Source organism: Paraburkholderia sp. JPY419 (assembly GCF_050435705.1).
Lineage (GTDB): Bacteria > Pseudomonadota > Gammaproteobacteria > Burkholderiales > Burkholderiaceae > Paraburkholderia > Paraburkholderia youngii.
In genome coordinates this window covers 57,672-115,342 of the sequence record NZ_JBNDKV010000003.1, presented here as the reverse complement: position 1 = coordinate 115,342, position 57,671 = coordinate 57,672, and the positions used below count along the sequence as shown (strand labels likewise).

General features: G+C 57.0%; 51 protein-coding genes and 3 pseudogenes (2 of these 54 cut by a window edge). 30 read left to right on the top strand and 24 right to left on the bottom strand.

The annotated features are described in order from the left end of the window. The 6 genes from cyoB to nifH form a co-directional block, all read right to left on the bottom strand. Positions 1-1,722, bottom strand: partial view of a cytochrome o ubiquinol oxidase subunit I gene (gene cyoB, locus QFZ91_RS24095; RefSeq protein ID WP_429568740.1) — the 5' portion only. It extends 288 nt beyond the left edge of the window; only the first 1,722 of its 2,010 coding nucleotides appear in the window; it begins with the start codon at positions 1,720-1,722; its stop codon lies off the left edge, out of view. Between the two features lie 6 nt (positions 1,723-1,728). Next, the gene (cyoA, locus tag QFZ91_RS24090; RefSeq protein ID WP_429523991.1) at positions 1,729-2,625 is read right to left on the bottom strand and encodes a ubiquinol oxidase subunit II; all 897 of its coding nucleotides are present in this window, start codon (positions 2,623-2,625) and stop codon (positions 1,729-1,731) included. Between the two features lie 83 nt (positions 2,626-2,708). Next, entirely contained in the window at positions 2,709-3,347 is a 639-nt protein-coding gene (locus tag QFZ91_RS24085; RefSeq protein ID WP_429523992.1) for an OmpW/AlkL family protein, read from the bottom strand. 482 nt (positions 3,348-3,829) lie between these two features. Beyond that, a complete protein-coding gene (gene nifK / locus QFZ91_RS24080) occupies positions 3,830-5,389 on the bottom strand; it encodes a nitrogenase molybdenum-iron protein subunit beta (RefSeq protein WP_429523993.1) in 1,560 nt (519 codons plus the stop codon). A 69-nt stretch (positions 5,390-5,458) separates the two neighbouring features. After that, positions 5,459-6,922: a nitrogenase molybdenum-iron protein alpha chain gene (gene nifD / locus QFZ91_RS24075; RefSeq protein ID WP_429568739.1), complete on the bottom strand. Its 1,464-nt coding sequence runs from the start codon at positions 6,920-6,922 to the stop codon at positions 5,459-5,461. A 78-nt stretch (positions 6,923-7,000) separates the two neighbouring features. Continuing rightward, positions 7,001-7,882 (bottom strand): nitrogenase iron protein, encoded by an 882-nt coding sequence (gene nifH / locus QFZ91_RS24070; RefSeq protein WP_429523995.1) that lies wholly within the window; start codon positions 7,880-7,882, stop codon positions 7,001-7,003. Between the two features lie 444 nt (positions 7,883-8,326). Between nifH and QFZ91_RS24065 the strand changes: the two genes are divergently transcribed. From QFZ91_RS24065 to QFZ91_RS24055, 3 genes are all read left to right on the top strand, one after another. Further along, positions 8,327-8,935, top strand: a complete 609-nt coding sequence (locus tag QFZ91_RS24065) for a hypothetical protein (protein WP_429568738.1) — start codon at positions 8,327-8,329, stop codon at positions 8,933-8,935. A 92-nt stretch (positions 8,936-9,027) separates the two neighbouring features. After that, positions 9,028-9,669 carry an ankyrin repeat domain-containing protein gene (locus QFZ91_RS24060; protein ID WP_429568737.1) on the top strand — a complete coding sequence of 214 codons (642 nt, stop codon included), beginning with the start codon at positions 9,028-9,030 and terminating at the stop codon, positions 9,667-9,669. Positions 9,670-9,682: 13 nt separating this feature from the next. Further along, positions 9,683-9,925 (top strand): FmdB family zinc ribbon protein, encoded by a 243-nt coding sequence (locus tag QFZ91_RS24055; RefSeq protein ID WP_176369876.1) that lies wholly within the window; start codon positions 9,683-9,685, stop codon positions 9,923-9,925. Between the two features lie 58 nt (positions 9,926-9,983). On the opposite strand, the gene QFZ91_RS24050 is transcribed toward QFZ91_RS24055, so the two are convergent. From QFZ91_RS24050 to nifB, 7 genes are all read right to left on the bottom strand, one after another. Beyond that, complete coding sequence (locus QFZ91_RS24050; RefSeq protein WP_429568736.1) at positions 9,984-11,147, bottom strand: DegT/DnrJ/EryC1/StrS family aminotransferase; 1,164 nt, start codon at positions 11,145-11,147, stop codon at positions 9,984-9,986. Beyond that, positions 11,137-11,415 (bottom strand): hypothetical protein, encoded by a 279-nt coding sequence (locus QFZ91_RS24045; protein ID WP_176369819.1) that lies wholly within the window; start codon positions 11,413-11,415, stop codon positions 11,137-11,139. Before QFZ91_RS24045 ends, QFZ91_RS24050 begins: the two co-directional genes overlap by 11 nt. A 1-nt stretch (position 11,416) precedes the next feature. Continuing rightward, complete coding sequence (gene nifT / locus QFZ91_RS24040; protein WP_429568735.1) at positions 11,417-11,635, bottom strand: putative nitrogen fixation protein NifT; 219 nt, start codon at positions 11,633-11,635, stop codon at positions 11,417-11,419. Between the two features lie 327 nt (positions 11,636-11,962). Then, the gene (locus QFZ91_RS24035) at positions 11,963-12,448 is read right to left on the bottom strand and encodes a nitrogen fixation protein NifZ (protein ID WP_176369818.1); all 486 of its coding nucleotides are present in this window, start codon (positions 12,446-12,448) and stop codon (positions 11,963-11,965) included. 60 nt (positions 12,449-12,508) lie between these two features. Next, positions 12,509-12,871 (bottom strand): HesB/IscA family protein, encoded by a 363-nt coding sequence (locus tag QFZ91_RS24030; RefSeq protein WP_176369817.1) that lies wholly within the window; start codon positions 12,869-12,871, stop codon positions 12,509-12,511. Positions 12,872-12,939: 68 nt separating this feature from the next. Beyond that, complete coding sequence (locus QFZ91_RS24025; protein ID WP_084598351.1) at positions 12,940-13,134, bottom strand: 4Fe-4S binding protein; 195 nt, start codon at positions 13,132-13,134, stop codon at positions 12,940-12,942. A 67-nt stretch (positions 13,135-13,201) separates the two neighbouring features. Then, the gene (gene nifB / locus QFZ91_RS24020; RefSeq protein ID WP_429569125.1) at positions 13,202-14,800 is read right to left on the bottom strand and encodes a nitrogenase cofactor biosynthesis protein NifB; all 1,599 of its coding nucleotides are present in this window, start codon (positions 14,798-14,800) and stop codon (positions 13,202-13,204) included. Positions 14,801-15,203: 403 nt separating this feature from the next. Between nifB and nifV the strand changes: the two genes are divergently transcribed. The 8 genes from nifV (at position 15,204) to QFZ91_RS23980 (ending at position 22,351) form a co-directional block, all read left to right on the top strand. After that, positions 15,204-16,340, top strand: coding sequence for a homocitrate synthase (gene nifV / locus QFZ91_RS24015; RefSeq protein WP_429524001.1), 1,137 nt, complete (start codon positions 15,204-15,206; stop codon positions 16,338-16,340). 41 nt (positions 16,341-16,381) lie between these two features. Then, a complete protein-coding gene (gene nifW / locus QFZ91_RS24010; protein WP_176369815.1) occupies positions 16,382-16,720 on the top strand; it encodes a nitrogenase stabilizing/protective protein NifW in 339 nt (112 codons plus the stop codon). 14 nt (positions 16,721-16,734) lie between these two features. Next, positions 16,735-17,583 (top strand): electron transfer flavoprotein subunit beta/FixA family protein, encoded by an 849-nt coding sequence (locus QFZ91_RS24005; RefSeq protein WP_429568734.1) that lies wholly within the window; start codon positions 16,735-16,737, stop codon positions 17,581-17,583. Continuing rightward, positions 17,580-18,698, top strand: coding sequence for an electron transfer flavoprotein subunit alpha/FixB family protein (locus QFZ91_RS24000; protein WP_176369813.1), 1,119 nt, complete (start codon positions 17,580-17,582; stop codon positions 18,696-18,698). Before QFZ91_RS24005 ends, QFZ91_RS24000 begins: the two co-directional genes overlap by 4 nt. Further along, entirely contained in the window at positions 18,695-20,008 is a 1,314-nt protein-coding gene (locus QFZ91_RS23995) for an FAD-dependent monooxygenase (RefSeq protein ID WP_176369812.1), read from the top strand. Before QFZ91_RS24000 ends, QFZ91_RS23995 begins: the two co-directional genes overlap by 4 nt. Beyond that, entirely contained in the window at positions 20,005-20,307 is a 303-nt protein-coding gene (locus QFZ91_RS23990; protein WP_176369811.1) for a ferredoxin family protein, read from the top strand. Before QFZ91_RS23995 ends, QFZ91_RS23990 begins: the two co-directional genes overlap by 4 nt. 60 nt (positions 20,308-20,367) lie before the next feature. Continuing rightward, positions 20,368-20,871 (top strand): hypothetical protein, encoded by a 504-nt coding sequence (locus QFZ91_RS23985; RefSeq protein WP_176369810.1) that lies wholly within the window; start codon positions 20,368-20,370, stop codon positions 20,869-20,871. Positions 20,872-21,901: 1,030 nt separating this feature from the next. Next, complete coding sequence (locus tag QFZ91_RS23980; protein WP_429568733.1) at positions 21,902-22,351, top strand: CocE/NonD family hydrolase; 450 nt, start codon at positions 21,902-21,904, stop codon at positions 22,349-22,351. A 610-nt stretch (positions 22,352-22,961) separates the two neighbouring features. Here the strand turns inward: QFZ91_RS23980 and QFZ91_RS23975 are convergent. Beyond that, on the bottom strand, positions 22,962-23,210 hold the full coding sequence (locus tag QFZ91_RS23975; RefSeq protein WP_429568732.1) for a hypothetical protein: 249 nt from the start codon (positions 23,208-23,210) through the stop codon (positions 22,962-22,964). 286 nt (positions 23,211-23,496) lie between these two features. Next, positions 23,497-23,925 (bottom strand): hypothetical protein, encoded by a 429-nt coding sequence (locus tag QFZ91_RS23970; RefSeq protein ID WP_309235197.1) that lies wholly within the window; start codon positions 23,923-23,925, stop codon positions 23,497-23,499. A gap of 1,495 nt (positions 23,926-25,420) precedes the next feature. Between QFZ91_RS23970 and QFZ91_RS23965 the strand changes: the two genes are divergently transcribed. After that, the gene (locus QFZ91_RS23965; protein ID WP_429524005.1) at positions 25,421-27,313 is read left to right on the top strand and encodes an SAM-dependent methyltransferase; all 1,893 of its coding nucleotides are present in this window, start codon (positions 25,421-25,423) and stop codon (positions 27,311-27,313) included. A gap of 426 nt (positions 27,314-27,739) precedes the next feature. Here the strand turns inward: QFZ91_RS23965 and QFZ91_RS23960 are convergent, their stop codons facing one another. From QFZ91_RS23960 to QFZ91_RS23925, 8 genes and pseudogenes are all read right to left on the bottom strand, one after another. Further along, positions 27,740-28,309: a nitrogen fixation protein NifQ gene (locus QFZ91_RS23960; RefSeq protein ID WP_429568731.1), complete on the bottom strand. Its 570-nt coding sequence runs from the start codon at positions 28,307-28,309 to the stop codon at positions 27,740-27,742. Between the two features lie 16 nt (positions 28,310-28,325). Next, positions 28,326-28,627, bottom strand: a pseudogene (fdxB, locus tag QFZ91_RS23955) (ferredoxin III, nif-specific). After that, positions 28,624-28,842, bottom strand: a complete 219-nt coding sequence (locus tag QFZ91_RS23950) for a CCE_0567 family metalloprotein (protein WP_429568730.1) — start codon at positions 28,840-28,842, stop codon at positions 28,624-28,626. The pseudogene fdxB and the gene QFZ91_RS23950 overlap by 4 nt, the downstream one beginning before the upstream one ends. 62 nt (positions 28,843-28,904) lie before the next feature. Beyond that, on the bottom strand, positions 28,905-29,333 hold the full coding sequence (gene nifX, locus QFZ91_RS23945; protein WP_176369851.1) for a nitrogen fixation protein NifX: 429 nt from the start codon (positions 29,331-29,333) through the stop codon (positions 28,905-28,907). A 51-nt stretch (positions 29,334-29,384) separates the two neighbouring features. Beyond that, positions 29,385-30,746: a nitrogenase iron-molybdenum cofactor biosynthesis protein NifN gene (nifN, locus tag QFZ91_RS23940; RefSeq protein WP_429568729.1), complete on the bottom strand. Its 1,362-nt coding sequence runs from the start codon at positions 30,744-30,746 to the stop codon at positions 29,385-29,387. A 21-nt stretch (positions 30,747-30,767) separates the two neighbouring features. After that, entirely contained in the window at positions 30,768-32,252 is a 1,485-nt protein-coding gene (nifE, locus tag QFZ91_RS23935) for a nitrogenase iron-molybdenum cofactor biosynthesis protein NifE (RefSeq protein ID WP_429568728.1), read from the bottom strand. Between the two features lie 270 nt (positions 32,253-32,522). Then, positions 32,523-34,169, bottom strand: a complete 1,647-nt coding sequence (gene nifA, locus QFZ91_RS23930; protein WP_429568727.1) for a nif-specific transcriptional activator NifA — start codon at positions 34,167-34,169, stop codon at positions 32,523-32,525. A gap of 729 nt (positions 34,170-34,898) precedes the next feature. Further along, positions 34,899-35,831, bottom strand: coding sequence for a LysR family transcriptional regulator (locus QFZ91_RS23925; protein ID WP_176369847.1), 933 nt, complete (start codon positions 35,829-35,831; stop codon positions 34,899-34,901). A 657-nt stretch (positions 35,832-36,488) separates the two neighbouring features. On the opposite strand from QFZ91_RS23925, the gene QFZ91_RS23920 reads away from it, so the two are divergent. The 3 genes from QFZ91_RS23920 to QFZ91_RS23910 all read left to right on the top strand — a co-directional run bounded on the left by QFZ91_RS23920 (position 36,489) and on the right by QFZ91_RS23910 (position 39,148). Then, on the top strand, positions 36,489-37,202 hold the full coding sequence (locus QFZ91_RS23920) for a hypothetical protein (RefSeq protein ID WP_429568726.1): 714 nt from the start codon (positions 36,489-36,491) through the stop codon (positions 37,200-37,202). Positions 37,203-37,499: 297 nt separating this feature from the next. Further along, the gene (locus QFZ91_RS23915; protein ID WP_429568725.1) at positions 37,500-37,832 is read left to right on the top strand and encodes a hypothetical protein; all 333 of its coding nucleotides are present in this window, start codon (positions 37,500-37,502) and stop codon (positions 37,830-37,832) included. Then, complete coding sequence (locus QFZ91_RS23910; protein ID WP_176369730.1) at positions 37,829-39,148, top strand: ATP-grasp domain-containing protein; 1,320 nt, start codon at positions 37,829-37,831, stop codon at positions 39,146-39,148. The genes QFZ91_RS23915 and QFZ91_RS23910 overlap by 4 nt, the downstream gene beginning before the upstream one ends. On the opposite strand, the gene QFZ91_RS23905 is transcribed toward QFZ91_RS23910, so the two are convergent. Further along, positions 39,145-40,053, bottom strand: a complete 909-nt coding sequence (locus tag QFZ91_RS23905; RefSeq protein WP_429568724.1) for a LysR family transcriptional regulator — start codon at positions 40,051-40,053, stop codon at positions 39,145-39,147. The two genes, QFZ91_RS23910 and QFZ91_RS23905, sit on opposite strands and share 4 nt — an antisense overlap. 229 nt (positions 40,054-40,282) lie before the next feature. Between QFZ91_RS23905 and nodB the strand changes: the two genes are divergently transcribed. The 15 genes and pseudogenes from nodB to QFZ91_RS23830 form a co-directional block, all read left to right on the top strand. Further along, positions 40,283-40,960: a chitooligosaccharide deacetylase NodB gene (gene nodB, locus QFZ91_RS23900; protein WP_429568723.1), complete on the top strand. Its 678-nt coding sequence runs from the start codon at positions 40,283-40,285 to the stop codon at positions 40,958-40,960. Between the two features lie 430 nt (positions 40,961-41,390). Continuing rightward, on the top strand, positions 41,391-42,734 hold the full coding sequence (nodC, locus tag QFZ91_RS23895; RefSeq protein ID WP_429568722.1) for a chitooligosaccharide synthase NodC: 1,344 nt from the start codon (positions 41,391-41,393) through the stop codon (positions 42,732-42,734). A gap of 55 nt (positions 42,735-42,789) precedes the next feature. Beyond that, positions 42,790-43,704, top strand: coding sequence for a nodulation factor ABC transporter ATP-binding protein NodI (nodI, locus tag QFZ91_RS23890; protein WP_373686921.1), 915 nt, complete (start codon positions 42,790-42,792; stop codon positions 43,702-43,704). Positions 43,705-43,706: 2 nt separating this feature from the next. Next, positions 43,707-44,495, top strand: coding sequence for an ABC transporter permease (locus QFZ91_RS23885; RefSeq protein WP_176369726.1), 789 nt, complete (start codon positions 43,707-43,709; stop codon positions 44,493-44,495). A gap of 102 nt (positions 44,496-44,597) precedes the next feature. Next, the gene (locus QFZ91_RS23880) at positions 44,598-45,338 is read left to right on the top strand and encodes a sulfotransferase (protein WP_429568721.1); all 741 of its coding nucleotides are present in this window, start codon (positions 44,598-44,600) and stop codon (positions 45,336-45,338) included. 222 nt (positions 45,339-45,560) lie between these two features. Continuing rightward, positions 45,561-46,151 (top strand): NodA family N-acyltransferase, encoded by a 591-nt coding sequence (locus QFZ91_RS23875; RefSeq protein ID WP_368718696.1) that lies wholly within the window; start codon positions 45,561-45,563, stop codon positions 46,149-46,151. A gap of 80 nt (positions 46,152-46,231) precedes the next feature. Then, positions 46,232-46,867, top strand: coding sequence for a nodulation methyltransferase NodS (gene nodS, locus QFZ91_RS23870; RefSeq protein ID WP_429537696.1), 636 nt, complete (start codon positions 46,232-46,234; stop codon positions 46,865-46,867). A gap of 13 nt (positions 46,868-46,880) precedes the next feature. After that, positions 46,881-48,626 (top strand): nodulation protein NodU, encoded by a 1,746-nt coding sequence (nodU, locus tag QFZ91_RS23865; RefSeq protein ID WP_429568720.1) that lies wholly within the window; start codon positions 46,881-46,883, stop codon positions 48,624-48,626. 181 nt (positions 48,627-48,807) lie between these two features. Then, positions 48,808-49,404 (top strand): adenylyl-sulfate kinase, encoded by a 597-nt coding sequence (cysC, locus tag QFZ91_RS23860; RefSeq protein ID WP_429537698.1) that lies wholly within the window; start codon positions 48,808-48,810, stop codon positions 49,402-49,404. A 217-nt stretch (positions 49,405-49,621) separates the two neighbouring features. Beyond that, positions 49,622-51,221, top strand: a pseudogene (locus QFZ91_RS23855) (efflux transporter outer membrane subunit). A gap of 93 nt (positions 51,222-51,314) precedes the next feature. After that, positions 51,315-52,466 (top strand): efflux RND transporter periplasmic adaptor subunit, encoded by a 1,152-nt coding sequence (locus tag QFZ91_RS23850; protein WP_429568719.1) that lies wholly within the window; start codon positions 51,315-51,317, stop codon positions 52,464-52,466. An 11-nt stretch (positions 52,467-52,477) separates the two neighbouring features. Beyond that, positions 52,478-55,525, top strand: a complete 3,048-nt coding sequence (locus tag QFZ91_RS23845) for an efflux RND transporter permease subunit (RefSeq protein WP_429524018.1) — start codon at positions 52,478-52,480, stop codon at positions 55,523-55,525. Positions 55,526-56,340: 815 nt separating this feature from the next. Further along, on the top strand, positions 56,341-56,799 hold the full coding sequence (tnpA, locus tag QFZ91_RS23840) for an IS66-like element accessory protein TnpA (protein WP_429568718.1): 459 nt from the start codon (positions 56,341-56,343) through the stop codon (positions 56,797-56,799). Next, a complete protein-coding gene (tnpB, locus tag QFZ91_RS23835; protein ID WP_429568717.1) occupies positions 56,796-57,140 on the top strand; it encodes an IS66 family insertion sequence element accessory protein TnpB in 345 nt (114 codons plus the stop codon). The genes tnpA and tnpB overlap by 4 nt, the downstream gene beginning before the upstream one ends. A 30-nt stretch (positions 57,141-57,170) precedes the next feature. Continuing rightward, positions 57,171-57,671 (top strand): annotated as a pseudogene (locus tag QFZ91_RS23830) (IS66 family transposase zinc-finger binding domain-containing protein) (its annotated part continues 162 nt past the right edge of the window); the annotation flags it as partial.

Below are 57,671 nucleotides of genomic sequence, written 5' to 3'. Positions count from 1 at the left end.
GCCGCGGCCCGTTTCTTTCATGTCCGCGAAGGCGTCAATGTCCTCCACTTGCGGAATGAGAGCGAAGTTGTAGACCGCCGGCGGTGAGGAAGTTGCCCATTCGAGCGTGCGCCCATCCCATGGATCGCCTGTCATATCCTTGCATTCGGTCTCGTTACGGTTCACGAATGCCATCACCCACAGCAGAACCTGTAACAGGATCCCCACCGCGATGATCGCTGCGCCGAGCGCCGCAACGATGAAGTATAGTTGCCATTCAGCCACATCATAGTGATTTGTGCGGCGCGTCGCGCCCATGAAGCCGAGCACATAAACAGGTACGAAGGCCACATAAAAGCCGACGAACCAGCACCAGAACGACGCCTTGCCGAGCTTGTCATCGGGCTTGACACCGAACACCTTCGGAAACCAGTACTGCAGGCCAGCTAAATAGCCAAACACCACACCGCCAATGATGGCGTTATGAAAATGAGCGACCAAGAAAAGCGAATTGTGCAGCACAAAGTCCGCGCCCGGGATCGCCATCATCACGCCGGTCATGCCACCGATAGAGAACGTCACCACGAAACCGATGGTCCAGAACACGGGCGCGGCGAATTGAACGCGCCCGCGATACATCGTGAATAGCCAATTGAAGATCTTGACGCCGGTTGGAATCGCGATAATCATTGTGGCGATGCCGAAGAATGCGTTGACGTCGGCGCCTGAGCCCATGGTAAAGAAGTGGTGCGCCCAAACAAGAAACGAAAGTAACATGATCGCACACGATGCGTAGACCATCGTCCTGTAACCGAATAGCGGCTTCTTGCAGAAGGTAGCCATCACTTCCGAATAGATGCCGAAAGCGGGCAGCACCAGAATATACACTTCGGGGTGGCCCCACGCCCAAATCAGGTTCAAGTACAGCATGGCGTTGCCACCAAGTTCGTTCGTGAAGAAGTGCGTGCCAATATAACGATCGAGGCCGAGCAGCGCTACCGCGACCGTGAGAATGGGAAACGTCGCCATGATGAGGACATTCGAGCAGAGCGCCGTCCATGTGAACACGGGCATCTTCATGAGCGACATCCCCGGCGCGCGCATCTTGATGATTGTGACAAAGAAGTTCACGCCCGACATCAAGGTGCCGACACCCGAGAGCTGGATCGCCCATATATAGTAGTCCACTCCAACGCCCGGACTAAATTTCAGCTCGGAAAGCGGCGGATACGCGAGCCAGCCGACCTTCGCGAATTCGCCAGCTACGAGGGACAGATTGATCAACACCGCGCTGACTGCGGTCAACCAGAAGGAAAGCGAGTTCAGAAACGGAAACGCCACATCGCGCGCGCCGATCTGCAATGGCACGACGAGATTGAAGAAGCCTACCATGAGCGTCATCGCCATGAAGAAGATCATGATGACGCCATGCGCCGTGAAGATCTGGTCGAAGTGATCCGGCGGCAGATAGCCTGGCGAATTGAACGCGACGGCCTGTTGAAGGCGCATCATTACGGCGTCGGCAAAGCCGCGCACCAACATGAGCACGGCCACGATCATGTACATGACGCCGATGCGCTTGTGGTCCACGCTCGTGAGCCACTCGACCCAGAGGTACTTCCACTTACCTTCTAAGGTGACCAGCCAGAACACGCCGAAGACAACAAGCGCCATGAACACCGACGCCCCCATGATGATGGGCTGATCGAGCGGCATCGCGTCTAATGTGAGTTTTCCGAACATGGCTGTTTACCCCTTGGTTACGCACGATGAGACAGTGAAATCCGCGACGTTGCCGTTGTTGTATTTGCCGACGATTTTGTCGAAAAGCCTCCGGTCGACCTTCGAGAAGTACTGCACGGGCGCGTTTGCCTGCGGCTGCGTGACCGTTGCGTACCGATCCATCGTAAGCTGGGTCGATGAAGCTTTTACCGTCTCCACCCACGCATCGAAGCCCTGCTGGCTCGTAGCCACCGTACGGAACTTCATGTCAGAGAAGCCTTTGCCGCTATAATTCGACGAGAAGCCCGTGAAGTCGCCCGCTTCGTCGGCGATCAGGTGTAACCGGGTTTGCATGCCGGCCATCGCGTAGACTTGAGTGCCAAGTTGCGGGATGAAGAATGAGTTCATCACCGAGTCCGACGTGATGCGAAAATTGACCGGCGTGCTCACAGGCACCGCCAATTCGTTCAGTGTAGCGATGCCGAGGTCAGGATAGATAAAGAGCCATCTCCAGTCGACCGCGACGACTTCGACGTTGATGGGCTTCACGTCTGATTCCAGTGGTTTATAAGGGTCGAGCTCATGCGTGGTACGCCACGTAAGGATGGCGAGGAACAGAATGATGGCAGCGGGTATGGTCCAGATCACCACTTCAATCGCCGTTGAGTGAACCCAGGTCGGGACGTAGCGTGCGCTGCGGTTCGACGCGCGGTAGCGCCACGCGAAGGCAAGCGTGAGGATAATAACGGGCACAACGATCAGCAGCATGGCCCATGTGGCCGAGGCGATGAGTGATCTCTCCGCCGTGCCTACGCTACCCTTGGGACTCAGCACGAGAAAGTTGGGTTTGCACCCAGCAAGAGAAACGAACAGCCAACCACCGATGGGGATTAACCGCTCTTTAAAAGCTTTCCTGTCTGTCATGCCCATCTTCTCCCAAGTTGCCACTGTACAAGGAGCGAAGCCAGCCGTTCACTGAATGGTCTGTCGCTTGAGATTCGCAACGTCTAGAACTTCACCCCGACGCCAATACCAATGACCAGCGGATCGACATGCAAGGTGCCAATTGACGAGCCGCTAAGCGATGCGTCAGTCTTCATCCATATCTTCTTGATGTCGGCGTTAACGAATAGACTCTTTGATGCCTGCACGTCAATCCCGACCTGCAGTGCAGGACCAACGCTGTGATTCTTTATAGCGACGGGTACACCTCCCGCGTGCAATCCGTTGTTATAGAAGAGCGTGTAGTTGAGTCCGGCACCAACGTACGGTCGAACGCGTCCCGCATGATTAAAATGATATTGCAATAACAATGTCGGTGGCAGCAAGTTAGCGCCACCAAGGTCGCCGAGATTCGACGTCAGGTGATGACGTGAGGTACCAAGAATCAACTCCACGCCGATGCTGTCCCGTACCATATAAGTGAAATCGACCTCTGGCACCAGCGCGTTGCTTACGCCGACATCGAGCACGGAAAGCGTGTCAGTCCTGCGAACTTGCGGCTCAATGCTTATCGCGCGGAGGCGTACCAACCAATCACCTGCGTAGTTTCCGACGACTGCACTGTCAGCGGCGTTAGCTGCGTGCGGTCCAAATGGTGACATAAGGAGTAGTGCAGCAGCCACATTGCGGAGTTGCTTTATCATTGTCATTACCTTTAGCCATTAACCTTCTGCACTGTGCACGAACTTGTGGCCGATAGCGTTGATCGCAATCAACTGATGTTTTGCGCAGTGCTTGTGTGCGTTCCCGCGTCGCAGACCATATAAATTCTTGCACTTCTCCGTCCGCGCTCCGAATTGCGCAATGCGTCCCGAAATGCTTTTCAGCCGATCGTGGGATGGCGATCTGCCGTGTAGCTCTCCGTGACACTAAGTAGCGTTATGAATGGCAAAATGCAGCGCGGAGAAGTCGATCTTCGTCTGCTGGTCGACTAACCGCCGACGCTTCGCGAAAGGTCCGGCGCAATCGTCCCGCCGCTCCTATTTGTCGATTTTTGCCTTCGCGCTTCGGTATTGCCAGCGATGTCGAGCAACTAGGGAGACCCAATATCCATGCTTTCCGGAGGGTTGAACTGCCCCCCCTTTGAGCACTCAACACTGAGCCCATCCCCGAACAGCTCCACCTCTCACCGGATGATGTCATAGCTGTAATCGGTCTTCGAGATGTCAATCGTGTTTGCATCGAGTGTCTCGAAGAATTCATCCAGCAGCGCTAACAGAACGCGTAATGCCCCCGCATACCCCCACGTCGGATAGCGATGGTAATGGTGACGGTCGAAAATCGGAAACACGAGTCGGACGAGCGGCGTACCAGTGTCGCGCTCCAAGTACTTTCCGTGTGTATTGCCGATCAGGAAATCCACTGGTTCCGTAAATAGCAGCGAGCGCAAGTGCCATAGATCGCGCTTTGGATAGACCTTGCATCCTTCACCGTATGGCGACGCGTCCAGCAATGCCCGAACCTTTTCCGCCCACCCGTCGTTACCGTTCGTCGAGAGCACGTGCACTGGCTCCGCACCCAACTCGAGCAGGAAGTTCGTGTAGCCGAGCATCTGATCTGGATCGCCGTAAAGCGCATAGCGCTTGCCGTGCAGACTCGCCTGACTGTCTGCCATCGCATCAACTAGTTGCCCACGCTCCTTTTCAAGTTCAGCCGGAATTGGTCTTCCCGTCACCCGCGAAATCTCCATGAGGAAATGATCTGTACCGGAAACGCCGACAGGCGCATTCAGTGACACGACTTCGTGACCATGATCCGCGAGGAACTTGCTGGTCTTCTCACAGCAATACTCCTGGAAGACGAACGTTGCTTTGGCGTTCAGCGCACGCTCGACTTCCTCTTTCGTAGTCCCGCCCTCGTACATCCGAAATTCGCCATCAGTTGGGGTGTTCCATGTTCCCGATGGATCGCAAATAATATTCACGCTTACGCCAAATAAATCGAAGATACGCCGAATCTCCTTCATGTTTCCGACCACGAAGCCGTCGAATCCTCCGATAAAGTTTACGCTCTCGTCCGGCACTCGCAAGAGTGGTGCTGTAGTGCCTGCCTTGCCGTCCCAAAAGTACTTGAGGATGCCCAAGAGCGCATTGTCGTAGCCGGTCACGTGGCTGCCGACAAAAGCGGGCGTATGTGCGAACGGCACGTCGTAATCTTGTGGCACGCTGCCCTTCTGCTTGCTATTCTTGATGAACGCGTCGAGATCGTCGCCAATCACCTCCGCCATGCAGGTCGTGGAGACGGCGATCATGTCGGGCTTGTAGAGATTGTACGCATTCGCAAGACCGTCGATCATGTTGTTCAGACCACCGAAAACGGCCGCGTCCTCCGTCATGGACGAACTGACGCATGACGTTGGCTCTTTGAAATGTCGCGAAAAATGCGAACGGTAATAGGCCACGCAGCCCTGCGAGCCATGCACGAAAGGCAATGTCTTATGGAATCCGTTCGCCACGAACACGGCACCAAGAGGTTGACACGCCTTGGCTGGATTTATGGTCAGTGACTCTCGGGCGAAGTTCTTCAGTTTATAATCTTCTGTCTTTGTCCATTCGGCGACCTGATTTATCGCCTCGTCGGAATGGTTGAACTCGAAGTTATCTTTCTTATTCCGAAGGAGCTCCTGATACTCCGGCTCGCGAAATAGCAGTTCGTGATCGAGAATTTTGTCGCTTGATTGGGGCATGATTCACTCCTGTATTGGTGTTCTATGCAACCGGCAGTCGGCACCCATGCCGCTACCAGCCCGCAGCGCTCACGCCGCCTTTTTCCACGGTGCCTTCGACAGGCTCCAGACTGGACTCGAGATCGCCATGTCCATGTCCCGCGCGAAGATTGCGAAGCCGTCGTAGCCATGATATGGGCCAGAATAATCCCAGCTGTGCATCTGGCGGAACGGGACGCCCATCTTCTGAAAGACGTATTTTTCCTTGATGCCGGAGCCGACGAGGTCTGGTCGCGTATGTTCGACGAACCTCTCGAATTCGTAGCCAGTCACGTCGTCGTAAATCAGAGTGCCGTCTTTTATGTGATGCGTTGTGCGCTGGTAGTCGTCGTTGTGAGCAAATTCGTAGCCGGTACCGACAACTTCCATCCCAAGATCCTCGTACGCGCCTATCACGTGGCGCGGGCGAAGGCCACCTACAAACAGCATCACTTTTTTCCCCTGAAGCCGCGGCTTATATTTGGCTATGACGGCGTCCATCAACGAACGGTATTTTTCGATCACCTTCTCGGCATTTGCCATAATGGTGTCATCGAATCGGCTCGCAATCTCGCGCAAGCTTTTTTCGATCATTGTCGGGCCGAAAAAATTGTATTCGACCCATGGAGTGCCATACTTCTCCTCCATGTGCCGGCTGATGTAGTTCATCGAACGGTAGCAGTGAAGTAGATTGAGCTTAGATCGCGGCGTATTCTCAAGTTCTGCGAGGGTGCCATCGCCTGACCACTGCGCGATGACCCGCAGGCCCATTTCCTCGAGCAAAATGCGGCTCGACCACGCATCACCGCCAATGTTGTAGTCGCCGATGATCGCGACATCGTACGGTGTGGACTCAAGCGCAGATCGCTGTCCCGAATCGGCGCGATCGAACACGCAGTCGCGAATCGCATCGTTTGCGAGGTGATGACCGAGTGACTGCGATACGCCTCGAAAGCCCTCACAGCGCACTGGTACGATCGTGTGCCCGCCGTACTGCGCGCTTTTCCTTTTAGATACTGCCTCAATATCGTCACCAATGAGGCCGATCGGGCATTCGGTTTGTACGGATATGCCCCTGTTCAGCGGAAACAACTCCTGAATCTCGTCAACGATCTTATCGAGTTTCTTGTCACCGCCGAACACAATGTCCTTCTCTTGGAAGTCGGACGTGAATTGCATTGTGACAAACGTATCGATTCCTGTCGTCCCGACGTAGTAGTTGCGGCGCGATCCCCACGAGTACTGCCCGCATCCGACAGGTCCGTGACTGATGTGAATCATGTCCTTGATCGGCCCCCAGACTACGCCCTTCGAGCCCGCGTATGCGCAGCCCCGAATTGTCATCACCCCCGGCAAAGACTTTATGTTTGACTTCACACCACAGTCAGGCTTGCCCTGTTCGAAGGAGCCCAAATGCTTAGCCCGCCGTTTAGCCATTTTTTCAGGGTAAGCTCGCAGCACTTCGTCGATCAAGGCCTTATTCGCAGCTTTGCGTTCTTCAACCGTCGCGATCATTGAATATCCTATAAGTGAAGACTGTCATCGCGGGAGACGGCAGCCGTGCGTCACACGGCAACCGTCGTCAAGCACTCGTCAGGCGGTGAGCTCGGTGGCGGTCTTGCCGACTTGGGACTCATCGACTTGCACCATAATTCCCTTTTCCATCAGTAGGTCTTCGAGCTCATCCATCGTGATCGGGGTCGGGATCACGCCATTGCCGCCGTTGTGGTGAACTTTCTCCGCAAGCGCGCGATATTGCCCAGCCTGCTCGCTGTCCGGCGCATACTCGATCACGGTCATCCGACGAAGTTCCGCGTGCTGAACAATGTTGTCGCGCGGAACGAAGTGAATCAATTTAGTGCCTAGCATCGCTGCGAGCGATTCGGCCAATTCGAGTTCCTTGTCGGTTTTACGCTCGTTGCAAATGAGTCCACCCAAACGTACACCCCCACTGTTCGCATATTTCAAAATTCCCTTCGAGATATTATTAGCGGCGTACATCGCCATCATTTCTCCCGACATCACGATGTAAATTTCCTGTGCCTTGTTCTCGCGAATAGGCATTGCGAAGCCGCCGCAAACGACGTCGCCGAGCACATCGTATGACACGTAATCGACTCCGTCGTAGGCGCCATTCTCCTCAAGGAAGTTGATCGATGTGATGACACCGCGACCCGCGCAGCCGACGCCCGGCTCAGGGCCGCCCGACTCCACACAGCGGATGTTCTTGTAGCCTATTTTCATCACGTCATCGAGTTCGAGGTCTTCGACCGAGCCGGCTTCGGCCGCGAGAGAGAGGATGGTGTCCTGAGCTTTCGCGTGCAAGATAAGACGTGTCGAGTCGGCCTTCGGATCGCACCCCACGATCAGAATCTTTTGCCCAAGGTCGCTAAGTGCCGCAAGCGTATTCTGCGACGTGGTCGACTTACCGATGCCGCCCTTTCCATAGAAGGCAATTTGTCGAAGTTGAGACATTGTTGTACTCCATTGAGATTAGAAGGTAAAACCATAGGTGCGAATCAGCACTTAATAGCCGCGACCAAGTCCTCAGCCTGCTGTGTCTGTATGGTCTTCTTCTAGAGTCACGCATCGGCCGGAGTGTGTCCGCGCCCTCCGTCCCTGCAACGTCCATGCCACAAGCCCCTGAATCGACCAAATGCTCGCTCAGCGAGGCCATCCGCAAACTCTCAAATTCCGGCCACCGACAATTTCGACGTCGTGTTCCTGACAAACCGCACGCCGCTTTGCCCCAAATGACATCCACATACAGAGTCGCTGCCCGCTTGATCCGGCTTACCGCAGTATTGGCCAGCATGCAGCATTGGTACGGATGTTGCGAGTTTCTGGCTGCCCGCTGAAAAGGCACGATCCAGCACCAGATTCACTATGCCAAGCTATTTCTCCAATTAGGATTACATAATGTCTGATACGCTAAGCTATCCTGCACTTAGTGGGACACCATTTGCCCGCCTCGATCGCGAGGGGCGCCTCCTCAACCCCGTCTTTAAGGGCCGCACGAATGAGGCTGACAGGATCGGCTTTCGCGGCGAGCTGGCGCTACGATTTGGGCCTCACCTCGCCGACGAGGCCCGTCCGCCCGAGCTCTCTTGCGAGCAGGTGATGGCTGTCGCGAATGCTGGCGACCCACACGTCCAATTCTTCGCAGGTTGGCTATTGAGTTTTGAACACTTGACTAACGTCGGAGAAGTACTCGGCGAGGCCCTGTCGAACCATGGCAAGTACTTCCTGTTCTGTGACAACATCGATCTGTCCAGTCGCTTTCAGGTGCCGTACAAAGAAGCGACGTTTTATGTCCTGCCGATACTCGAATCGACAGTCTACAACGAGATGCTCGAACTCCTTTACCTGGAGAAGGGCGAACTCAAGAGGAAAGACACTGCCGGGAAGCTCGACGCTATCGTCGATGCGGCGATGCAATTTAGCTTTTCCTTTGACACGATAAGTTACGCGGAAGGCCTCAAACGGATGGGACCGATTCGCGATCAAAATGAAAACAGGCCCGTCTGACGACCGCGTCACGGCAGGTCGCCCGCATGTAATTGCTGACTCGCGTTTCAGAATGTGACGGCGGTTCCAATCACCTCCACCGGAGTGAAAGCATGTCAATGCGCACCAAGACCGCATCACGTCAAACCGCGTCACTCGAGACACCCCTACTCGAAAACCCGAGCCACAGGCGTACGGATATCGTGAACGCCGACGCAGATCTTCATGCACCTCCGTGCGTGGCGGTTATGAAATGGCTCGATGCTCACGACTTTCCGGACACACAATCGCGCAGCATTGACGGCATTACGCCCTTAATGCTGGCGGCGCTGCACAGCGAAGACTACATTGTCGCTGCGCTACTCGAATCAGGCGCACGCATCAACGCCCTCGACGACGAAGGAAACCATGCGCTGTGGTATGCATGTTTGGGCGGCGCACCAGGACCGATCCTTCGGTTGGTCGGTGCAGGACTCGCTCTTGATCACTTAAACGCGGACGATATGACGTGTCTGATGCAGGCGGCCGCCACCGGTCGATTTGAAGTTATGTGGCTGTTGCTGTCACTCGGCGCGAATGACAGTCTCGTTGCGCCAGACGGCCGTGACGCGCTCGACATGGCTGCCGATTTGGGACTCCAGTTACTGCACGCGGTACACGAACGCAGGGGCCCCAAATTGGTCTCAGCCGGCGAATCGCCTTATTATGGCCCGGGGAGCGCGCGCGGCGTCTTCTCCGATAATGTTTCCCGCTGACCTGCCCCTCGTCATGCCGCTCTACGACTATGTATGTCGCAACTGCAGGTTGCGTTTCGAAACTCTCGTGCGCACGGACTCGCCCGTGGCCTGCCCCCGCTGTCAGAGCACCGAACTGGAGAAGCAGGTCAGTGCGCCGTCCGCCCCAGCGCGCAGCAGGGCAATCATCGCTGCGGCGCGCCGTCAAGCGGCGCATGAGGGACATTTCAGCAACTACTCGACGGCGGATCGCAGCAAACTGTTGCGTGAGAGTTAATAAAGGCGCAGCGACAACATGGCCGATGTTACCTTCTTCTCTCTTTCCGCTGTTCGACCTAGAGATAGATCGGGGCCCCCGCACCGACGTTGGTCGCCGTGTCCTTCAAAGTTTTGACGATGTACTTCACATCCTGAACAGTAAGCTGAGTGTGCAGCGGCAACGCGAGTGCTCGATCCCCAATCCGCTCGGTATCGGGCAGGCAGCCTCGTCGACCTCCAATAGCATCGGCGGCCTTCATGTAATGAAACTGCTCATGCAACGGATGGCTGTAGGCTGCCGTTTCTACCCCGCAAGCCAGCATGTCGTCAATCATTTGAGCACGCGCGCTGTGAGTAAACCGCTTGCCCAGATGCACAACGTAAAGCATCCAATTCACTTCGTCCACGTCCTCCGCCTGATACGGTGGTTTGATGCCTTCGAAGCTCTCCATCGCTTCATGATACCAGGCTTCGACCTGCTTCCGTTGGGCGAGCCTCTCCTCGAGCCCTGCCAGTTGTGCCAGGCCGAGCGCGGCGGTGATTTCGCTCATACCCGCCTGCAGCGGCACCTGGGCACCGAGGGAGACCGACTTTCGATCGGCGCTCAGACATCGCCTCAAGTAACGCAGTTCGTGCGCCAAGCTGTCGTCGTCAGTGACGAGCATTCCGCCCTCTCCCGCACACAACGCGGAGGGTGGCGAAAAGTCAAAAACCGTCACTTTACCGAACGACCCCACGCAGCGCCCACGGTAGCGTGATCCGAGCGCCTCAGTGCTATCCTCGATCAGGCTCAGACCATTCACATCGGCAAGCTCGAGCAACGATTGCCAGGCGGCAGGATGCCCGTTAGTATTTCCCGCAAGGATTGCACGCGTCCGATCTCCAATCTTCTCTTGTGCCTTCATCGCGTCGAGGCAGCCGCTCCAATAGTCGATATCGGCAAACACCGGTGTCGCCCCAGCGAGGGTGATCGCATGCGCGATCTGATGCCATGTATGCGATGCGCAGATGACTTCATGGCCTTGACCGATGCCGAGCGCACGCAGCGCAATCCAAGTGCCGAGCGTCCCGCTCGCCACTGCGACCGCGTGGATACGGCCGCTCCATCCTGCGAATGCAGTTTCAAAGGAATCGAGCATTGGTCCGTCGCTCCAGCACGACGACTGCAGGACCGCGTGAACCAGCTCGATCTCCCGCGGCCCGCACGCTGGCTCAGTAAGTGAAATTGCCTCAGTTTCCATCGCAGACTCCGTCTTCGGCAAGGATGAGCATATTGGCCTCACTTGCGTCTGTTGTCACGGAGACACAGACACCTGTCGACGTCGCGAGATAAACGCGGCGGCCCCGAAACTGGATGAGGGGTTTCTCATCGACAAGCTCGACGGCGCTAACCCGAATGACTCGCACATCGGGATACAACTTCCGCCAGGTTGCCGCAGCCTCCGGCAGCGTCGGTTCGCTCAGAATTAACTCGGCGATAGCACTGATCTGATCTGCTGTAAGTGCCATGTCAGTCGCGCTCACCCGCGACGCGACGCGCTTCTACGGTGACAGGAAGCGTTGTATCGGCCGGCATCTCCGGCAGCTGGAATCGCCAGCCGTTCGCAAGCGTTATCACTCCGCCCCACATCTTCTTGCCATCGATGCAGACGATCTGCTCCTCGAGATCCTTCTTTGGCACGTAGGCGCTGAGTATGCCTTTCCTGTCCATGCGGATCATTAGTTTCACGTTAAGACTTCCAAGGTCGGTTAAAAGATTCGCACTGCAACAAGTAAATCCAATAAATCTAACGATCGGTCGACAGGCACAGCGCTCGTCGTAGGTGGATCTTGTTCTGCGACGAGCACCTCCCAGCTCTGATAGGCCGATATCGTCCTTCCGCTCTTACGACGGTCCAGCCGGGTGCGATCTCGCCCTCAGTGCCGCGACCGCCTGGCCGTCAAAATTAACTGATGGACCGCATCGCCAGGCTCGCCAACACCACGTGTTCTGGCCATTTCGGCAAGCCGCCAAGCCTTAACCAGAAAGCGACTTTCGCACCGGCCTCAATAGACGTCACCGTTGCAAAGTTCCCGCAACTCCTTGACGCGGATTACCGACGACTAGACGGGCTCCGTCGACTTGCGAACCGTCCGGTGCGTCGTCACCATGCGCGTTACCCGAGCCGCGTCCGACGGTTCCATTGCGGTCAGTTCCCTCGGGGCTACGAAGACCTATCCAGCCGAGATTGGCCGCATGCTCGCCCAAACGGGCGAGCACGTCATGTGGAAGGTGGTCGAGCGTGCATAGCTCCTTGGCGCGCATGCCGACGCGATGGTCGATTTCGACGAAGTGAACTGCATAGATGTAGAACCGTTGCAGGAAGGTTTGGATTCCGATCACATACCCCACGTCGCCTTTGCTGACGAGCGATTCACCCATAGCCTTACCGGCGTAGGTGCCGTCGTTACGGATGGAGAAGCGCGAAATGACGCGCTCACCAATGCTGAAGCGAGGCGCAAATGTGACCTCAATGAGGTCATCGTCGTCAATTCCAGTCATGCTTTTCCTCCTTGTCATACCGAACTGCTAGTTCAAGACAACTGCTGTGGAGGAACGGGGTCACCCGCGTCCGATCGCACTCACATCAATCCGAACGACATCCGCACTGACCGCAACGGCAGACCGTTGGTCCTCCTTGATAAATGCGAAACCTGACCGATCTGGTGTTTCGATAAAGTCGATCTTCAGACCATCTAGCAAAACGCGGCTTTCTGCCGGCAAGAAAAGCCGCAGTCCATGGAGCTCGATGGTCTCGTCGCCGGTCCGAGCCTCTACTTCGGCACTGAATTCGGCGTCGTATCCAGAGCATCCGCCGGACCTGACAAGAAGACGAAAACCAGCACTCGATGGCAAGCCGGAAAAACGCACCACACGGCGCATAAACTTTTCCGCGGCAGCGGTAACAGAAAATTTGGTCAACATGATATTGGCATGGTACCAGTTAGCAATCCTTGGAACATTCCTCAATGTGCTGCCCGTGACTAGCGATGCTAGCTCACCACAATGCACCCGTCCACGGGACAAACGGCCAAGCACTGCGGAGTATCAAACTGTCCTTCGCATACGGTACATTTCTTCGGATCGATCGCGAAGACGCCACCTTTCTCGCTTATGGCGACATTCGGGCACTGCGGCTCGCAGGCCGAGCAGCCGGTACAGGTCGAGGCAATGATCTTCAGGGGCATAATGGCACTCCTTGTAATGATGGTTTGTATAGCGCGCGGGCAGCCGTTCCCTTTGTCCGTCTGCCGCTCAATCAGCAGCAGCCGTCGCAGTGATCGACGTCTTCTGCCGGATCCCAGGGGCGCCACGCTCCACGTGCACGGTCACGCCTTTCGTGATGCGGCTGCAATATTCGATGAACCATATCAGCGCGGCTTTCTCGATTGTTTCGTACGCGTACTGGTCCACCGGCTCAATGCCCGCCTGCGACAGTTCCTTGCGCGGACACAAACCGACCTTCGCAACCAGTACAGCGTGGCAATCGCTGATCGCGTGTATGAGCGGTTGCAGGCGATCTTCATCATCATGGCCGCCCCGACAATACGACTCCACGCGGCGGTGTCCCACAAAGATCGCTCCGCCAGCGCTGACCTCGAAAATCTGGAACTCGGAGACATGCCCGAAATGTGCGTTCACGCGGCCGTCTCCCTTCGTCGCGACAGCGATCAGCACCTTCAGGTCGGCCGGCACTTCGCTCGCCTTCACCAAAGCCATTGCAGTCTGTTTCGCGTCGCGCTGCACATTGCGTTGCACTTCCACTCGGCGCTGATGTTCCCGACGGTAATTCGCGTCGGACCTAGTTTCCAAGTCGTTGATCCCGTCCAGCTTGAACTCTTCGCGACGGTCCTCACTCAGTAGACCTACTGCGTCCGCACGGCACTGACGGCAATGGCGCATTAACGTAGCGCCTCCCTTGCAACGGTCCTGCACGGCCATTAACTCGCTAGCAGTAGGGCCACGCTGTCCGTGCAGTCCGAAATACGTGCCATGCTCAGCGTCCGAGATGAGTGGCATGATGTTGTGCAGGAAAGCACCGCGCCTCTTCACTTCGCTGTTCACCTCGATCAGGTGTTCGTCATTTATGCCTGGAATCAACACCGAGTTGATCTTCGTCAACACGCCGCGCGCCGTGAGCATTTCGAGCCCTCGCATTTGCCGCTCGTGAAGGATCTGCGAGGCCTCCTTGCCCCTGACGCGCCGGTGGTCCCAAAAAATCCACGGGTAGATCAATTCACCGACGTTGGGGTCCACCATATTGATGGTGATCGTCACATGCTCAACAGCGTTGCTGCAAATCTCATCGACAAAGTCCGGCAACGCTAGTCCGTTCGTGGACAGACATAGCTTGATGTCCGGAGCGCGCTCGCGGAGCATACGGAAAGTGTCAAAAGTCCTCTTCGGATTGGCGAGCGAGTCACCGGGACCCGCGACGCCCAACACCGTCAACTGCGGAATCTTGGCCGCGACGGCCATAACCTTATTCACGGCCTGCTCCGGCGTCAGCTTCTCCGACACGACGCCGGGTCGCGACTCATTGGAACAGTCATATTTACGATTGCAGTAGTTGCATTGGATGTTGCAGGCGGGCGCCACCGCCACGTGCATTCGCGCGTAATGGCGATGCGCTTCTTCCGAAAAACAAGGATGCTTGTTTATCCTTTCCCATACTTCTGCCGGCTCGCGCTCAGGCACGTCCGATGAACCGCAGCCCGACTTGTCTGCGCGGCCGTGGGTGTCGCAGCCGTCGATCTGAACAAGCGCATGTCCGGTCACCCTCAGGGTTAGTGTCTTTTGGATGCCGACAGGCGCAGTCGAGGACTGCGTGCTGGCATTCGCGCAATCTTGCATGGATGTTCTCTCCAAAGCCTTCCGTGGTTCGCCGGCTTTATTAGCGAAATCCATGCCACTCACTCGAACTCCATTGGTATCGGTACGTGAGTTTGTCAACCAACTCAGTGTTCTTGTTACGCGTCTTGACCAAAACCCGACAACCAGGCCGTATTCTGTCGCTGTCACGACAAAAATAACGCACTGATCGTGAGCACAAGTTGCTTTTGGTAGGCCACTATCCGCTCTCAATCACCGGCACTGCCGCATTGCGCGTGCGGGGCATCCGCGATCTTCCGCGTGAAGGGCAAGCTTCGGCCGTTCGTGTGGCGCCGACAGGGTACAGCAAAGCGTTGTTTTGACCTGTAGACCTGCACCTGGCACAACGCTTGCGATCGATGGCCGACAACTGAAGAGATCCGACATGAGCAACCCAATCATCAATGACACGACACTTCGCGACGGCGAGCAAACCGCTGGCGTCGCATTTCGCACGGAGGAAAAGTGCGCGATTGCCGCCGCACTGTCGCAAGCGGGCGTCGCCGAACTCGAAATCGGCATTCCAGCCATGGGCGAAGACGAAATGGCGTGCATTGATGCGATTGTCGACATGAACCTCGACGCTCGTCTGATGGTTTGGGGGCGACTCACCGACGAGGACCTCAGCGCGGCGTTACGCTGCGATGCCGACATGATTCATCTTTCGGTCCCGGTATCGGATATTCACTTGCAACACAAGCTACGGCAGCCGCGTAGTTGGGTGTTAGCGCGCATCGCACGCGTCATTGGTAAGGCTGCGAAAAGCCACCCCAAGATCTCCCTCGGTATGGAAGACGCCTCGCGTGCGGACCCTTCGTTCATCTTAGAAGTTGTGCGATGCGCAGAGCAGCATGGGGCCCAGCGCGTACGATTTGCGGACACCGTAGGCATATTGGACCCTTTCAAGACATTCCACGCTATCGCAGCAATTCGCGCCGCCGTGGACCTGGAGATCGAAATCCATTCGCACGACGACCTCGGACTCGCCACCGCCAACACGCTAGCGGCCCTCTCGGCAGGGGCGACCCACGCCAGCACTACCGTCAACGGCCTAGGTGAGCGGGCCGGCAATGCAGCGCTTGAGGAAGTCGTCATGGGCACGCGACATCTGCTCCGACGAGACACCGGCATTGACGCAACTGCGTTACCCGACATCTCATCGCTGGTCGAACGGGCGTCTGGCCGCGCTATTTCCTCCAACAAGAGCATTGTTGGTAGGGACGTCTTTACGCACGAGTCAGGCATTCATACCGACGGCCTTTCGAAGCACCCCACGACCTACGAGGGATTCGATCCCGCAGAACTAGGCCGGCAACGGTCGACGATACTCGGCAAACATTCTGGATCCCAAAGTGTGCGTGACGCCTACGACGCTCTTGGCGTCACAGTGTCCGAGCGGCTTGTGCCCCAGTTGCTTGCACGTATCCGGTCATTTGCCACACAGTACAAACAGGCGCCGGGGACAGCCGATCTGCATCGCTTCCTGACGCAAGCACGTGGCACCCGAGTTAAGGTGTCTTGAGGCCGTCATCGGGTGCGCATTGGTCCAATAGGAGAAACGACGTGCAAGAGGTTATCGAACAACTGCATCGCCTGTCGTCCGCGGAAGACTTCCTGCGATTCTTTGACATTTCATTCGACGAGAAGGTAGTGAACGTCAGCCGCCTGCACATTCTCAAGCGTTTTTTTCAGTACATCGAGCAACAGAAGGCACTACCGCGTAATAACACGGCGGCTGTGTTCTCTATCTATCGATGTTTACTCAATAAGGCCTACAACGACTTCGTCTTGTCCACGCCCGCAGAGCAAAAGGTTTTCAGAGTCTTTCAGGAAGCGGACGGACGGCGGGTCGTCTCAATTGACCAGCTGCGCGCGTCGCTGCCAGCACGCCACGACGCCTGACCCCGGAGTACCCAATGCATATTGTCGTTTGCATCAAGCAGGTACCGGACTCGGCACAGATCCGCGTTCACCCTGTCACCAACACCATCATGCGTCAAGGCGTCCCCGCCATCGTAAACCCGTACGATCTGTTCTCGCTGGAGGAAGCATTGAGGCTAAAGGACCGCTTTGGCGGTACTGTAACCACACTCTGCATGGGGCCGCCGCAGGCTGAAGACGCACTTCGCAAATGCGTCAGCTATGGGGCCGACGACGCTGTACTCGTCACCGATCGCGCTTTCGCTGGCGCCGACACGCTGGCAACGTCATATGCGCTGGCTGCCGCGATCCGACAAATCGCCAAGGAACAGCCGGTCGATATGATCTTTACTGGCAAGCAGACTATCGACGGCGACACTGCTCAGGTCGGCCCCGGCATCGCTACACGCATGGGCTTCCAGTTGCTCACTTACGTGTCCAGGATCGTGAAAATTGACCTCACCGCACGCTCGATCGTCGTCGAGCGTCGCGCAGAAGGCGGCGTACACGTACTCAAAACTCGATTGCCATGCTTGGTGACGATGCTTGAGAACACCAACGAACTTCGCTTCGCGACCCTGCCCAGAATGATCCAAGCGGCAGCTTTTCCGGTACGGAAATGGAATCGCGAGCAGGCCGGCATCGAGGACGTTAGCAAAATTGGGCTGAAAGGCTCACATACCGTAGTGAGCAAAGTGTTCGGCCCAACACCGCGCGAGCAAAAAGCCGAGATGCTCACACTGGATATGGCGAGCCTGCGCGGCGTCTCGTTGGATCTGGTGCATAGGATGTTCGCTCGCCATCCGACTTTGGAGGCAGACGTGCTAATGAAGAGGACCTTATGAACTCGACCGTTGCCGCGAAAAAGCAGCCGGCCTTGAACGCCAGAGGCCGCAACCTAGAGCTACCCGAACATCTGAAAAACTACACCGGTGTCTGGGTCTTCCTTGAGCACGACCGCGGCCACGTGCATAACGTGTCGTGGGAGCTGCTCGGCGAGGCGCGCAAGCTTGCAGACAAACTTGGCAGCAACGTCTGCGTGGTGGTGCTCGGCGGCACGGATGAGCCCCTCGAAAAGTTTTCAACTGAGGCGTTCAGCCTTGGAGCAGACAAAGCCTATGTCATTCACGACCCAGTGTTGCGTGGCTATCGCAATGAGCCATTCACGAAGGGGCTGACCGATCTGGTCAACAAATACCGCCCTGAAATTCTACTGCTCGGCGCGACCTCGATGGGCCGGGATCTCGCCGGCTCCGTTGCGACAACCCTGCTCACCGGGCTCACCGCCGACTGCACCGAACTGAACATCGATCCGACCTCCCGGGCACTGGCGGCCACCCGTCCGACGTTTGGCGGCTCGTTGCTCTGCACGATCATGACGCTTGCATATCGCCCGCAGATGGCGACGGTACGCCCACGCGTCATGGCGATGCCCTCAGCGCAAGAAGGCCGCGTCGGCGAGATCGTGCAGGAAACACTGGGGCTCGTCGAAGCCGACATTGCCACCAAATTGCTCGACTTTGTCGCCGATGCGACGACTTCTCAGATCAACCTTCCGTATGCGGATGTGATCGTCAGCGGCGGCAAGGGTCTCAAAACTCCGGAGAATTTTCAACTGGCGTTTGATCTGGCGCGCGTACTCCGTGGTGAAGTCGGCGCTACGCGCCCCTGCGTGCAGGCAGGTTGGGTCGAGGCGGATCGACAGGTCGGGCAAACTGGCAAAACCGTGCGGCCAAAACTTTATATCGCAGCCGGCATCTCGGGGGCAATCCAGCATCGCGTCGGCATGGAAAGCTCGGACGTGATTGTCGCAATCAACACCGATCCCAACGCACCTATTTTCGATTACGCGCATTACGGCATCGTCGGGGACGCACTTCAGTTGCTGCCCGCGCTAACGCACGCCTGCAAGGAACACTTGGCATTTCGGCAAATGCGAGACACCAGGAGAGTTAGATGAGAGAATCGTCGCAATTCGACGCGATCGTCGTGGGTGCCGGACCGTCGGGCAACGCTGCGGCCTATGTTATGGCTAAAGGTGGACTGAAAGTACTTCAAATCGAACGCGGCGAATATCCCGGTAGCAAGAACGTTCAAGGTGCGATTCTATACGCCAATGCACTTCAAGAAATCATCCCAGACTTCCGTGACGACGCGCCACTTGAGCGCCACATCATTGAACAGCGCATGTGGATGCTCGACGATACTTCGTTTGTAGGCACACACGCGCGTAGCGACGACTATAACAAGCCACCGTATAACCGCTACACGATCATACGGGCGCAATTCGACAAGTGGTTTTCGTCGAAGGTCCGTGAGGCCGGTGCCTTACTGATCTGCGAGACTACGGTGAATGACCTGATTCTGGACGGAGACCAAGTTGTCGGCGTCCAGTGCGACCGCGAACACGGCGAAGTTTATGCGGATGTCGTGATTCTCGCGGACGGCGTCAACTCAACTTTGGCCCGCAAAGCGGGCTTTCATGGTGAGATCGAAGCGCGCAACGTCGCACTAGCTGTGAAAGAGATCCTCTTCATGCCCGAGGAAACAATTCGCGAGAGGTTTAACGTTGCCGATCAAGAAGGCGTTGTAATAGAGATGGTTGGACGAATCACAGATGGCATGGCAGGGACTGGGTTTCTTTACACGAACAAGGAGTCGCTGACGATCGGCGTCGGCTGTATGCTGAGCGACTTCAAGAAGAACTCTAATCGCACAACCCCGTATCTGCTTCTCGAGAAAATGAAGCGTCACCCGTCCATCGCTCCTCTTATCGCGGGCGGCGAGATGAAGGAGTACTGCGCGCACCTCATTCCCGAAGGAGGGTTTAATGCGATCCCGCAAGTATACGGTAACGGCTGGATGATCGTCGGTGACTCGGGCGGCTTCGTCAATGCCGCGCACCGAGAAGGCTCCAATCTCGCGATGACGACGGGGCGCCTCGCCGCCGAGACAGCAATAGCCGCCAAAGCGGCCGGCCGCCACGGCTACCGTGCCAGCACGCTGTCAGCGTATAAGGACGCGCTAGACAAGAGTTTCGTGATGAAGGACTTGCACAAGTACCGCGATATGCCGAAGGTCTTACACCATAATCCCCAGTTCTTTACCACATACCCTGATCTCGTCGCGAAAGCGGCCCGCACGATGATGACGGTCGATGGCATCGACAAGAAGACCAAGAAACGCGAGGTCATAACCAGCTTCCGTAAAAGTCGCTCGGTGACAGGGCTGATCGGCGACGCATACAAATTCTGGAGGGTTTTCCGATGAATAATACGATCACTGCCAACATCGACGAAAAGCTGTTTCAAAATCGCTACCGAGTGGACGTCGGGCGGCCGCACGTCCGCATAAAAGACGTGGACATTTGCACCAACGATTGCACAGAAAAGAGCTGTACATTCGTGTGTCCCGCCTCCTGTTATAGGAACGAGAACGACGGCTCAATCACGTTGGTCACCGACGGCTGCCTCGAATGCGGTAGTTGCCGCATTTTGTGCACCGAACACCATAATGTTGAATGGGCCTATCCGCGCGGGGGATATGGCATACAGTTCAAGTTCGGTTAAACGAACAAGCTCAGTATCGCTCCCGCGGCTGAGCGCCTTATCACATCCGGAGAAACTTTGATGAATCTCATTACTGGTATCGAGTCGACGGATCTGTTCGGCGGTGAAGTTCCGGCCGGCGTACTACAGCTGCTCGAGAGAACCCGCCGCGGCAGCGATGACGATGTGGCCGCCGCGTTGTGGACCGCCATCCTGTCCTATCCGCGCTGCCTGCCACCCTACTATCTGCTATATAAGTTCCATGCAAACCGGGGAGAACTTGGCGAGGCGCATAGAGTCGCAACGAGGGCTTTGGCGGTAGCTGCCTGGGAAGCGTCGATCAGCAGTGATTGGTGCGCAGTGCAGCCGGACGACGCGGACTTCTCCATTCCCGGGCCGGCGCGCTTTTGGCTCTTTACGCTGAAGGCGCTTGCGTTCATCAGCGTACGGCGTGGCGAACGGGCCCTTGCACTGAAGCTGATTGCCAAACTACGCTGGCTGGACCCGATTGATTGCATCGGTTTCGAGGTCGTCGAAGCCTTACTCGCGCAGTCAGAACACGGCAATCGCAAACTGACGAATTGACAGACAGCAATTCGTCACTAGAAGGGGAACTCCCACGATTCATTGGAGCTTTTCCGCTGCCCAATCGAAATGCGCGGTCAGCTTTGTGATGCTCAATCCTTCCGGCATGTTGCATACCACCTCCTCAACAACATGCAGATCATGGCTTCGTGCGTGTTCGGTGCGGAAGGCAATCCCGGTATCGTCAATGTCGCGTCTACCTTCATGCAGGGGTGCGCATCAATCTGGCCGAAGGTTGCGAGCGAATTCCGGACCTCGCCGCTGACGGCGTCGCAATCCCCGAACAGCTAATGCAATTCTAGTTCGAAAAGCATGAGAACAACGGGCCGCCAGCGGAATTGAGCATCCTTTCGTGCGATGTGGGGGCGGCTGTTCTGCTCGTATCAGTAGCAATCCAGTTGGCCGGATGCAATTGAGACGATGCGGCAACCATTCGCATCCGGCCAGTCGACACCGCCCGGTACCGTTACTCCATCGACCGCACCATCGCGGCCACCCCCGACGCCGACGACCGAAGTGGGCGCAAAGTAGACGCGCTCGGGTGGCCACGCGTGGGTAGTGCGAACCGGTCACCCGACAGCTACAGATCAGCCGTCGTTGACGCTCGGGCCGTCATGCCCCGGATAAAGCGATGCGCGCGCCATTGAAGCAAAGCCTGATGCAGACGCTTGGACACCGATCAGGACGGCAAGACCGACTCAATGCCTGCGCGTCGTGCAACCTGCCGAAGTGGCGGAGGGACTCAGGACGCCGACAGTCGTGCGGGCGTCGATTTATTACGCAGATCCGCCCCCTTTACTATCTTCCCGCCTCAATAATTGAGGCTTTGGCCAGCCAGACCCGGCATGATTCTCGCCCCCAAGTCGCAGTCATGATCCGGGCGGTGTTGTCACCGGGCCTGGTGGGTGGCTGGTGATCCGCTAATAGGAGCTCGGCTGGGATATTCCAAGGCCGTCCGTAACGAGTGTTTTGCAGGTTGAGCGGTTTGGCCTGCAACAACGGTGACAAGTCTCGGCATCCACGCGCTTGATTGCGGCGCTTGCCCTGCTGGACCTTACGAGCCAGTCGGACTGGTTGCTGCTCTGTCATGGATCGTGCCGAACACGAGGCAACCGTGAGCGTCACGCGATGGCTAACTAGCGATCCCGTCGCGCGTGGTTTCGATAAATTGCGCAAACCGGTCGCGGCGACCAAGCCAACCGGGCATCTCGCCCTAGAGGGCATCTCGTACAATGGCACCTTGCCGACGATGATCGCGGCGACCGACGTGCCGAACCTTGACGCGATCGTGCCGGTACAGGGTATGAGCAACGGCTACGACCATTTCCTTACAGCGGCGTCGATGCGGATATTGATCCGGTTGGGTCCGTACATGGACCAGCAAGAGGCGGCCGCCCGCACGCCGATCTGCGAACTGACGCGATTCAAGGCGGTGGCTGACTCTGATGACGTCACTTACACCTACAACGACTTCTGGTAGGCGCGCAATGGTTGTCGCTCGTCGACTAGATCGAAGCGGCCAAGCTAATCACGCAGGCTGGTTAGGGCTACACCGGATGCCGCAGGCGTGAACGATGAGACAATCGCCACATTCGGACAGAACCTGCCGGGCAATCGGTACAAGCTGATACGCTTCACACCGTGCTCTTCGCAATGCGGTTTTTGTTAAGGCCGTGTCACTTATCCCTAGCTGGCAGGTTGACGACCATCGTCAACCGGATAACGCCCCGTTCGCGCCGGCCTCATCGCAAGGGCTTCCACACCACTACGGACGGCTCCCCCTCGTTGCGGCATCGGAGTTTTTCGTCATGGTGTTTGTCCCTTGTTTTTTCCGGCCATCAGGTCCGTAAGTCGGACCGGTTCGCAACTAACGATAACCCTTACTTGAACAGCAGCGCTTCGATATCACACAGACTGAGCCGAAACCTGAAGCATAGGACATCGCGCAACTGATGACCGCCGCTGGGAAGCGATGACCGTGGGTCACGGCGATCTCGCATCCTAAGCACGCGATCGTACTCGGTCAATTCAGCAATGTCACAACGCCTCTCTGAGTGCTCAGAGCCCAACTGATAGATTAGGCTCCATTCTCATTCTCCTTCGCGAATACGGGTGGATACTTCTGCGATTGTCATTTCACCAATATGACGCGAAAGCGAATGAAAGAACATTTCATCAAAGAGCTCTTCCGATTCTCTGAAAGCTCTTGCTGGATTCTCCTCAACGAAAGAGTAGGCTTCTTCGTGAGCAAGGTCGAGAAGTTTATGAATCTGTCTTTTATGCATCGTGAACAGCGTATCAACTAAAAATAAAGGCGCACACTGATTAAATGGCTGCACTTCTTCGTTCTAGTACGTCCGAGCATTACCACCAGCCGCTTCGCTGGTAGTTTGAGCGCCCCGTTTCTTCGGTACGTATATGAGCAATTTCTGTATGGTTTGCAACGCAATTCACCGCCGAAGCGACGCAGCAGCGTGGCCTCGCGATTCAGCGTCAAGCCCTATTGGCGCATGCGCGACCTTGAAAAGGTTGCAGAACGGGCAAGCGTGTCTAACCGGCTCGCGCTGCGCGACAGGCACATGCTCGGGGTCAAGTCCACTTGTTCTCTTGTCCCGATTTGCGAATCTACTCCGTACCGGCACTACAGCAGTAGGCGAGGAGGAATACATGGTTTCCGGTGTCGGTCCTGACGATTGAGCGGATATCCGCGTTGAGCTTCGCCATTGCCGCAGACACGTAGTCGGGGGCCGGCAGCTTGTCGGTATTGAAGTCGTGGACAACCACGGCAACGGCGTTGTTGTCCTTCGTCATTGGATGAGCGAGAACTCGATCTTCTTCCGCGAACCTCTGCTCCCGCGTCGCTACTGCACCAACCCGTCCGCTGCAGTATCCGTGAGTACCTGACATCACATGAATCGTATTACCATCACCGCTCAGCCCCGCAGCGATCGTGTTGAGAGCGGCCGCGACGTCGTCCACGCCACACAGATCATGGAATCCCCAAATTTGCACGGCATCGGGAGTACTGCTGGTAATGTTTACAAGTGTTGCCACGATGTTCTCCAAGGTTTCGAAAAGGACCCATTTGATGATCAACCAACAATGACGACTAAAGTGAGATGTCACTGCTCCGCCATTCCGCGCACAGCGACTACGCACGAGCCGCGAAAGTAAGAGGCCAGTTCAAGAAGCTTGCTCTGCGTGACTTAACGTTTTCCAATCGTCAAAAGAGTAACCGAATTCATAGTGCTTCATGAATGCCGGCGGGACGCTTGAAGCGGAGGACGACGGGCGACGGCACCCCAAAAACGAGTTCGCCCCCACCGCAATCTTTAGAAGTTAGGCCGACGATACATATAGTCCCGCGCCCGGACCGAGGGCCATTCTCCAAAAGTTTGTCAAACGCGAAGTCACCTTGACGAGCATGTGCCTCATATCAACGAGTTTTGCTGCTTTGGCCGTTTCGCACCTGTGCCGTTGATCAGTACAGCAACAATCATGCTCGTCACCGGTTAAAAGTAACGCCCACTGGCCCTCCGTCAAACGTTGCGCAGCAGTAAATCCCGGAAGGATTTTGCGAGACTGACAGGCCGCCGCGTACTCAGCAGGCGACCAGCGGCGCTTTCCGGCTAGCACTGCGGCCAGCCCCATCCACACACGACCCTCTTGATTTTAGGCATGGACTCCTTATCGGTAGCAGATGGCCATCGAACCCGCGGTTCATAGCACTGCTGCCACGATAACGAAACTAACGTCATGGGTGCCGCCCCCACCTCAACGCTGAACGCGCTCGAACTCTGTCACATTTTAGCTAGAGTTCCGGAGGTTACAGACTCTAGAACAAATTGGCATTCAAAATTTCTTATACCGCTAGCCGCAAATTCTTATCGACCGCTTTCGACGAGACATATCCTTCGCGTGCGAGCCGGTATCGAAGTCCGATACTGATGGGGCCACGCAAACCGTGCCAGAGCAGCACATTCCTGTGGCGATTCGTTGGGACAACGGCTGACAATCGTCCCACCGCGCATGCCCGATGACATAGCGAGACGGATGAGACGCTTGTGCGCCGTGAGCGTACCACTGACGAGCTATGGAGGCCTGGATTGCAGCAAAGCCGCCCGGGTGGAATAGCCCGGCTCAGATCCAATCTATGACGGCGAGGCCGGGTTGCAGTTGCGCAAAGAATCGGAACAGCGACTACCAAAAAGTAGCTAAATTTTGGCGACCACGCGGACCACCACTTGATTGTTCCATTTACGCGGCGCGCAAACCAGCCAAAGATTTCTATCGCAGCCAAAGTGATTCAGAATTCAATCGGGGCTGCGTTGCATCGTCCTTCCAGACATCACAACATCGCGGCGCTTGGCGTTTCCTTGATAGCACGGGCAAGCTATTGACAATGCTTTCAAGATCAGGCTAGATGCCGATCGGCGTGACACCTGATATTCATCTAGCTTGAAAATGCGGCGCAGCGCCGGCGCATCAATTCACCTTGCACCTAACGCTACGTCAGGCTTTAGCGTTGATGTACGCAACCGGAGACGCAATGCAGTTAAAGATCGGTGAACTGGCAAAAAGAGCGGGGCTGAGCGTTCGTGCTTTACATCACTACGACGCGATCGGCTTGCTGTCTCCGTCGCAACGCACTGATGGGGGAGCACGCCTGTACAGGCGTGGCGACCTGATCCGGCTGCATCGTATCGAGGCACTGAAACGGTTCGGTTATTCGCTTCCCGATATCAAAGCCAGCCTTGACGACCAACCGGCCAGTGCCCCGATAAATATTCTTCATCGCCAGATCGCCGAACTGGACGCGCAGGCTTCGCGGGCGCAGCGGCTCAGTCGCCACCTGCGACGCCTCGCCAAGATGCTGGCCGCCGGCAGCGAAACGCTCGCAATTGATTGGCTTAACACCTTGGAGTTGATGAGTATGTATCAAAAGCACCTGAACGAAAACGAACTCGACACGCTGTTTGCAACGGGCCCGGACGCGATTGCGCCGATGGATCCAATATGGGACGAGCTCGTCGTTGAGGTTCATAGCGCCATGCGGGAAGGGCTGTCTAGTGAAAGCAGTGTTGCCCAAGAGTTGGCTTGGCGCTGGGTTCGGCTCATGACCCGCACGACGAACAACGACCCGGCGCTCGCTTACAAGTTGATGAAGATTCAGACCGCGGAGCCACGCGCACAGCAGATTGTCGGCATTACGGCGGAGATGCTGGTTTGGATAGACGAATCGTTTGCTCACGCGCGCTGCACACTTCTCGCCAAACACTTGAACCCGGCGCAGATGGAAGAAGTTCGGCGCCGCCAGCTTAACGAAAAGAACAGGCGCGAATGGCCAACGTTGGCGCTTGAGTTGCGGGCACACATGCAGGCCGGCGTCGAGGCCGACGCTGCGCCGGTACAGGCTCTCGTCGAGCGCTGGCAACAGCTTTTCCGTGAAAGCTTCTGTGGCGATGACGTGGTCTTGGAAGTGCATGTTCGAGACGCCTTGAACCAAGAGCCGGACCTGCAACTTGGGGTGGGGCTCGACGAGGCATTGTTGGCCTATCTGCATAAGGCACACATCGTTGGGCACGATCTGACGCCAATCGACGCCGGGCCGAAGCCTAGCGCCCTGATCGTGGCTAGACAACGGGCGGCGCACCAACTACTGGATCGCCCGCTGGTGCTTGATGATCCGCTCGCATTGGCCGTGCTAGGCAAAGCCGAGGCACAGGACCTACGCAATGGCCTCGATCGGTTCCGCCACCCGATGTCGATGTGTAGGCGCAGCGCGCTGGTCGTACGCAGTAGGCTAGCTGACGACATTTGGACCGAGGCCGCCGAGCGGGGCGTGCGACAATACGTCGTGCTCGGGGCAGGACTCGACACCACCGCCTACCGGCAGCACGACACGCCCGGGAGCATCTTCGAGGTTGACTTGCCGGCCACGCAGGAATGGAAACGAGCGCACCTAAATGAGGCGGACATCCGCTTGCCGCAATCGTTGCGGTTCGTACCGGTCGACTTCGAGCGCATCAGCCTTGCCGAGGGCTTGACGCGTGCCGGATTCGATCCACTCGAACCGGCCTTTTTCAGCTGGCTCGGGGTAACCATGTACCTCGACGAGGCTGCGGTCGTTGATACTTTGCGGTTCATCGCGCGCTGCGCCAGGGGCAGCGCCGTGCTGCTGGAATACGCATTGCCAGTGTCCAGCTTGCCGCCGATGATGCGTGTCTTCGTCGAACAGTTGATGGCGCAATTCGCCGAGGGCGGCGAGCCGTGGAAAAGCGCGTTCGATCCGGCTGAGTTGGCTCAAATGCTGGTTACACTGGGCTTCAGCAGTTCCCACACTTGGACTATAGACCAGTTGAATCAAAGGTACTTTGCGAACCGCTCAGACGGACTGCAAATCGGAACAACACCGTCACGTCTAACTCTAGCCACGGTCTAATCGTCAGACTATGCCTCGCAATTACTTGTTTATCCGCCCCAGTCCGCGCAATGGTCAGCGCTACAAACGGCAAGGGCATCCCACAATCGCAAGCATATACGAAGTACGAATGCGCCAGCGCAGCGATGCGACCGAGCTAAGTCCGGGTCACAGCGTGCGCCGGGGAGCCGAGCAGGAAATCCTCGGGTGCGAGATGCACCGAGGATTTTGGGTTGTTTGCAGCCTCGGTACAGTCGTGTGCGACGAGACACCCGGAGGCGATGACGCATAGGAAGACATGATGATGACATCCACGCTTAACACCTTGATCCACGCTCAACGCAGTCAGCTGGCAATCGTTAAAGTATCTCCAGAGCATTTGTAGCGCACCGTCACGGCGAATATGCCAAGGCCCCGCATGGCCACGAATCGTCGGTAGCCAGACCATCAATCTGGTCCGAAGCAATCCGCGAAATCGCCACACTCCGCGCAGTTTGAAGACTTGCAGACAATCAACGCCTCACGCTCGCACAGTTGCTTGTAGAGGAATTTCTTCCACTTCATACCGTGAACGTTTTTTTGCGCCAGCCGCGGAAACCAATAGCCCAACAGCACCGGCAATTCGCTACGCGAGCGAAGGCGCAACTCCTGCCACAGGTGTTTTTCCCCCGTACAGGCGCAGGCGAGCGCATGCGAAACACAATGGATTTCAATCGTTGTGCCTGCGAGCGGATCAGCATGTGCCTTCAACAGGTTTGCGAGGTCTCCGACCTCATCGTCGCACGATCGCTGGCGCCACGCCTCAGGCGAGGCGCCCGGTTGCAAGAAAAGGGCGCGGTCGACGCCGGGAAACCAATGCACGAGCAGCCAGTGGGTTTCATCCAGATTCAACCCGCGGATGGGCAGTGTGTGCACGCCGGCTTGGCCGAACGCCGTCGAGAGTACCCCAGCGAGGGCAAGAACCGTGGAATCGTTGGTGTCCACAGCGTGACGCATCAACGTCGCGTGGAAGTCCATCACCGTCCTTTGTGGCTCAGACCATGGCCACCGCGTGCGTATAGCACTTTTTTGGGCATATCCTCGCGCATGCCGTGCAACCGATACACAACTCCCGGCGCGCAATAGTCATAACCTTCTTTTCGTACTCGTCGTCGTCGTCCTCGCCTACCGGAGTAAGCCCCCCCCCTCGTCTACCCCGACGAGCTGCAGGACCCCGCGAGAACACGCCCGGAAGCATCGTCCGCAGCCGATACACTTCTCATCATCAAGGGCGGAGACAAAGGTAGGCGTCCACATCTCCCCGCTAGGTAGCTTTACGCAAAAAATCTCGCTCATCTCCGGCTCCTAGGCGCTTCGTCGAGAGCCGCTGCCGCGGCCTTGCGCGCGTCCATCAGCGCGGCGTGAGCTTCGTGACAGAGCTGCGCAACCGTCAATATCTCTTCCCACCTAGTAGGAAGATCCTCCGAAAGGTCGTGCAGATCCATCTTGGCCTGAATGGCCCGTGTATTGAGTGTCTTCAAGCGCACCTTCAGTTCATTCGGGTCACTCATGATCCCCTCCCGTGGCAAAAGGACGCACCTCAGTTGTCGCTGTCCGCAAAGTGGCGATCTTGTCAACAGTGGCTTTCGCCATGAGATACCTCGTCATTCTCTGCAAAATCGAATGAGCAGCGCACATTTCTGGTTAGCGCCTTGCGCAACCACGGCGGTGGCGTACCTTTCAGGACATCCCTAAGCTTGATAAGGATGTCCTGAATTGGCTCCGGCTGTGGTACCTTGACTGGATGCACCTTCAGCGCTACGACGCGCGCCGCTCCTGAACCACCGATTGCGGCAACGTACAGGATCGCGCAACCGCGGATCGCTTCCAGCTTCGGTGCAAGCTTATCTTCGTCGCCGTCCTCCTCTAACTTGCCGCCAAAATCGAAGGCTTCCACGAACGCGTAGCCCTCCGCCGTCACATCGAAGATAACAATGCTTTTCGCCCAGCCAAAGTGCGCGTCGACATGCAGTTTGTCCTGCGTGGCAAATGCGATTTTCATGCAATGGTTCCCTCATGATTTGATTGCAATGGGCGCGACGACCGGAATTCCTTACTCCGCGTTAGCGACTGGCGCAGCGAGGTCGAGCGACGACTGCGGCAGAGCCCAGTCGGCCGGGCGGTGGTGCGTAACCCGATCGATTAATAGATTCGCGACTTCGAAGACGAAGTTCATCGTTCCGCGATAGCCGACCTGGCATCGATGGGCATTGCCGACCCGGTCGAATACGGGAAAGCCTGTGCGCAACAGAGGCTTGCCGAGACGCGCGGCCATCTGCCGGCCGTGCGAATGCGTAATAAGCAGGTCGCAATCCCCCGCGCCTCGTTCCATGTCCTCAAGGTCACCGAGCACGACCTCGCTCGTCGGCAATAGCGCATGCGACGCCGATGTAGTCGTGCTGACGCAGACTGGCAACTCGGCGCCGATTTCGTGCAACAGCGAACCGATTGCAAGCAGCAAATCCGGTTCTGCGCCCAAGGCCACCTTGATGCCACCTATGTAAAAATGGCTGTCGAGCATTGCATCCAGCAGTTGGCTGCGCTGCCTCCGGTATTTGATCGGGACCTCCCGGTCTGACAATCGCGCGAGGCGATGCAAGAGCCGGTCGTTCGGTTCGAGCCCTGTGAGCCGCTCAAAAATTTCGAACGGGATGCCTGCAATAGTCTCCAGTGCCTGCGCACCGTCGCGCGTTTGCTCGCCCACGCCGATGGTGAATGTCGACGCACCTGCGGCGCGTATCTGGTCGAGAGAAGTTCCGCCCAGCGTGGTCCCGCGCCAGTCGGGAGCAATGTGGCCATCGAGCGAACCGGAGACGTCTGGCAATATGATCGGAACTAACCGGAATGCCTCAATGATCTCTCGCAACTCGTCGATATCGCTGGGTGACAGATGACTGCCGGGCAGCACGTTGACCTGTCGCTGCACGGTTGGCAGCGGCTTGACAAGCGCCTTCACAAATGCAACGATGGCGCGCCTGTAGCCGTCCTCGAATGCGCCAACGTAGTCTGGCGTCGATACGTACACGAGTTCGGTATTGCTCAACTCTGGCTTACGTTTGCGCACCATCGCGAGATGACCGGCGACATCTTCCCCGTTGGCCTCAGTCAGCCCTGTCGAGCAAAGCACGATGATTTTCGGCGCCGCGCGCTTGCAGATGTTCAGTAGCGCCGTTTCGACGTTTTCAAATCCGCCCAGAATGGTAGTGACCTCATTCATTGCAGTGGTCTGCAACGGGATGGCCTCCTTGAAATGGCGCGCCAACAGGACGAGGCCGAACGACGTGCAGCCCTGCGAACCGTGCATCACCGGCATGCACGCATCGAGTCCCAAGGCGGCATAACTCGCGCCAAGCGGCTGGCTCATTTTTAGCGGGTTGACCGTACAGGCTTTCCCTAGTTCGACGACTTTTGCCATTGTGTCTGCACTCCGCTATGCTCAGGCCAGCGACGCTGGGTCGAAGGCCCTTCGGGCGCTTGCACGCGGCGACTGTTCTGTCATGCGCTCTGTGAACTCCATTCGCTCGCCACAGAGCCCTTCGCCTTTGTCGTCCCACGGAGCTGGAATGCGCACCTGCTGCCAGACCGGGTTGCTGATTGCGCGGTCAATCTCGTGCACCAGCTCGACGATTCCCTCATACCCGGCATATGGATGATGGCGTTCCTGATTGACATCAAGCCAAGGCACCCGCGCCTTTAGCGCGACAAACTGCGAGCGCCCGCCGGACAGCATGATGTCGGCCTGCGACTCGCGGAGCGTGCCGTACATTTCGCTTGCCGTCATATTGTCGACTATGCGCGCGTCATCGCCCATGATCTCCTTGATCCTTTCCTTGTCTTTCTCGGTGCTTTTCTTCACACTGGTGCCAACGATCTCGAGCCCCACCTCTTGCAACGCCGCAACAAGCGACCAAGATTTCACACCGCCTGTAATCAGCAGCACGCGCTTTCCATCGAGGCGCGCCCGGTATGGCGCAATGCGCGCCCACGCGCGCTCCTCTTCTGCTTCAATCAAGCGATCGGCGCGTTTGATCAGATCGTCGGGCGCACCCCTTTGCACCAGCAGCTTGGCGACTTGGCGCAACGCATCGCTCACATCGCCGATTCCGTAGAAAGAGCCCTCGAAATAGGGAATGTCGTATCGACGCTGCATCTTTGTTGCAATGTTAATCATCGACTTTGAGCACACCACCATATTTACCTTCGCGCGGTGAGCGCTCGCGATGTCACTGTAGCGAGCATCACCAGAGATGCAAGCCAAGATACGGATACCCAGCGCGTCGAAGAGCGGCTTCGTCTGCCACAACTCCCCCGAGAGGTTGTATTCGCCGATGATATTGATGTCGAACGGCGTTGTGTGAGCGGGCTCACGCGAGCCGATTACATGATCGAAAATCGCCTCCCCACCGAGTTTATTGCCGAAGTTTTTCGACCCGGCGAAACCGGGCGCGTTGACCGGTATCACAGGTTTGCCGAATTTCTTTGACGCTTGCTTACACACTGCCTCTATGTTGTCACCGATCAGCGCGGTGACGCACGTCTGATAGACAAACACGGCAGAGGGATCATATTTTTGGATAATCTCGCGAATACTTCTGAACAGCCGTCTCTCGCCGCCATAGATTACATCGATCTCACTTAGATCAGTCGTGAACGCGGTCCGATAGAGCATCGACCCGGAGGATGCCGCAGGACGGTTATCCCACGAGTTGCCCTCGCACGCAATCGGCCCGTGCACAAGGTGCGCTACGTCAACCACGGGCTGAAGTGCAATCCGAGCTCCATCGAATGCACAACCGCCAGCAGTCGCTCCTGGCGGAAGTTGCTTGGCGCAGCCTTGCCTGCGCTCCGTCTCACTTTTCGCCCTATTCTTCGCGCAACCGGGTTCGTCGAAAATGTCTGCAGTCCTAGCCTTGAACCACATTGGAGAATCCTGACAATATGAGGTCCACAACTAATTGCAAGTTCCATACCACCGCTCGAACCCGCAGGCATCCGCAGTGTGGGTATCGGGCACTGTAGTAACAGCGTCAACTAACCAGTGCTTTGTCGGAGTTGAACGGATTGCGACACAACATACTTATCGACCTTCTTTCAGACCATGCGCGTGCGGTGTTCCACGCGCGCTTCGCTTTGCATACCGAGCAGACGAAATATCGGAGCCGTACAGGGCGTGACCTCAAGCTTCGCTTTCCTAGAAGCGGCGTAGTTTGATTCCGTGCTTGCGCAGTGCATAGCCGATCTGCCGCGCCGTAATGCCGAGCAGGCGTGCCGCCTTTGCCTGCACCCAACCGCAGCGCTCCATGGCCCAGAGCAGCCGCTCACGCTCGTCCTCAGGGATGTGCTCACCAGAGTGCATGCCGAGACCGCCGGCATCGCGCTCCGGGGCGCCGAATTTCGCGGGAACGTTCAGCGCGTTGCTGACTGTAACGTCCGACGAGCGTGCCGGACGTACTGCGTCTTCTCGCTCCATATGATGCAACACCTTCGTGAGGCACCGGTCGATCTCGCAGAGAAACGAAGAACGACCAATCGTGTCATGATGCGCCATTGTCGCAGTCCGCTCAATGCAGTTTTCGAGTTCGCGCACGTTTCCGGGCCAGTAACAACTCGACAGCACGCGCAACGCTTCCTCGTTGAAATGCAGAGCGCGACCGTTCTCACGATTAAAGCGGCTAAGGAAGTATTGCGCCATCTCGGGGATGTCTTCCCGGCGCTCGCGCAGCGGCGGCAACACGATGCTCACCACGTTGATGCGGTAGTAAAGATCCGCTCGGAATTCGCCCTCTCTCACCATTTGTTCCAGATTGCGATTAGTTGCAACGATGAGCCGCACGTCAACTCTCACGGGCGTTGTCCCCCCTACCCGCTCGAACTCCCGCTCCTGCAGAACGCGCAGGAGTTTCGCTTGGAACGACGGCGATATATCACCTATCTCGTCGAGGAAAAGTGTTCCGCCGTGCGCCAATTCGAAGCGCCCCTTTCGCTGAGTTTGCGCGCCCGTGAACGCCCCCTTCTCGTGGCCAAACAGCTCGCTTTCCAGCAGTGTTTCCGTGAGCGCCGCACAGTTCACCGAGACGAATGGCTGGTCCTTGCGCGGGGACAAACGATAGATTGCACGCGCGATCAACTCCTTGCCGGTGCCGCTCTCGCCGCGCAAGAGCACCGTCGTTCTCGCAGGTGCGACCTGATGGACCTGCGTGAATACGTGCTGCATCGACGCAGATCGGCCGATTGCCCAATCGACTTGATATATAGGAGGGGCCGCGTTCCGTCGGCGACTAATCTCCTCCTGCACGCTTTTTCGGTTCGGATTCGCCTCACGGTCAAGCAGAAGTGCCCTGCCCATTGGCGAAGCAACAACTTCCAAAAGTTGGAGATCGTCTACGAAAACACGCTTCCCGTCCGGATTCTCACAAAGTGCTACGAGCACCCCGAGCGGCCGTCCTTCGTGCCGGATCGGTGTCCCAAGTAGAGCGACACGCTCGGCATTGGAAACACGAACAGCCCCCGTGCGGTCGTCGAACATTGGGTCACCATCGAACTCAGACACAACCACGGCGGACTCGCTTTCCTGTATCCGCCCTACGATCCCTTCACCGGAGGGAAAACGCATACCTTCTCGCCAGCCGTCTGACAGTCCCGTGCTACACAGGCCGCCAAGCTTTCCATCCGGCTGCTCGACGGCGATGAACGCGGACCGCCAGCCTCTCGCACGCGACAGAAACCACAGCGACCTCTTCAACGCGTGCTCCGCATTTCGGGATGAGGCCAGCGTTTTTAGCACTTCTGTCACTACATCGAAATCGGGAGGGCTCTCGTTGATAAGAGAATGCGACATAGATCGGGCTCCAGCGACAACTCGCCAACGCAGTGAGGAGACGGCTCGGCACAACGGCAGAGCCATAGTCGCGTTGGTGGCAGCCGAATTCGGGATGCCGCTGTGCTCAGGCATCGCCAAACTCGACAAAAATGACAAAATCGCAGCAATGGCGTCGGGAAGCTGCAAACAGAGGCAACGAGGCCCCTCCGTTCGCGCCTAGCATACTAACCAAAAAAAACGTAGGTTTCACGACAAATTCGGGTCAACGGCAACCCGCACAGTCAGTCGAGGTTCCTAGTCTCGGTCGAACGCTGCCAGCGTTGAAGGAAGGCAGAAGCGGTTTCGTTATATGAAATTCAAATCGTAAGTGCCGTAGGCCCTCAAATGGCAGCTCAGGTTGCATTGCACCACACAGACGCAACTCCGCGCGAGTCCTTCCAAAATGCTATGAGTGCTGTTCAGCAGCTTGCTCGAGTGCATCCGCCCAATTGTTCGTCGTTTCTTTTTTAGCGTGCGATCCAATGCAACGTTACGCGCCTGCAACCGGTCGACACCTATGTCATTCCGCATCGAGGCCCGATGTTTCTCGTTGACATAAGTCAAACGTCACTCAGTGGGCTCCTGAATTCCCAAAGCAACGCTGCCTGCCCGCGTCAGCGTCGGGGCTGTTCATCGAAAATACCCGGCAGCAACCGTTTTGACGCGCCGAAATATCATCTCTTCGACGCGACCACGGCGCGACGTCACCTAAACCTGACCACGCGTTGGCATCGCCGGCTGCTCTACCTTGAATATTCCGTGCTCTGCCGAGTTCAGCTGCAGCGAGCGAAAGAGAAACCGTTGAAGTGCGGTAGCTGCGGATGTTCGGTCGTTCCAGTTCTCTTGAGTGAACAGACCGAATTCCGCCACTGGCGGCATCGGCAACCCGACAGCTTGCGGATCGATCGCGTGCATGGTATCGCGGCGCACGTGCCAGTCGAGCAGCACTGCAATACCGAGTCCTGCCTCAACGGCCGACTGCACCGCCGACAGGCTTGTGCTCGTACACGCAACACGCCACGCGATGCCGGCGTCGAGTAACGTCGCGAAAAAAATCTCCTGCCACCGGCATGCGCCGCCGAATGCAACAATCGGAAGCGGGCCCTCGCCAAGGTCCGTGTTCCGGGTACGTGCGACTGCCCAGCGAAGCGGATGCCGCCATGTAACTATCGGCTCCGAGTGAATCAGCGCAGGGTCGCCGATCGCGAAATCTAGTGTGTTGCTTGCGAGCCGCTGCGATAACGCCGGGCTCGCATCGACAACAATCTCCAGCGCTACGTCCGGGTAGAGAGCAGAGAACTGCCGCAACGCATGGCGAAGGTGGCTCATTGCGATGTCTTCCGGAATGCCGACCCTCACCGTGCCAGAAACGTCGCCCTCAGTCAGGGCGGAGCGAGCCGCGAGGCCAATGTCGAGGAGCTTGTGCGCATATGGCAGTAGCACGTTGCCCGCGGTGGTCGGCTTTACGCCGCGCGGTGAACGTTCGAGCAAGCGTTGGCCAACCTCATCTTCGAGCCGCCGAAGGGCCATGCTGACAGCAGCCTGTGTCCGATGGAGAGCCATCGCAGCATTGCTCACGCTGCCGGCTTCTACAACCGTCACGAACGTACGCAGCAGAGTGCTGTCGAGATCGCGAATCATCAATTTCCCTCATGCAGACATAAAGATTATCAGCTTATACCACGCATACCCCTGCGGTTAATATCCTACCGTCACGAGTCAGGGAACATGGATGCGAAAAAAGTTGCACGAGAAACACGCCGAAGACGCCCTGCAGGGAATACCCGAGTCGCTGGCGCACCCGGCCCTTCGAGCTTCGCCGTGTACCTGATCGAACAGCCGCCACCGAACTGGCCAATGCTCCTTCCAGTGAAGGTGCAATACTGCAGAAAAGCACAGCTTGACGTTGTGGCCTCCAGTCATCTCGTGCCCACGTCATGGCGCTCCTCGATGAGGAGTTCTAGGCACGCCGGGCCATCTGAGCCCGGATACGTCCACTTAACTGCAATTAGCAAACAATAGGTTGAAGCATTGCGTTCAGCAGGTTGCACGAACCCTCTCTCGCTATGCTAGCCGAAAAAAATGCCCAAGAATGGTTGACAGTGCTGCCCTCTCATCGCACGACGACCGCAGTCGCGGTTCGAGTCTAGAAGCTCGCGGGACTCCCGCGAGCCTGATGTACGCATCGAAGTTTCCCGCAGGAACGCGTCAAGGTGCCCCGGCTGATCTCCTCGACGCGTTTATAGCAGCCCGGTTCGCTCGTTTCTTTGCGTTTTTCAATTTCCAACCGGAGGTCACATGAGTACAGCCAACGATCGCATATATTTTGAGCAAGTCGCTCAACAAGCTGTGGAACAGATGTTCGCAACTTCGCCCGAAACCGCAGCGTTCCACCGTGGCGATTGGATCGACAGTGAGTACTATCGCCGCCACCTCGTAGAAACCGTATTGCGAATCCGACTCAATAACGAGGTCGACGCGTTCGCACTCTACAAAATCGGCTGCAAGGACAATACGCTCGCACAGATCCTCGCGCAATACTTGGCAGAAGGATACCGGCATGAGGGGAAATTCCTCCACGACCTTAAGAAATTCGGTGTATCTGCCAATGACGTCGACCGGATTGCCCCCCTCCACAGCACCGACAAACTGATCGGCTACCTCTATCTGAGCATTGGTCGCAACGGTCCGCTGCCGACGATGGTCTGGAACTGGCTGCTCGAATGGTATACCAATCGCTACAGCAAGAGCATTACAGAAGCCGCCGCGCGGGCGTTCGGCCACGATCACGTTAAAGGTTCGCTCGACCACATTCAGTACGCAGAATCGCACAAGCACTATGACATCATCTGGATTGCCCTTCAGCGGGCAATAGGCGGCTGGGGCAGCATTGAGAGCGCGGAAATGTATCTCCGCAACTTCGTCGGCCTGATCCACGAATATTTCGATGAGTTGCGTGTGGCGACCGTGCCCCGAACGGAAAGCTTAACGTCGCGGGAAGCAGCCACATGACCGCCGTCATCTTGGTTGCGCCAGCGTCATCCGGTACGGCAGTTGTCGCCGCCACAGCTCGTCAAGGTATCGTCGCCCTTGCATTTTCGCGTGCCGCGCCCCTTCGACTGCGAGCGTCTGTTGCGCCCTTCGCGGTGGTGGGCGCTGCGCTCGGCGTCTTCCCATGCACACACGAGTCACCGTGGACAGTTCAGCGCTCGCGGAGATTGCCGGGCAGCAGCGTAATGGGCACAAGTAACCACTGGTTAAACTGAACAAGTCGATCTTGTTGTCGAAACTGATGATACGCAGCCATATTTGCAATCCAAACTTACGCAGCTCCGGCAATGCGAACGTGGCGATGCGACGTGCCTGACCATCGTACGGTTCGTCAAATCCATATCAGCGGACTTCGCCGGCAGCGCCGAAGTGGCGAGTGTGCGCTACAATCCGCTCTCAAAGGAGACGAAGCTCCCACGCCCACCCGCCCTCCACTATCGCGAGACTGACTGTTCTCTTAAACCCCTACCAGACATGTCCGGTTCACCGCCGCAGATCGCCCCGACGCCGGGCCCGGACATCGCCAAAACGCTCTGTGCGCTCAAATTTGATCAAGCCGAAAAAATATCTGAACAAGTTGCTTCCACATGAAAGCCAATCCTCCTGCTAAGGGTAACCGCATAGTCGTGCTTAACCGGTGGTCCGACGGCTTCGCTGCCTATCAGCGCTACATTGATCATGCGGCGAACAAGATCGCATACGTCTGCACGCCCAACAGTGTCGCCGCGCTTGACACCTCTCGCGTTGCACACGTCGAACAGCTATCTGACATCCTCGATGAAGAAGCGCTTCATGCGGCCGTGCGCGCATGTAGTTCAGCGCTCGGCGGCATCGACAGGCTAGTCGCCTTATCCGAATTCGACCTTATAGCGGCCGCGCGACTGCGCAACTCGTTCAATATCCCCGGCGACCTTCCCGAGACAGTCGTGCGCTTTCGAAATAAGGCCGTTACGAAGAATACTATCGCCGCAGCTGGCCTGCGTGTACCGCGGTTTGCAGCCCTGGAAGATCTGGCCGTTGCCAAGGCGGCGACTACCACCGTAATGCGTTTTCCGATAATCGTGAAACCGCGATCAGGTACGGCGAACATAGGGTCACGGCGCATCGAGACCCGTCCTGAGTTCGATGCACTGTGGCCAACACTACCGCTTGCCGAGTACGATTGCGAGGAGTACATCGACGGTCCGGTTTATCACGTTGACGGCTTCCTTCTGAATGGCACATTGGTTATCGCGCGCGCGTCTCGCTATATCAACACTTATGTCCAGTTCGCTCAAGGTAAACCACTCGGCTCGGTGATGCTCGACCCTGGTCCTCTAAATGAGGCGCTGACCGCATTCTCAGGAAAATGTCTGCGCGCCCTGGATTTCAGAAATGGGCCATTCCATCTTGAGATAATCAGGGGCTGCGATGGATTGTATTTCCTCGAGGTTGGCGCCCGCGTCGGTGAAGGAGAAATCCCATTCCTCTTTCACGATCTGTACGGCGTTGACCTGTTCGCCCTCTGGGCCGCGCAGCAGTCAGGTGACAAGGCGCGGTTAGCCACTCAGCTGCAAGCAGCGCTAGACGCGTCGGCATCGTCCGCCCGCGGTGGATTCCTCATGTTGCCGGAACCAGTGGGCAAAGTATTCGTCGATGCAAAATTGCTACGAGAGATCCCCGCGCTTTACGAGGCGGTTTTCCCCAAGCCACATCATTTCTTCGACGGCACCGGCGGCTATGCCACCCTCCTCGCGCGCTTCCGCTACCGCGCTGCATCGGAGCACGAAATCGCCACAGGAATTCACACGACATTAGACAATTTCCAATACACGCTCGCCGAGATTGCCGCGCGCCCCTTCACTGCAGAGCCAGCGGCTCCAATGGTTCATGCCGGAAGGCATTCCCCGCCGCTTCTGCCTTGCTAGACGTAGTTTCGCGCCTCCTCCAGCAGGAGCTCCCGCATCCAGATACTCGCAGGATCACCGTTATGCAGGGAAGGCCATTGGATCGCTTCAGTGAAGCAGGAAAGTGGCAACGGGACGTCGACGATCCGCAGCGGGGTGACTTCCGCGAAATACTTTGCCAACCTCAGAGGAATCGTAGCGATACGGTTAGTATGAAGCAGGACTCGCGGGATCAAGTCGAAGGTAGGCACGATAACCTCTTCGCGCCTCTTGAGACCGAGATCGAGTAAGAAGAACTCCTCGATCGAGGGTCTCCGTGCACGCCCAAACCTCACTGTTACGTGTCCCATCGACATGTACTTCTCGAGCGCCAGCCGGCGGGACAACTGTTTGTTCGTCGGACAGCCCACACACACGAGCTTCTCCTCAAAAAGCGGTGCTTTAGGATGAGCATCAGCCAACAACAGCTCCGGCAAGATCAAAAAATCGGCGACCCCACGCCGAAGCAGCTCACCCGGCTCGTCATCAGGGAAAAGCAATTCGAAACCAACCGAAGGAGCCTCGCGCGCTACACGCTTAATGACATTCTGGAAATAGACCAGCGTCATAAAGTCGGACAGGCACACCCTGAAGCGGCGATTCGACTTGTCCGGTCGAAACACGTCCCGCGAAATGATCGAAAGCTGGATGTGCGATAAGGCTTCCCGAACAGGTCCAGCGAGCTCCGTCGCTCGCGCAGTGGGGACGAACTCACGACCTCTCATTACAAACAGGTCGTCGCCGAAATAATCGCGTAGTCGAGCGACGGCGGCGCTCATGGCAGGCTGGCTCAGATTGACGCTCTGCGCCGCAGCCGTCAAGTTGCGCTGCGTCATCAGCGCATCCAGCGCGACGAGAAGATTCAGATCAAGCCCTTTGAATCGCATGTTCCGGTATCCGCCTTATGGATGAGACATATCGAAACAATCGATTGTACAAATTATTTGCGATAACGCAAAGTTGCGACAATTCAAATTGAATAGGGAACGTCGAAGCCCGTCTGTCGTAGTACTGATTGATCATCCGCAAAATCCCGCATAGTGATCGACAGTTGGTGATCGAACCTATCGGCAGATCGAACGATACAGGGCATGCGTCGGACGCGATAGAAAGGCTATGAACCACCCAGACTATTTGACAGAAGTGCGCAGCAACAGTGATTGTGCCGATCTTCGTCCTAAGGTTTACCTTACATTTGATGACGGACCTCATCCAGTATGGACGCCGAAAATACTTGACATATTGGCATATGAGCAAGCGGCGGCAACTTTCTGTGTCATTGGCGCGTACGCAGCGGAGTATCCAGAACTGATCAAACGGATCGCGGCAGAAGGTCATGAACTCGCTAACCACACCATGACACATCCAGACCTTTCGAAATGTGAGCCGGACCTAGTTCGCCGTGAAATATGGGAGGCGGATGCGCTTATCAAGGAGACGTGTCCTGCGGCGAAAGTGACGTATATCCGCGCGCCATACGGAATCTGGACGAAAGACGCAATCGGGGAAACGGGGAAGGCTGGACTGATCGCGCTTCACTGGTCAGTAGACCCGCGGGATTGGTCTCAACCGGGTGTCAATGCGATTGTTGATGCCGTGATGGCATCAGTCCGGCCAGGCTCGATTGTGCTGTTGCATGATGGAAGCCCCCCCGGAGAGTCGAACTCCGATGTTCACACGACATCCCGCAGACAGACGGCCGAGGCTCTCTCACGTCTAATTCCTGCATTGAAGGCGCGCAGGTTCGTGATTAGCCGACTTCCTGATCGTCGACCCCAAACACTGGCCGAATGAGCGCACATCTGTAACCACTAGCCTGCTTGGACAATTGGCTAGCCACTCATTGCAAACGGTTCCCTATAGTCACATCGAGAGATCGTGCACGATTCTGGCGGACAATCAAATGAAGATGTCAGGAAAAACTGACCCGTGAAAAAGGATCCACTGATATAACTTTCCGTGTCCGCCGATGGAGGTGTTGTTGCCTACCTCGATACCATGGAACACATTGAAGGAGGTTATTAGTCGGTCGAAAGCGACAGATTGATACGATTGCATCAACAAGGCGGTACACGACAGCACGCAGTCAACTCTTCCTGTCTACGGTATCGCAGTTTCACGCAGGGTCTGTCGTCGACGTGATCGCGCCAAGCAGGCTATTGACGGATCCTAGCAGGCCTGTAATCAGATCATTTTTTGACACCCACTTAGCAAACTGACCTCGATGAACATCCCTGCCGCAATCAATACGACCTCCGTTTTATTGTACGCACTTCTTTCGGCCGTTTATAAAACAGCGCAGGTTCTACATACCCTACCGGCTCCAGCTAAGCATAGCAATCAATCTGCCACGAATTTTCTTCCCGACGTCGACGTCATCGTTCCGTGCTTCAACGAAAACCCCGATACGCTGCGCGCGTGTCTCGCCTCCATCGCAACGCAGGAATACTCAGGGGCTTTAAAAATCCACGTAGTCGATGACGGATCCGCCAACCGCGATGCGCTGGGACCCGTGTATCGCGACTACGAGCACGATCCGAGATTCAATTTTGTTCTTCTTCCCAAAAACGTGGGAAAACGCAAGGCGCAGATCGCCGCAATACGGGCTTCATCCGCAGAACTCATACTCAACGTCGATTCTGACACGACCTTGGCGCCGGACGTTATGAGCCAACTCATACTGACAATGAGCGATGCAGAGGTCGGCGCCGCCATGGGTCAATTGACCGCCAGCAATCGCAGCGATACGTGGTTGACCCGTCTGATTGATATGGAATACTGGCTCGCGTGTAACGAGGAGCGCGCAGCTCAGGCCCGGTTCGGCGCCGTGATGTGCTGCTGCGGGCCGTGCGCGATATATCGCCGCTCCGCGCTTCTCTTGCTGCTTGACCAGTACGAGACACAGATGTTCCGGGGAAAGCGAAGCGATTTCGGGGAAGATCGTCATCTAACAATTCTCATGCTGGCCGCGGGCTACCGAACAGAGTACGTTCCAAATGCGATCGCTTCGACCGTGGTTCCAGACAGACTGGGGCCGTATCTTCGCCAACAATTGCGCTGGGCGCGAAGCACGTATCGCGACACGCTGTTGGCGCTACGCCTTTTGCCCCGCCTAGATCGGTATCTTACGCTGGACGTCATTGCGCAGAATGCAGGCTCCCTATTGCTCGCGATCGCAATGCTCTCCGGCTTTTTACAGATCGCATTGACAGAGACGGCCCCATGGAAGGCGTGCTTCGTGATTGCGTCAATGAGCGTGCTCCGCTGCTCCGTGGCAGCTGTGCGCTCTCGTGAGCTTCGATTTCTTGGGTTTTCCGCGCACACGCTGGTCAACCTACTGTTCCTACTACCTGTTAAGGCGTACGCCTTGTGTACACTCAGCAACAGCAACTGGCTGTCCCGCGGCGTGGCCGCCGGCGGTTGTAGCGCACACGTCGACCCGCCGGGGCACGACACTGAAACGGACACCACTATATCCACAAATGGCGCGGCTCAGCGTGACAAGCACCGTCGACACTGGGATGAGCAGGCATTAACGGAATCTGATGACGTTTTCCGAAACAAATGATCGTGTCCGTCACGAGATCTTCCTGAAGAGAACAACGATTTGGATTTCCATGTCAATGCCAACTGCAGCAATCACGTTTACAGGTGTCAACAAGTCCTACGGCGGGAAACTCGCTGTCAATGGACTGTCGTTCCACGTAGAGCCGGGCGAGTGTTTCGGCCTTTTGGGGCCCAACGGCGCAGGCAAGAGCACGACCGCGCGGATGGTCCTCGGGATGGCGCTACCTGACGCGGGTACGATCACAGTCCTCGGAGAGCCAGTGCCCGGACGCGCGCGACGGGCACGTGCACGAATTGGCGTCGTTCCACAATTCGATAATCTTGAACCCGGGTTCACAGTGCGCGAGAACCTAGAGATATTCGGGACCTACTTTGGCATGAGCGCAGGTGAGATTTCGGTTGTGATTCCCTCTTTGCTCGAATTCGCGCGTCTCGAAAGCAAGGCTGATGCGCGCGTTATCGAATTATCAGGAGGCATGAAACGGCGTCTGACGCTCGCTCGCGCGCTCATCAACGACCCCCAACTACTTGTAATGGACGAGCCCGCGACGGGCCTTGATCCGCATGCGCGCCACCTCATCTGGGAACGCCTGCGCTTGCTGCTCGCGCGCGGCAAAACAATTCTTCTCACCACTCATTTCATGGAAGAAGCGGAGCGACTGTGCAACCGTCTCTGTGTGATTGACGAAGGGCGCAGCATTGCCGAAGGTACTCCTAATGCGCTGATCGAAGAGCAGATTGGGAGCCAAGTGATTGAGATATATGGCGGCAATTCACATGAACTGCGCCCGTTACTCGAGCCCTACACACAGCGAACCGAAGTGAGCGGCGAAGCATTGTTTTGCTACGCCGCTGATCCTGAGCAGGTGCGTTTGCAGTTGCGGGCGCATGCGGGTCTGCGTATTCTCCAACGCCCCGCCAACCTGGAAGACGTGTTTTTGCGGTTGACCGGCCGCGAAATGAAGGATTAGTGATGCGTGATGTATTCATGTTAACTCTGCCCGGCAACGCGCTGAACTGGCACACGGTATGGCACCGCAACTACCTTGCATGGAGGAAATCTGCGCTTGTTTCGCTCCTCGGGAACCTTGCGGATCCAATGATGTACCTGTTTGGTCTTGGCTTAGGTGTGGGAATAATGATAGGCCGTGTCGACGGCACGTCATACATCGCGTTCTTGGCCGCTGGAATGGTTGCGACGAGCGCAATGACTTCTGCCACCTTTGAGACGATTTATGCGGCTTTCTCGCGAATGCATACTCAGCGCATGTGGGAAGCGGTGTTATGCACTCAACTCACGATTGGCGACGTCGTTCTAGGTGAACTTTCATGGGCGGCCACAAAAGCCCTTCTTGCCGGCGCTGCGGTGATGGTGGTTGCTGCGGTCCTAGGCTATGCGGCGCTGTCGAGTATCATCTATGTCATGCCCGTCGTCGTTCTCACTGGACTCGCCTTCGCGAGTCTGGCTATGGTGCTCGTCGCCATCGCGCCCAGTTACGACTATTTTATTTTTTACCAAACCCTTGTTCTGACGCCCATGTTGTTCCTGAGCGGCGTCGTCTTCCCGGTGGGTCATCTCCCCGGTGCTTTTCGGCAAATTGCGAGATTCCTTCCGCTGACACATTCCGTTGAGTTGATCCGCCCAGCGATGCTGGCACGGCCTGTCGCTAGTATCAGCCTTCATGTGGCTGCGCTTTGCGTCTACGCAGTATTGCCGTTCTTTATATCGGCGGTTCTACTTCGCCGCCGCCTAATGTCGTGACGATTTTGGCAATCAATCCGAGCCCACGAGCTTCGCAACGGACTATCTGCGCACCGCTCATACCCTCTTTCAACCCGTTAGATGAACGCCATGACATACCCCATGCAGACAACTGAGCCATTTGTGATCGTGGGGATGCCGAGGACCGGCACTCACTACTTGGAAGAATTGCTGAATGCGCATCCGAACGTGTCAAGCAATGGTGAGTTGCTCAATCCGTATGACCCGATGTGGCCCGATCGCGCCCGGCTTTTGCGTAGCGATCGCGAACTGCTCGAGCTAGCCTATCTGCACCATCCGACCATGACCGGGAATCCGCATTTGACACACGTCGGTTGCAAGATCAACCAGCCTCAGTTTAACGAACGTCCCGGGTTTTTCGAGACGCTGGCCTCGTGGCCACGTTTGAAGGTACTGCTCGTGATTCGACGAAACACGTTGGAATCGTTTCGTTCTTTGGTGCAAGCAAGACAAAGCGGTCAGTGGCTAAAATACGGTCCGGACAACGACGACTCACGTCCGCCTCCGCAAGTCATATTGAAAATCGAAGACTGTGAGGCTTACTTTAAAGCCGCGGACGATTTCCACCACTTAATTCTGAACTCGTTTTCACCGTCGAGCGTGCTCACTATCGACTATGAAACTCTTCGGGACGATCCGGCCCCAACCCTGAAGGCGGTCTCGGCATTTCTCGGCATCTCGAATCACCCTTGCTCTGACAACACATCTCTTAGACGTCAGGAAGTTCGATCGCTGCAGCAGACGGTACTTAACTTCGAAGAGTTGAGGTGTCACTTCGAGGGCGGTCGATACGATAGATTTTTCGAAGCTCAAGGGGGCTGATTGGCCCGCCAAACATCAAGATTGCCCCGATAGCTCTCAATTGTCTAGCTTTTGAAGAGTATTGGCTTTATCGACTCGCAAACTCGGGTTTCGTGGTCCGCAGCCTAGCTAAACTAATTCTTGCGTGCCGAGCAGCAGATGAACTCCGATGTGCATGGCCCACTGTTCCGGTTCAGTGTTCAGCGAGTGGCGTATGAACGTATTGTTATAAGGTGACTTCAAATGGCCTCAACTGTGCAATGGAGACTCTGTTGGGAAAATGAGCTAGGGCTCTCGGACCACATAGAATTGTCCGAGTTCTTTCGGGCAACGTATGGCCCAACTGGATCTTTTAACGCAAAACCTTTCGAGGGCAGCCGGAGTTGGGCTGGTGCGCGGCCCGAACTCCGTGCGATTGCCTACGATTCGCAAGGGGTGGCGGCTCACATGGGCTCGCTGCGCCGGTTCATCAAGGTTGGCACGGTCGATGTTCTGGTAGCCGAGCTGGGACTTTACGGAGTTCGTCCGGATCTCGAAGGACTCGGCATCAGCCATTCGATCCGCGCGATGTATCCGGCACTGCAGGGCCTTCGGGTCCCATTCGCATTCGGCACGGTGCGCCATGAGTTGAAGAACCATATCGCGAGGTTGTGTCGGCATGGATTGGGAACGGTCGTCTCGGGCGTGCGGGTGCGGTCAACTCTGGCCGACGTTCGTCTAGATTTGCCCCCGACACGCACTGAAGACGTCCTTGCGGTAGTCATGCCGATTGGTAGCTCGATGAGCCAGTGGCCTGAGGGGAGTGCAATCGAGCGCAATGGTCCGGAGCTCTGAAGGCTGGCGCTTCACCACAGAAGGCGGTGGAGCCGACGCCCCCATGCAATTGTCCTTATAGTAAACGGCTATCGAGGTATGTGAACTTGACACATGTAGCGAATTTCGACTTGCTGCTTCGGGAATTGAACTCCAACGATCCGTGGCGGCTGGACAGTAACCCGTTCGAATTCGAGCGCCACAGGCAAATGCTTCGATTGTCACTTGCCGAGGGCATCGTCACAAATGCACTCGAAGTCGGATGTGCGGGCGGGGCGTTCACGGAAAAGCTGGCGCCTCACTGTCGAAGGCTCACCGTCATCGATGTAGTTCCAGAGGCGATCGCGCGAACACGCGCACGGCTAATGGAACCGGCCAATATTACTTGGATCGTATCAGACATCCAGCGCTTTTCGGCTCCGGAAAAGTTCGATCTGATCGTTGTCGCGGAGGTTCTTTATTACCTCGGAAGCATCGCTGAGGTACGGGCCACTGTGCAGAGCTTGGCGCGCATGCTTGTGCCCAACGGGCAGTTGGTATTCGGATCGGCTGTTGACGCCAATTGCCAGCGTTGGGGGCACATCGCCGGGGCGGAAACGGTGCTCGAAATGCTACGGGAAGAGTTGACCGAAGTCGAGCGCGTGCAGTGCATCGGGCGGTCGTCCAATGAGGATTGCATGCTCGCGCGCTTCCGGAGCCCGAAGGATTTTCCAAATCAACCGAATTGCCTCCGTTAGAGCGGGAGATACTATGCGCATCTGCGGCATCAAACTGACACACGATGGAGCCATCGCTGTTGTGGAGGATGGAAAGCTCCTTTTTTGCATCGAACAGGAGAAGCGGGACAATAACCCGCGATATCAGGAAATCGGGAATCTCGACGTAGTTGAAACAGTGCTGAGCGAACACGGGCTGAGTGTCGACGACATCGATCAGTTTGTAATTGATGGCTGGGACGGCGAGATAGAGTCAGAATTTCGCACTCTCAGCGGCCTTACGCCTGTGATCTTGAAAGGCGCTTCCTATATCGAACGGGCTGACGATCTCCTCCATCCGCTCGAACGCACCGGCCTGTTAATCGGCGATCAATCGTATTCGTATCAGAGCTACCCTCATGTTTCGGGCCATGTCGCGTCCGCGTACTGCACCAGTCCGTTCGCGATAAGCGGGGAGCCTGCATACTGCCTAGTCTGGGATGGCGGCATGGTCCCAAGACTGTACTATGTGCGACCGGACGAAGCACACCTCGTCAATTGCCTGTTCCCAGTTATCGGCCAAATGTACGCGGCGGCTGGACATCATTTCGGGCCCTATAAGAAGGCGAGCGGCGCTGACTGGGACCTGGGCGTGGCCGGTAAGCTTATGGCATACATCGCGCTCGGGTCGGTCGACGAAGGCATCATTGCAGTCTTTCGGGAGCTTTATGAGCAACGCTTTGCCGGCGACACCGAACTTGCGCAAGACTACCGCGAGAATGTCCGCATACCAGAAAGATCTCTCGCAGCTATACGCGACTTTTTCCAAGAATGCGTTCCACAATTGGAGGCCAAGCCTCAAGAAGACATACTTGCATCCTTTCACGTATTCCTCGAGCGTCTTCTGGTTCAAGGAATGGAGGCAGCGCTCTTACGCCATCCAATTTTCGAGCCGCGGAACTTGTGCATCTCTGGCGGATGCGCTCTTAACATCAAATGGAACAGCGCACTACGTGAGAGTCGTCTTTTTGACGCAATCTGGATTCCGCCTTTTCCGAACGATAGTGGGTCTGCGATTGGCGCCGCTTGCTGCTCGATGGCAGCGAATAAAGGCTTCCTGCCGTTGGAATGGTCGATCTATAGCGGGCCAGCAGTGAAAACTGGTGACGTGCCGCCCGGATGGACAGCGTCCCCTTGCTCCATTGCACAACTCGCCGGCGTACTCGCTGAAAATAAACCCGTCGTCTTCCTAGCCGGCAGGGCAGAGCTGGGTCCCCGAGCGTTGGGTGCCCGAAGCATTCTCGCTGCTGCGACGTCCCCTGCGATGAAGGACTTCCTCAACGCGGTGAAGCATCGGGAGCATTTTCGTCCGGTAGCACCAATATGTCTTGAAGATCGGGCGGTTGCCGTCTTTTGTCCCGGTACTCCAGACCCCTACATGCTGTTCGATCATCAGACGCGCGAGGAATGGCGGGAGAGGATCCCCGCCGTAGTGCATCTCGACGGATCGGCTCGGTTGCAAACCATTGCAAGAACTTCCGCGCATCCCGTGGCGCAACTCCTGATTCAATACGAAAGACTCACTGGCGTTCCTTTGCTATGTAACACCAGTGCCAACTATCATGGACGTGGCTTCTTTCCGGACGCTGCTTCAGCCTGCGAGTGGGGAGGTGTCGAACATGTATGGTGCGACGGTCTTTTATTGAGCAAGGCATGTAGCACTGGCCTGCCATCGTCAATCGACGAACCAGGTTCTGGCGGCCGGTTTGAGCGGGCCGTAGCCGCACCGCTCGGGGCGTGACTTGAATGAGTGCGTCAGGGACTCTCTTTCACGGACGAACTGCACAGTCAGCGGCAGCATTCCTCAATGTCAAGATTTTCTAAGTTGCTGTACCGATGCCCCACCACACTGCTCCAACGCCGTGATGCAGAGCGGACGCCTTTGCTTCCAACAGCGGTTTCACCCCCTATCGTAGGCAAGTATGAAGAAGACCTCCGTTTCAGATCTTCATATCCACGGCTTCCGGATTCGGCCGGAGTCGAGAGGACGATTGCTCCGGCAAACGCCCGCCATCCTGTGGTTCACGGGGCTGTCGGCAGCTGGAAAGTCGGCGATTGCCGACAAGGTCGAGGCACTACTGCATGCGTCCGGCCAACTCACCTACATTCTCGATGGAGACTCCATCAGGCTCGGTCTATGCAAGGATCTCGGCTTTGCGGATGCGGATCGCCACGAGAACGTGCGGCGCGTGGCCGAAGTTGCAAAATTGATGGCTGACGCGGGGCTCGTAGTGCTGGTGTGCCTCATTTCGCCGTTCCGTCGCGATCGGGAACTCGCCAGATCCACCGCGGGTAGGCACCGTTTCGCCGAAATCCACGTTCACGCTAGTTTGGCCGTAGCCGAATCTCGCGATCCCAAGGGACTGTATCGGCTTGCGAGAACTGGCGCCATACAGCATTTCACCGGCATCGACTCGCCGTATGAACAGCCGACGGTCCCGGACGTATTCATCGACACATGTTCGAAGTCCATCGATGAAGGCGCGGACCTTGTGGTGAACTGGCTCAATAGCCGCTAGTTGGAGCGAGACGAGTGTGGGCACACCGCAGAACAGGATTCGATAACCCGATGTCCATGGCGGACGAGCGGCTCGATCGACGACAGTTGCCGGAGCGGGCGAAACGTCGACACTCGCATGTTGCATACCCTCCTTCCAGCGAACCCGGTGCCAGGGAGGTGAGTTTCTTCAGCCACCCATCTGATTGCACTGCGCTCACGCGGACCAAGGTAGACAGATGATTGATTACGGCAATCTCAATTGCTATCGCGGACGATCGCAGCCGCGGTCGCGGTTGCGCGACCCAGCGTTGCTTCCGGCAGCAAATCGGCCTTTCGGCCGTGCCGCATCGATCACTGTCCTGCTTTCACTAGTCTATTCACTTTCCGGCTGCACAGTCGGCCCCGAATATCGCACTCCCGCGCCGCCCGCGACCGACAACTATACACCGACGGCCCTACCCGAACACACGGCTTCGTCGCCCGGTGCGACGGGTCTTGCGCAGCAGTTCAAGGCTGGCGGCGAGCTGCCTGCACAATGGTGGACCCTTTACCGTTGCGAGCCCCTCGACGCGCTGATACGCGAGGCCCTCTCAAATAGCCCGAATATCGCTGCAGCCAGCGCGGCGCTGCGCCAGGCGAACGAAAATCTGCGCGCGCAAACTGGGATCGATCTATATCCCGCCATCGATGTCAAGCTCAATGCTACTCGCGAAAAGCTCAATGGCACGACGCTAGGCCAGCCCAGCCTGAAAAGAATACTAAGTCTGTACAACGCATCAGTGAACGTTTCCTACAACCTGGATCTCTTCGGGGCTGCACGGCACGAACTCGAGGCGCTGGGCGCGCAGGTCGACTTCCAGAGTTTGCAGCTACAGAGCACATACCTGGCGCTGTCAGCGAACATCGTCACCGCTGCAGTCAGCGAAGCTTCCCTCCGCGAGCAGATTGACGCGACCGAGCGTATCGCCGCGGATGAGGAGACTCAGCTCGGTGTATTGCGTAAGCAGCTTGAGTTCGGCGGTGTGGGTCGCGTGGCCGTGCTCTCGCAGGAAACGTTGCTCGCACAAACGCGCGCTACCCTGCCGCCACTGCGGCAGTCTCTCGATCGGGCGCGACATCAGCTTGCCGTGCTCGCGGGTAAACCGCCTAGCGATAACAGCGTTCCCGAGTTCAGGCTGTCGATGTTCACCCTACCGCAGACCTTACCTGTCGCCCTCCCTTCGTCGCTCGTCCGTCAACGTCCGGACATCCTAGCTGCGGAAGCCCTGCTGCGTCAGGCGAGCGCCCAGGTCGGCGTCGCAACCGCGAACATGTATCCGCAGCTTACGCTGTCCGCAAACTACGGCCCGCAATCATTAACGCCAGCGGGCATGCTGAAGTACGCGGACATGATCTGGAACATCGGCGCGGGGCTCACGCAGCCGATCTTTAACGGAGGCCAACTGAGCGCTAAAAAAGCGCGCGGCGGAAGCTGCCTTCGATGAGGCCAACGGGCAATACAGGCAAACGATACTGCTTGCATTCGAAGATGTCGCGGATACGCTCCGCGCACTCGATCACGATGCAACCGCACTCGCCGCGCAAACCGAAGCGTGGCGTGCAGCCAGCAGCTCGCTCCAGCTGACGCGTGGCCAGTTTCGTGCCGGCGGTGTCAGTTATCTAGCTCTGCTCGATGCGCAGCGTCAATACCAGCAGACAATCGTCAATCTCACCCAGGCCCGCGCTGCACGCTACGCAGACACGGCCGCATTGTTCGAAGCACTGGGCGGCGGCTGGTGGAGTGACACTGCGAGGATCCAGACAGGACAGGCGGACTCCGATATCAACCCGCAGTGAACTCTCTTTCTGCTTGCCGCGCCCCGCATCGTTTCAATGCTGCGCGTCCAACGGGATCTGTTCCATATCAGTTTGCCGTGCAAGGACACGACGATGACGACAAATAAACCAACAGCGAAACGGATGATCACCATGCTGATCTGCATGGGCACTCTGCTTGGCGCGCTGATCGGTGTCAACCTGTACAAGGCGCATATGATCCGGAAATTCATGGCGCACAACGCGGTGCCGGCTGCTACCGTCACGTCCGCCGTCGTGAGCTATCAGACATGGCAGCCACAGCTTGCCGCTGTGGGCAGCCTGCGTGCCGTGCGCGGTGTCGACGTGACGACTGAAGTGGCTGGACTCGTTCGCGAGATCGCATTCAAGTCCGGCGAGGAAGTCAAGGCCGGACAGGTGCTCGTGCGTCTGAACGACCGCTCGGACCGCGCGCAGCTCGCCTCGCTAAGAGCTGCCGCCGACCTATCGCAAACCGTCTATAACCGCGACACGGCACAGTACGACATTCAGGCGATCGCCAGGGCGCAAGTCGATGCTGATGCCGCCGACCTGAGAAGCAAACGAGCACAAGTCGAACAGCAGGCCGCACTGGTCGAGAAAAAAACGATTCGCGCGCCTTTCGCGGGACGCGTGGGCATCACGACAGTCAATCCGGGCCAGTACGTCAATCCGGGCGACGCCATCGTTACGTTGCAAGCTATCGATCCCATCTACGTCGACTTTCACCTGCCCCAGCAGGAACTCGATCAATTACAGGTGGGACAGAGCGTCGCCGTAAATACAAGTGCATTCGTGAGCCGCGGCTTCGTGGGCAAGATCCGCGCTATCAACCCGCGCCTCGACAGCACGACGCGCAACGTGGAGGTCGAAGCGGCCCTCGACAACCGCGAGCGCAAACTGTTGCCGGGGATGTACGCTAGCGTAAAAGTCGATGTTGGTCACGAGCAGCGCTACCTGACACTGCCGCAAACAGCAATCACTTACAATCCCTACGGGGCAACAGTTTTCGTCATCAAACCGGGCGAACATAAGGACGCACGCGGCAAAACCATGCCCGTTGCGCAACAAATCTTCGTAACGCCAGGACCCACGCGCGGCGATCAGGTTGCGATCCTGAAGGGCTTAGACGAAGGCGCACTAGTGGTAACGAGCGGCCAGCTCAAGCTGAAGAACGGCACACCGCTCGTAATCGACAATGGCGTGTTGCCGGCAGACAGTCCTGCTCCGACGCCCCAAGAACAATAAGAGTTCCTCAGATGGATTTCACCGATATCTTTATCAAACGGCCGGTCCTCGCGTCCGTGGTAAGCCTGTTCATCCTCGTGCTGGGCTTACGTTCCCTGTCGACACTCAAGGTTAGCGAATATCCCCAGACTGGCACTGGCGTCGTTACCATCACCACCTCGTACTATGGCGCTAGCGCCGAGACTATGGCCGGCTTCGTTACTCAGCCGCTCGAAGCCGCGATCGCACAGGTGCAAGGCATCGATTACATGTCGTCGAAGAGTAGCACGGGTGTCTCAAGTATCACCGCGACTCTGCGCCTGAACTACGATCCGAACCGCGCGTTAACAGAGATCAACACCCAAATCGCGTCTATGCGCAACCAGTTGCCACCCCAAGCGCAACAGCCAGTGTTGACGATTCAGGTCGGCCAGACTACTGACACGATGTATATGGGCTTCTACAGCGATGTGCTGCCAAGCAACAACGTCACTGATTATCTGCTGCGCGTTGTCAAGCCGAAGCTCGATTCAATTGAGGGCGTGCAAACCGCAGAGGTTCTCGGCGGCCGTCAGTTCGCGTTGCGCGCATGGCTTGATTCGACTAGGCTCGCAGCGCACAACGTCACGGCTTCTGACGTCTACACGGCACTCGGCAACAACAACTATCTGGCGACGCTCGGAACAACCAAAGGCCAGATGACCAGCGTCAGTCTAAACGCTGGTACCGATCTGCATTCCGTCGAAGACTTCAGGAAGCTGGTTGTCAAGCAGAAGAACGGCGCGATCGTGCGCCTAGAGGATGTCGCCAATGTCGTGTTGGGTGCGGACAACTACGACTCCAATGTCGCTTTTAGTGGAAAACGCTCGGTGTTCATCGGGATCAAGGTAGCACCCGACGCAAACCTGCTCGACGTAGCGAAACGTGTCAAAGCTGTGTTCCCTGATCTGCAGAAGCAGCTCCCCACGGGTGTGTCGGGCGACATCGTCTATGATGCCACGGACTTTATCGAGACTGCCATCGACGAAGTGGTGAAGACGCTCATCGAGGCACTACTGATCGTGACGCTCGTGATTTACCTGTTCTTCGGCAGCTTCCGCGCGGTGATAGTGCCCTTGTTCGCGATGCCGCTGTCTCTGATCGGCACATTCTTCATGATGCAGTTGCTCGGCTACTCCATTAATCTACTGACGCTGCTCGCGCTGGTGCTCGCGGTCGGACTCGTGGTCGATGACGCGATCATCGTGGTTGAGAATTTCGACCGGCACCTGACCACCGAGGGCAAGCGTCCCTTCGATGCCGCGCTCATCGCCGCACGGGAACTCAGTGGCCCGATACTCGCAATGACTGTTGTGTTGATTGCCGTCTATCTCCCCATTGGCTTCCAGGGCGGACTGACGGGCGCACTGTTCACGGAGTTCGCATTTACACTGGCAAGCGCGGTCACTATGTCGGGCGTGGTCGCGCTAAGTCTATCGCCGATGATGTGCTCGCGACTCTTTCACAACGAGCAGCAACCCGGACGCTTCAACCGTTTCGTCCATCAGCAGTTTGAGAAAGTGCATCGGGGTTATATGCGGCTCCTGCGCTCGATACTGGACACATGGACCGTATTCGTCGTGATGGGTGCAATTCTGTTATGCGGAACCATCTATTTATTTGCGACGTCACAGTCCGAACTCGCGCCCCAGGAGGACCAAGGCATCGTACTGTCGCTGATCCAGGGACCACCCAATGCGACGATCCAACAGATGCAGATGTATGCCGACCAGGTGTTCCAGATATCTAAGCAATTGCCCGAGTATGCGCAGATGTTTCAGTTGACAGGTGCGCCGACACTGAATCAGGGCTTCGGCGGCGTGCTCTTCACGACATGGGACAGGCGAAAGAGAGGTACCTCCGAGTTGCAACAGGAGCTTCAACAGAAGTGGAACGGCATCGCGGGCGCGCGAGTTGCCGCGTTCCAGTTTCCACCCCTGCCCGGTGCGCAAGGCTTCCCGGTGCAGTTCGTGATCAACACGACTGAGCCTTTCGATAACCTCAACGAGGTGACCCAAGCGGTTTTGCAACAGGCGCGCGAAAGCGGCATGTTCCTCTTTGTCGACAGTGACCTGAAGATCGACAAGCCCGAGACCGTTCTGATGGTCGACCGCGACAAGGTCGCCTCGCTCGGCCTTACGCAAAGCGACATGGGACAGGCGCTCGGAGCTGCGCTCGGTGGTAACTACGCGAATTATTTCTCGGTCGCCGGACGTTCGTACAAGGTGATTCCACAACTTCAGCAGGTCGACCGAATGAACCCATCGCAGCTACTAGACTACAACCTGCGCACTTCCGACGGCAGTATGATTCCTGCTTCGACTGTCTCGCATCTGAAGTCGACGGTTGTGCCCGAATCCATCAACCATTTTCAGCAAATGAATTCGGCAACGATCTCGGCCGTAGTCGCACCCCGCGTTTCGCAGGGCGAAGTACTCGAGTTCCTGCGCAACGCCACAACCCGCGTCGCTCCCTCAGGATACAACATGGACTATTCCGGACTTTCGCGCCAATTCATGCAGGAGTCCGGCGGCTTCGTAATCACTCTGATGTTCGCGGCGGTCATTGTGTTCCTTGCACTCGCGGCGCAGTTTGAAAGCTTCCGCGATCCCATCGTCATTCTGGTATCAGTGCCGTTGGCGTTGTTCGGTGCGCTGATCTTCATTAACATCGGCGTTTCCACGCTCAACATCTACACGCAAGTCGGACTGGTCACACTCATGGGGCTTATCAGCAAGCATGGCATTCTCATCGTGCAGTTCGCGAATGAGTTACAGCGTTCAGGCCGCAGCAAGCGCGAAGCTCTTGAAGAAGCGGCAGGCGCGCGCCTGCGCCCGATCGTCATGACTACAGCCGCCATGGTGCTTGGTGTTCTGCCGCTAGTGATTGCGTCCGGCGCCGGCGCGGCAGGGCGCAACGCGATCGGCCTGGTAATATTCACAGGACTGTCTATCGGCACTCTGTTCACACTGTTCGTTGTCCCGTCGATGTACATGTTGTTAGGTGCAGAACATCACGAGAAGACAACAGCAATGACGTGACCGCCATCCATTGTGCAGTTTTTCGCGCACTCCTCGCGCCGCGGTGTGGCTGGAGCAAACAGCTTGCGATGACTGCAAGGACTGCCTTCATGCGGGTCTTTGTGTCTCGCCATTGATCAGCCCCACGTATCTGAGGACACGAAGACTCGCCTAAGATCAGGGATAGCCTAGGCTAGCGGTAAGCCTAGACATTATGTGAAACCGTTGAATTTATCAGTGAACCGGAGCGCCGTCGGCGAGGCGTTTACCCGAACCAGGCGTCCGGTCGGACCGAGCGGGGTGGCGGCGATGAAAGCTGACGACACGTCGTACCGTCATCAGAGCACCAGGACGACCGGTGTCGGAACCTTATAGGAAGGCCTGGAATGGGGCGCACAAAGACGTGTTTGCGCGCCCGCCTTGGTGCGGGGGGCGACGATTGAAAGCGGTCTGCGAAGTTCTCGGCGCGGCCCACTATGACGTAGCAGTGACAACGGGCTCGCTTGTCCGATTGGCAAGCGGTCGTAGCGCCACACCGTCCGATGACTCAGAATGTCTCGAAGAAATGCTGGTCCATGTAGCGCATTTTCTTCCGACTTCAGGCGTCTGGGCGCTCCGGCATTCCGGTCGAGAACAGACCGCCCCGTAGCTAACCACAAGCGCGTGTATCGGGTTATCCGAGAGCATCATCTGCTGCTGCGCCGTCTCGGCGCGCTGCGATACACGCGGCAGCACGACGATCGTGTTGTTGCCGTGGACAACAACAATACCATTCGTGGTCCGATGGCTTCAAGTTCCGGTGCGACGTAAGCGGCTCGTGCCGGCCGTTATAGACGGTGGCTGAGGTCGACATCAAAGTGATGTCCATCATTTCCGATCTGATGGGCACCACTTTGACACAGTCTGCAGAGAAGAAGCCAGGTACACGAACGGGGCGCCCGAATTACCCCCGGGAGCTTCGTGAGCGACTGGCAGCGGCAGCTTGCGAGCCTGGCGTATCAGTCTCAAAGCTGGCCCGGGAGAATGGCATCAACGCGAACATGCTGTTCACCTGGCGGCGGCGATATCTGGACGATCAGCAAGCTCGATCTGCCGGGCTCATTCCGGTCGTATTGCTCAGCGACACGCCAACAGAGGTCATTGCATCAGCTCCGGTAGAAGCGCAAGCGCTGGGCGCGAAGCCTGTCTCACCGGTCGGCACGATCGAGATCCGGATCGGTCGTGCGGTGGTTAAAGTGGACGGCCTGGTTGATGCCGATATGTTGCGGATCGTGCTGGGCAGTCTGCGCTCATGATCTCCCTACCGGCAGGCACGCGCATCTGGATCGCTGCTGGCGTCACCGATATGCGATGCGGGTTCCAGGGGTTGGCAGCGAAGGTGCAAACAGCGCTTGAGGAGAATCCTCTGGGCGGCAACGTCTACATCTTCCGGGGCCGTCGCGGCGATCTGATAAAAATTCTCTGGGCCACGGAGGACGGAATCTGGCTTCTCGCGAAGCGGCTTGAACGAGGCCGTTTTATATGGCCCCAGGCCGACGGTGGCAAGGTGCATCTGAGCTCTGCACAGCTGTCGATGCTGCTTGAGGGCATCGACTGGCGACAGCCCCGTCGCACCGCCGCATTATCGATGTTGTAAACCGCGCGGCAGACTCGTAAACTACGGCGCATGTCGAGCGGCGCCGATCTTCCTGACGATGTCGAACTCCTGAAGGCCTTGCTGGTCGAGGCTCGTAGTCTGCTTGCCGAACGCGATGTCGAGATTGAGCAGCTCAAGGCCCAGATCGACAAGCTCAGGCGCATGCAGTTCGGTCGCAAGTCCGAGCAGCTGCAGCGGCAAATCGAGACGCTCGAGACTCAACTCGAGGATCTGGCCGCCGGGCGCGGCGTTGCGGATGTGCAGCGTGCGCAGGCTCGCGGTGCAAATGCGTCCGCCTCGATTGCGAGGACGGACGAAGCATCTTCGAGGCAAGCGCTTCCCGCGCATCTGCCGCGCGAGGATCATGTACTCGGGCCCGAATCGAGTTGCCCGGACTGCGGTCAACCAATGCAGGTGCTCGGCGAGGACGTGTCCGAACAACTCGCCCGGGTCGCAGCTGCGTTCAAGGTCATTCGCACGATCCGGCGCAAACTGGTTTGCCCCTCCTGCAGTACTATCACCCAGCCACCG

Bases quoted from the DNA above. Each gene is read 5' to 3' on its own strand.
- QFZ91_RS24055 (WP_176369876.1), top strand. From the start codon at position 9,683: ATGCCGCTCTACGACTATGTATGTCGCAACTGCAGGTTGCGTTTCGAA.
- QFZ91_RS23875 (WP_368718696.1), top strand. From the start codon at position 45,561: ATGGCCTCAACTGTGCAATGGAGACTCTGTTGGGAAAATGAGCTAGGG.
- nifH (WP_429523995.1), bottom strand. From the start codon at position 7,882: ATGTCTCAACTTCGACAAATTGCCTTCTATGGAAAGGGCGGCATCGGT.
- QFZ91_RS24025 (WP_084598351.1), bottom strand. From the start codon at position 13,134: ATGCCCCTGAAGATCATTGCCTCGACCTGTACCGGCTGCTCGGCCTGC.
- QFZ91_RS23965 (WP_429524005.1), top strand. From the start codon at position 25,421: ATGCAGTTAAAGATCGGTGAACTGGCAAAAAGAGCGGGGCTGAGCGTT.
- nifE (WP_429568728.1), bottom strand. From the start codon at position 32,252: ATGTGGTTCAAGGCTAGGACTGCAGACATTTTCGACGAACCCGGTTGC.
- QFZ91_RS23960 (WP_429568731.1), bottom strand. From the start codon at position 28,309: ATGGACTTCCACGCGACGTTGATGCGTCACGCTGTGGACACCAACGAT.
- nifB (WP_429569125.1), bottom strand. From the start codon at position 14,800: ATGCAAGATTGCGCGAATGCCAGCACGCAGTCCTCGACTGCGCCTGTC.
- nodC (WP_429568722.1), top strand. From the start codon at position 41,391: ATGAACATCCCTGCCGCAATCAATACGACCTCCGTTTTATTGTACGCA.
- cysC (WP_429537698.1), top strand. From the start codon at position 48,808: ATGAAGAAGACCTCCGTTTCAGATCTTCATATCCACGGCTTCCGGATT.
- nifD (WP_429568739.1), bottom strand. From the start codon at position 6,922: ATGATCGCGACGGTTGAAGAACGCAAAGCTGCGAATAAGGCCTTGATC.
- QFZ91_RS23880 (WP_429568721.1), top strand. From the start codon at position 44,598: ATGCAGACAACTGAGCCATTTGTGATCGTGGGGATGCCGAGGACCGGC.
- QFZ91_RS23885 (WP_176369726.1), top strand. From the start codon at position 43,707: ATGCGTGATGTATTCATGTTAACTCTGCCCGGCAACGCGCTGAACTGG.
- nifK (WP_429523993.1), bottom strand. From the start codon at position 5,389: ATGCCCCAATCAAGCGACAAAATTCTCGATCACGAACTGCTATTTCGC.
- nifX (WP_176369851.1), bottom strand. From the start codon at position 29,333: ATGAAAATCGCATTTGCCACGCAGGACAAACTGCATGTCGACGCGCAC.
- QFZ91_RS24000 (WP_176369813.1), top strand. From the start codon at position 17,580: ATGAACTCGACCGTTGCCGCGAAAAAGCAGCCGGCCTTGAACGCCAGA.
- QFZ91_RS24060 (WP_429568737.1), top strand. From the start codon at position 9,028: ATGTCAATGCGCACCAAGACCGCATCACGTCAAACCGCGTCACTCGAG.
- QFZ91_RS23950 (WP_429568730.1), bottom strand. From the start codon at position 28,842: ATGAGTGACCCGAATGAACTGAAGGTGCGCTTGAAGACACTCAATACA.
- nifA (WP_429568727.1), bottom strand. From the start codon at position 34,169: ATGTCGCATTCTCTTATCAACGAGAGCCCTCCCGATTTCGATGTAGTG.
- QFZ91_RS23920 (WP_429568726.1), top strand. From the start codon at position 36,489: ATGAGTACAGCCAACGATCGCATATATTTTGAGCAAGTCGCTCAACAA.
- nodI (WP_373686921.1), top strand. From the start codon at position 42,790: ATGCCAACTGCAGCAATCACGTTTACAGGTGTCAACAAGTCCTACGGC.
- QFZ91_RS24030 (WP_176369817.1), bottom strand. From the start codon at position 12,871: ATGTTGACCAAATTTTCTGTTACCGCTGCCGCGGAAAAGTTTATGCGC.
- QFZ91_RS24005 (WP_429568734.1), top strand. From the start codon at position 16,735: ATGCATATTGTCGTTTGCATCAAGCAGGTACCGGACTCGGCACAGATC.
- QFZ91_RS23850 (WP_429568719.1), top strand. From the start codon at position 51,315: ATGACGACAAATAAACCAACAGCGAAACGGATGATCACCATGCTGATC.
- QFZ91_RS23845 (WP_429524018.1), top strand. From the start codon at position 52,478: ATGGATTTCACCGATATCTTTATCAAACGGCCGGTCCTCGCGTCCGTG.
- QFZ91_RS23990 (WP_176369811.1), top strand. From the start codon at position 20,005: ATGAATAATACGATCACTGCCAACATCGACGAAAAGCTGTTTCAAAAT.
- QFZ91_RS24045 (WP_176369819.1), bottom strand. From the start codon at position 11,415: ATGGCACTTACAGCAGATCAGATCAGTGCTATCGCCGAGTTAATTCTG.
- tnpB (WP_429568717.1), top strand. From the start codon at position 56,796: ATGATCTCCCTACCGGCAGGCACGCGCATCTGGATCGCTGCTGGCGTC.
- nifV (WP_429524001.1), top strand. From the start codon at position 15,204: ATGAGCAACCCAATCATCAATGACACGACACTTCGCGACGGCGAGCAA.
- nifN (WP_429568729.1), bottom strand. From the start codon at position 30,746: ATGGCAAAAGTCGTCGAACTAGGGAAAGCCTGTACGGTCAACCCGCTA.
- QFZ91_RS23925 (WP_176369847.1), bottom strand. From the start codon at position 35,831: ATGATTCGCGATCTCGACAGCACTCTGCTGCGTACGTTCGTGACGGTT.
- nodB (WP_429568723.1), top strand. From the start codon at position 40,283: ATGAACCACCCAGACTATTTGACAGAAGTGCGCAGCAACAGTGATTGT.
- QFZ91_RS23905 (WP_429568724.1), bottom strand. From the start codon at position 40,053: ATGCGATTCAAAGGGCTTGATCTGAATCTTCTCGTCGCGCTGGATGCG.
- cyoA (WP_429523991.1), bottom strand. From the start codon at position 2,625: ATGACAGACAGGAAAGCTTTTAAAGAGCGGTTAATCCCCATCGGTGGT.
- QFZ91_RS23910 (WP_176369730.1), top strand. From the start codon at position 37,829: ATGAAAGCCAATCCTCCTGCTAAGGGTAACCGCATAGTCGTGCTTAAC.
- QFZ91_RS23995 (WP_176369812.1), top strand. From the start codon at position 18,695: ATGAGAGAATCGTCGCAATTCGACGCGATCGTCGTGGGTGCCGGACCG.
- QFZ91_RS24085 (WP_429523992.1), bottom strand. From the start codon at position 3,347: ATGATAAAGCAACTCCGCAATGTGGCTGCTGCACTACTCCTTATGTCA.
- QFZ91_RS24050 (WP_429568736.1), bottom strand. From the start codon at position 11,147: ATGGAAACTGAGGCAATTTCACTTACTGAGCCAGCGTGCGGGCCGCGG.
- nodU (WP_429568720.1), top strand. From the start codon at position 46,881: ATGCGCATCTGCGGCATCAAACTGACACACGATGGAGCCATCGCTGTT.
- QFZ91_RS23985 (WP_176369810.1), top strand. From the start codon at position 20,368: ATGAATCTCATTACTGGTATCGAGTCGACGGATCTGTTCGGCGGTGAA.
- QFZ91_RS24035 (WP_176369818.1), bottom strand. From the start codon at position 12,448: ATGACTGGAATTGACGACGATGACCTCATTGAGGTCACATTTGCGCCT.
- QFZ91_RS24065 (WP_429568738.1), top strand. From the start codon at position 8,327: ATGTCTGATACGCTAAGCTATCCTGCACTTAGTGGGACACCATTTGCC.